This is a genomic window from Salinicola sp. RZ23 (genome assembly GCF_003206675.1).
GTDB lineage: Bacteria > Pseudomonadota > Gammaproteobacteria > Pseudomonadales > Halomonadaceae > Salinicola > Salinicola endophyticus.
Window position 1 is genome coordinate 54,366 of sequence record NZ_PZJK01000003.1, and the last position, 57,217, is coordinate 111,582.

Genomic DNA, 57,217 nt, shown 5'->3' on the forward strand with positions numbered 1-57,217 from the left:
TTGTTGTAGGCCAGCGGCTGCGACTTCATCAGCGTCAGCAGGCTCATCAGGTGGCCATAGACGCGGCCGGTCTTGCCGCGCACCAGCTCGGGCACGTCCGGGTTCTTCTTCTGCGGCATGATCGAGGAGCCGGTGCAGAAGCGGTCGGGCAGATCGACGAAGTCGAACTGGGCGCTGGCCCACAGCACCATCTCTTCGCTCATGCGCGACAGGTGCATCAGCAGGATGCTGGCGAAGGCGGTGAACTCGATCGCGAAGTCGCGATCGCTGACCGCGTCCAGCGAGTTCTCCGCCGGGCGCTCGAAGCCGAGCAGCTCGGCGGTGACGTGGCGGTCGATCGGGTAGGTGGTGCCGGCCAGGGCCGCGGCACCCAGCGGCAGCACGTTGACCCGCTTGCGGCAGTCGTAGAGACGCTCGTGGTCGCGGGCGAGCATCTCCTGCCACGCCAGCAGGTGGTGGCCGAAGGTCACCGGCTGCGCGGTCTGCAGGTGGGTGAAGCCGGGCATGATGGTGTCGGCTTCGGCTTCGGCGAGTTCGATCAGGCCGCGTCGCAGGCGCGCCAGCTCCGCCGCCACGGCGTCGATCTCGTCGCGCAGGTAGAGGCGGATGTCGGTGGCGATCTGGTCGTTGCGCGAGCGTCCGGTGTGCAGCTTCTTGCCGGTAATGCCGATCTTGTCGGTGAGCCGCGCTTCCACGTTCATGTGGATATCTTCCAGGTCGACCGACCACTCGATCTCGCCGCGCTCGATCTCGGCTTCGATCTCGCCCAGGCCCTGAATGATGCGATCACGCTCCGCCTCGGTCAGCACGCCGACCCGTGCCAGCATGGTGGCATGGGCCACGGAGCCGCGGATGTCGTGATGGTAGAGCCGCTTGTCGAAGGAGATCGAAGCGGTGAAGGCGGCGACGAATGCGTCGGTGGGCTCGCTGAAACGTCCGCCCCAGGATTGGTTGGTTGCCTGCGTCATCGAATACGAACTCTGCCTAGGTTGACCGGGTATGGGTGCCGGGTGGCCGGGTGTGATCGCGGGTCGCGCATGGCGCGCGCGGGCCGGCGAAACGCTGTCTGGAGTGTACCAGAGTCGTGGCCGCGTGGGACGGGGGCGAGCGCCGCCGGGGCCAGGTCGAGGGGGCGTGATTTTTCCTGGCAGGGTGACTGCTTTATCATGCCTACAAGGTTCGTGCCGACGAACGTACACCCCGCGGCGGGTGGTCTTTGCCCCCGCGCCCCAGACTTCGGAGACCCGCGTGCTCGACGCTAACAGATTGAGAATCGCCACCCGCAAGAGTGCGCTGGCGCTATGGCAGGCCGAACACGTCAAGGCGCTGCTGGCGCAGCAGCACCCGCATCTGGAGATCGAACTGGTGCCGCTCTCCACGCGCGGCGACAAGATCCTCGACACGCCGCTGGCCAAGATCGGCGGCAAGGCGCTGTTCGTCAAGGAGCTGGAGGAGGCGATGCTCGATGGCCGCGCCGATCTCGCCGTGCACTCGATGAAGGATGTGCCGATGCACTTCCCCGACGGCCTGGGGCTGTCGGTGATTCTCGAGAGCGGGGCGCCGACCGACGCCTTCGTCTCCAACACCTACGCTAGTGTCGATGCCCTGCCCCAGGGGGCCCGGGTCGGCACCTCCAGCCTGCGCCGCGGGCTGCAGGTGGCCGCGCGGCGCCCGGATCTGGAGGTGCTGCCGCTGCGTGGCAATGTCCAGACCCGCCTGGGCAAGCTCGATGCCGGTGATTTCGAGGCGATCATTCTGGCCACCGCCGGGCTTCAGCGTCTGCAGCTGGGTGAGCGGATCACCGCCGAACTGTCGCCGGAGGAGAGCCTGCCCGCCTGCGGCCAGGGCGCACTGGGCATCGAATGCCGCCATGACGATGCCGATCTGGTGGCGCTGCTGGCGACCCTGGATCACGGCCCCACGGCGACCCGGGTGCGCGCCGAGCGCGCCATGAACACGCGTCTCGATGGTGGTTGCCAGGTGCCGATCGGCGGCTATGCGGTACTCGAGAACGATGGCGACACCCTGTGGCTGCGTGGGCTCGTCGGGCATCCGGATGGCTCCCAGGTGCTGCGCGCCGAGGGGCGCGGCTCGGCGATGGAGCCGGAGGCGCTGGGTATCCGCATTGCCGAGTCGCTGCTGGAGCAGGGCGCTGGCGATATTCTGGCCGAGGTCTACGGGAGCGCCTGATGGCTGCCCGGGTCCTGATCACGCGCCCCGGCGAGCGTGGCGCGGTGCTGGCCCAGGCCCTGCGCGCGGCCGGCTGCGAGCCGGTGGCGCTCGAGGTGCTGGCGTTCGAGCCACTGCCGCTGGCCCATGCCGCGCGCGCGCTGGTGCTCGATCTCGACGCTTTTCAGGGCATCATCGTGGTGAGTCCGCAGGCGGCCGTATCTCTGGCCGAGGCGATTGCGTCATACTGGCCGCAGCTACCCCAGCGGCTACGCTTCTATGCAGTGGGGCAGGCTACGGCGGCAACCCTGCATCAGGAGCTTGGGGTGCCCTGCGTGCTGCCCCCGGCGGGGGCCGGCGAGCATAGCGAGGGGTTGCTCGATACGCCGTCGCTGCGGGCGGTGGCGGGCAAGCGACTGCTGCTGGCCCGCGGTGAGGGCGGTCGCGAGGTGCTGGCCGAGCAGTTGACGGCGCGCGGCGCGATGCTCGACACGCTGACGCTCTACCGCCGCTGCTACCGCCCGCCGGCGCCCCCGGCGGCGACCTGGCTGGCCCAGGGCGACTATGCGGCGCTGGTGGTGACCAGCGGGGAAATATTGCAACATCTGGCCACCGGGTGTGGCCCGATAGCGTTGAACCAACCGCTAATCGTCTCGAGTGGACGGTTGGCTACACTGGCGAGACAGCTGGGATTCGGCTCGCTTCACGTGGCGTCCGGGCCTACGCCGGAGGCGCTGGCTGAGGCGGTGACTGCGCTGCGCGCGAGCTGATCTCGCGTGTTCGGTGGGGCCGGCCTTCCGGCCCGCCGCCCAGAGCCGGTTCGATCCTGCTCCGATGGCACCGTCGCCAACCCGACGCGCCGTCCGGGCGCCACCTTCGATCAGGGTGATCACGAGTAAAGGCAGCGTAGATGAGCAAGCAACGAAACGATCAACAACCGCAGTCGGCCACCGCTTCCGGCAATCAGGCCGACGGCGACGCTCGGAAAGCCGAGCAGGACAAGACCGCTTCGTCGACTGCCGCGTCGACACCCGAGACCACCAGCGCTGCCGATACCGCCGAGCGTACCGATCCGGTCAAGCCGGACGTGACCCGGCCGGATGCCAACGGCGAACCCAGCACCTCCCGCACCAGTGGCAAGGCCGCCAGCGCCGCCAAGAACGAGACGGCTCCTTCCGGCGATGGCCAGGCCGACACGACCAGTAACGCGGGTGCCAAGACTGCCGGCGCCAAGAGTGATGGCCCCAAGACCGCTGGCGCCGGTAGCCAAGGCAGTGGTGGCAAGCGCGACGCCGCCAAGAGCCAGGACAAGGCGAGCGCCAGGTCGGCCAAGTCCAGCGGGCCGCTGTCGCGTGACGGCGGCGGTGCACCGCCATCGGGTGCCAAGCCCGTCGGCAGTGGCGGTAGCAGCGGTGGCGGGAAGGGCGGCAAGCTCGGCCTGCTGGCGCTGATCCTGGTCATCGTGCTGGCGGTCGCGGTGGCGGCCATCGGCTACCGCGGCTGGCAACTGCTGCAGCAACAGCAGCAGAAGCTGGATCAGGTCCAGTCCAACCGCGGCGCCATCGACGATCTGCGCTCGCGCGTCGGCGACCTCGACCAGAACCGCCAGCAGTCGCTGAAGATGATGCGCGGCGAGTTCGATCAGTATCGCCAGAGCCTCGACAAGACGCTGGACAAGGTGCTCGCGGAGCTGGCCAAGCAGCAGCAGGCCGACCCGCGCGAGTGGCTCCACGCCGAAGCCGAATATCTGCTGCGGCTGGCCAATCAGCGGCTGCAGCTGGAGCGCGACGTGCCCGGCGCCAAGGCGCTGCTCAACGCCGCCGATGCGCGCCTGCGCGATGCCGACAACCCGGCGCTGGTACCGATCCGCCGCGCGATCCAGTCGGAGCTGGCGGCGCTCGACTCGGTGCCGGTGATCGACCGCACCGGCATCTACCTGGCGCTGATGGCGCAGCAGGAGCAGCTGGCACGCCTGCCGCTGAAGCAGGACATCGAGCAGATCGCCGCCGGCAAGGGCGACGCCCAGCCCAGCGGTGGCTGGCGCGATCAGCTCGCCACCCTGGGGCGTGAGCTCAAGGATCTGGTCACCGTACGGCGCCACGACCAGCCGCTGGAGGCGCTGATCACCCCGGAGCAGGAGTCCTACCTGCGCCAGAACGTGCGCATGCTGCTGGAACAGGCGCAGCTGGCGCTGCTCAAGGCCGAGCCCAAGCTCTACCAGGCCAGCCTGGGCAAGGCGATCGAACTGATCAAGGGCTACTACGACACCGACAATCAGGGTGTCGAGAATGCCCTCGACAAGCTCTCTTCGCTGCGTGACGAGAACGTGCGTCCGGAGCTGCCGGACATCAGCCAGTCGTCGCAGCTGCTCAAGCAGTTCATCGAGAAGCGCTTCGGCAACGGCACGGGTAGCGGTAACGCGAACGGCGGCGGTCAGGCGACGCAGAACGGATCGGCACAGGGAGAGGGCGCATGAGAAAGCTGATCCTGCTGATCGTCTTCGGTCTGGCGGTCGGCGCGCTGTTCGGGCAGCTGATGCAGTCGCTGCCGGGGTACTGGTTCGTCCGCGTCGGTGACACCTCGATCCAGACCTCATTCTGGTTCGGTTGCGTGCTGCTGCTGATCGCCTTCCTGGTGCTGCACTTCGGCCTGCGCGCGCTGATGCGCCTGCGCCGGCCGATGAGCCGGCTCAAGGTGTGGAACAGCCGCACTCGCCACCGCACCGCCATGAAGCGCACCGTGCGTGGCCTGGTGGCGCTGGCCGAGGGGCGCTGGAAGCGTGCCGAAAAGGCCTTGACCAAGGCCGCCGATGACTCCGGCACGCCGCTGGTCAACTATCTCTCGGCGGCCCTGGCGGCGCACTATCAGGGCCGCTACGAGCAGGCCGACGTGCTGCTCAAGCGCGCCCACCACAGCACCGAGGGCGCCGACACCGCGGTCGGCCTGGTGCAGGCGCAACTGATGCTCGACCGGCAGCAGTTCGAGGAGGCGCTGGCTACTCTGACCCGTCTCGAGCAGCAGCTACCGGAGCATCCGCAGGTGCTCAAGCTGCTCAAGCAGGCCTATCTCAGCGTCAACGACTGGGACGGCCTGCGCCGGCTGCTGCCGCGGCTCGACAAGCATCACCTGATCACCGACGACGAGCGCCGCGAACTCGAGCAGCGCGCCAATCGCGAGCTGCTGATCCACGCCGCCCAGCAGGAGGGCAATCTGCAGCGGGTGCGCTCGCTGTGGGCGGACATGCCCGATGCACTGCGCAGCGACGTCGAGCTGGTCCTGCTCTACAGCGATGCGCTGATCAAGGGCGGCGAGGAGGGCGACGCCGAGCGCCTGCTGCGCAACGCCCTGAAAGAGCACTGGGACACGCGTCTGGTACTGCGCTACGGCCTGCTCAATGTCGATGCCGCGCGCCAGCTGGCATACGCCGAGAAGTGGCTGCAGGAGCGGCCCAACGACCCCGATCTGCTGCTCACCCTGGGCCGGCTGTCGCTGCGCAACGCCTACTGGGGCAAGGCGCAGGAGTACTTCGAGGCGAGCCAGCGCCAGCGCCCGAGCGGGGTGGTGTGTGCGGAGCTGGCGCGGCTGTATGCCAACCTCGGTGACCACAGCAAGAGCCAGCTCTACTATCGGCAGAGCGTCACGCTGCTGGACAAGTCGCTGCCGGCGCTGCCGCAGCCCAGCGACGTGACGCGCTGATCCCGGTCACCGATTGCTCTCCTGGGCGCCCGTGGGCGCCCTTTTTTATCGCCGCGAGGCGCCCACCAGAGGAGTTGGCATGCACTACGGCATCGATGTCGGCGGTACCAAGATCGAACTCGGGGTCTTCGACTCCCAGTGGCAGCGGCTTGCCACCTGGCGCGAGGCGACTCCCGCGGCGGATGGTCCGGCACTGCTGGCGCGGCTGGCGGCGATGGTCGCCGTGGCCGATGCGCAGGGCGGCGCGCGTGGCACCCTGGGGCTCGGCCTGCCCGGTGTGATCGACGCCGGTGGGCGGCTCGTCGCCGCCAATCTGCCCGGCCTGCGTGAGCTACCGCTGGCGGCGTCACTCAGCGAGCACTTCGACCGCCCGGTGGCGTTCGACAACGACAGCCGCTGCTTCATTCTTTCGGAGGTCGGCCCCGGTGGTGCCGCTGCGGGCGAGCGCCACGCCTTCGGCGCGATCCTGGGTACCGGTGCCGGTGGTGGGGCGATCGTCGAGGGGCGGCTGCTCGGCGGGCACGGCGGCCTGGCCGGCGAATGGGGGCATCTCCCGCTCTCGGCGGCGGCGAGCGAGCGTTATCATCTACCGCGTCTGGCCTGTGGCTGTGGTCTGCACGGTTGTCTCGAGCGTTATATCTCCGGCCCGGGGCTGGTGACGCTGTTCCGTCACTTCGGCGGCGAGGCGGAGCGTGCCGAGACCTGGTATGCCGCCTGGCAAGCGGGCGACCCCGCGGCGGAGCTGGCCCACCGCTGCCATGTCGATCTGATCGGCGAGGCGTTGGCCAACGTCACCAAGCTGCTGGCCCCGGCGGCGATCGTGATCGGTGGCGGGCTCTCCACCCTGCCGGAAGTGGTCGCCGAGCTGCCGGCGGCGCTCGGGCGTCATCTCTTTCCTGGTGTGGCCATGCCGCGGGTGGTGGCCTCGCGCCTGGGCGCTGCCAGCGGCGTGCGCGGTGCCGCCATGCTGGGTGCCGGCGCCTCCGCCTAGACCCTGTCTGACCGGGAGGGCGCGCGTCGACCTGGCAGGCTGCGCCTGGCGGTCACCTCGAGATCGCCGGCGCTTCCCCCTCAGGTCTGGCCCGTTGGTGTAACGCCTTGCACAAAAAAGGCCGCCCCGAAGGGCGGCCTCTTTGTTTCACGTTGTCGCGTTCAGCGCGGATCGTCACCGGCATCGTCATCGACGTCGTCGTGGGTCGGTTTGTTGTGCGTGGCATCTTGCGACTCGGTGTCGGGCCGCTTCGCGCTCGAGGTCTCCTGGGCGGTGCCGGGAATGTCGCGTTTTTCATCGCGCAGCACGCGCACGTGGGCCGGCGGCGCCGAGCCATCCCGATCTTCACCGAAGTAGAGCGTGGTGTGCGGGAACGGGATCTCGATGCCCGCCTTGTCGAAGTAGAGCTTGACCAGGCGGTTGTAGGCGCGGCCCACGCCCCACTGGTCGCCCGGGGTGGTCTTGATCACCACGCGGATATTGACCGAGCTGTCGGCCAGGGCGATCACGCCGGCCACGGTCATCGGCGCCAGCAGCTTGTGGCCGTGCTCTTCGCTCGCCTTGAGCTCCTCGAACGCCGCCTGCAGCTGCTCGATGGCGTAATCGATGTTCTCGCGGTAGGCGATGCCGTACTCGCCGACATGGTTGCCGTATTCACGCATGAAGTTGGACACCGTGCCCACCGACGAGAACGGCACGATATGGTAGGTACCGGAGAGGTCGCGGATTGCCACCGAGCGGATGCTGACGCGCTCGGCGGTGCCGGTGACGCCGCCCACGGAGACCACGTCGCCGGTGTTCATGGCGTTCTCGAGCTGGATGAAGACCCCGGTGATGACGTCCTGGACCAGCTTCTGGGCACCGAAACCGATGGCCAGACCCAGTACCCCGGCGCCGGCGATCAGCGGGCCGATGTTGATGCCGATCTGCGACAGCACGATCATCACCGTCATGATGATCAGGGTGATCGCCAGAGCGTTGCGGAACAGGCTCATCAGGGTCTGGGCGCGGGCGGTCGGGGCGCCGCCGCCGGTTTCCGGATTGAGATAGTTCTCGATCAGGCTCGCCAGGCCGATCCACACGATGGCAGCCATGGCCAGGATCAGCAGCACCTGGATCACCGCGGCGACGGTGTGCGCGCCGGCTTCGCTGGCGTACCAGGCGGCCAGGTCGAAGGCGCCCCAGGCATCCAGGGTGTAAAGCGCCACCGCGATCAGGATGATGATCCGGATCACCTTGAGGAAGCTCGGCACATAGGCGTTGAGCCGGCCCTCGAGCATCGGCAGGCGTCGGCGCAGCTCATCGGAGAGCGTGATGCGCCGCCCGATCAACTGGGTCAGCAGACCCGAGACCAGCATGCCGATACCGATGTAGAGGATCGTCTTCAGAGTGGCGATCAGCACGAACGGCAGGGCGGTTTCCGGATGCAGCAGGGTCACCCCGAACACCATCAACGCATAGAGAATGGCAAGGATGTGCCACACCCCGGCCAGCATCCGCAGGGCGACGCGGGAGGCGGCCATGCCCGCCTGCTCCGCCTTGCCCAGGATCAGGTCACGCACCGCGAGGCGCTTCTTGAGGATCACGGTCATCGCCGCGAGCAGGGCGATCAGCATGATCAGCACGCTGATGACCTTGCCGAAGGCCGGCGACAGGTTGAGGTTCAGAATCGGCACCACGACCAGCATGCCGTAGCCGACGAAGCCGGCCAGGCTGGCCAGGAAGCCGTTGCAGTAGCGTGCCTGGGCGGCGCTGATGGGCACCAGGCGCAGGCCTTCGTGGCTGGAGGCGAACAGTATGCGCAGCGCGCACTTGAACAGTTCGATCATCAGGAAGGCGTTGAGGAACAGCGAGAAGCGCGTGCTCAAGGTGCCGCTCTCGCCGACCAGGAAGGTGGCGACGAGGTTGCCGGCGACATAGGCGAGCGCCACCACCACCACGTCGACCACGGCGGCCAGGATCACGCCGACGATCACCCGCAGCAGATGCCCGCGCCCTTCACCCTGCAGCGACCAGCGGCTGAAGCGGTTGAACAGCGGCCCGGCGAGGCCACGCAGCACGAAGAAGGCGCCCACGGTGGCGACGATCACCATGCCCAGCTCCAGCGCGGCATCGAGGAAGTCGCTCAGGCTGAAGGCGGGGCCGCTGCTGGCGGCAGCGTCGCCGCTGGCGAAGAAGCCGCTGATCAGCGCCGCCACGGCGGTGAACTGACCGCCGATGTCATCGGCGAAAGCGCTGGTGATATGCGCCATGCGGCGCGGAAAGGAGGCGATTTCGGCGCTCTCGGTGCTTTTGGCGCTGTCGCCGGAGGCCTGGCTGGCGCTCGCTTCAGCGGGCGCGCTGCCCTGGGACTCACTGGCGCCGGCCTGGGGCTGCTCGGCGGCGAGCTTGCGCAGCTGATCGATCAACGCCTGACGCGACTGCGGATTCTCCAACAGGTCGGCCATCGTCGAGTAGGCCGGCCCTTCCTGGGCCTGCTGCTCGGTGGGCGCGCTCGACGACTCACCCGAGCCGGCGCTCTGTTGTGCCATCAGCGGGGCTGCAAAAAACAGCAGTATCAAGAGTAGCCAGCGGCTCGGCCAGCGATCGGGGCGAGGGGTGGGCACGCTTCAACCTCCTTGTCTGAAGGGCAGGGTCATAAGGGCTGTGTCTCAAGGGCCATGTCGTCAGGCCAGAGCGGTGAACGGATGTTCGCGCAGCGCGCGACGACGGCTGGCATCCAGCTTAAACATCCTTAGGGTAACATTTTATCGTCACACGGAAATTCAGTCGTCGCCGGACCTCTTTGAGGCTAGTCCATCCGTGCCCGCTGGCCACTGGTGGCGATGGGACTGGACAAGACGCGATTCTTTGCCACGCTCAGTCGAGCCGTCGGCTCGGATGCCGTCGCGCTGTCTCCTCCAACCTCAAGTCCGGTGCCAGCTTTCGCTGGTGCCCCGTCAGGGATCGATCATGCTCAATGTGACCCTCGAAATGCGCTGCAACGTCTGCGGTGGCGAGCGCTTTCTGCTGCCGACGCTCGACGAGACGGCACAGGATGTACGCTGCGCCGGCTGCTCTGCCTTCAAATGCAAGAACCAGGATCTGGAGCGCGCCATGGCCGCAGCCGGGCCGCGCCGGAGCGGGCGTCATCCCGCGCTGTAGACGCCCATGGCACGCTGGTCGGGCACAAAAAAAGCACCTCTCTCGAGGTGCTTTTTTCTGGTGTTGGTGGAGGCGGGGGGAATTGAACCCCCGTCCGCCGGCACTCACCCATCGGCTCTACATGCTTAGTTCCGTCTTTTGATTTAGCGCAGTGACCTCCGACGGGCAGGATGACACCTTGCGATCTCTCTAAGGTTTAACGCATGTCAGGAGAGCGCTGACATACGCGGTCCCATCAGCTTTAGCTCGTATCCTCTCCGCGATGAATGGGCACATCGCTTCGAGGCCAGACAACAGCTAGCAGTTCTTAGGCTGCCAGTGCGCCTTGAGCGTAGTTTTCGTCGTTTGCGACTATTTAATCGTAACGTTGGATTTACGAGATACGTTACGCTCTCGGCATGCACCTCAGGGATTGTCACCGGCGTCGAAGCCATGTCGCCCCCGTGGAACCCCGGTATTCTATCAGTTGGGGGTGACCCCACGCCATCTCAATCGTCGAATCGAAACCTCGGCACCACACGCCACCGCGAAGCACTCTCTCGGCACCGCGTCAGGCGTGGTCGCGCATCACGCGGGCCTTCTCGCGGTTCCAGTCGCGCTCCTTCTGGGTCGCGCGCTTGTCGTGGAGCTGCTTGCCGCGCACCAGCGCCAGCTCGCACTTGACCAGATTCTTCTTCCAGTAGAGCTTGAGCGGCACACAGGTGTGACCCTTTTCCTGGGTCCGCGAGAAGATCCTGGCGATCTCCTTGCGGTGCAGCAGCAGCTTGCGTGTACGATCGGGCTCGGCCACCACGTGGGTACTGGCGGTATTGAGCGGCGTGATGTGGCTGCCCAGCAGCCAGGCCTCGCCGTTCTTGATCAGGATATAGGTGTCGGTGAGCTGGGCCTTGCCGGCGCGCAGGCTCTTGACCTCCCAACCGCTCAGCGAGAGACCCGCCTCGAAGGTTTCGTCGATGTGATACTCGAAACGAGCCTTCTTGTTCTGGGCGATCGTGTTGTTGCCGGGCACGTTGCCTTTCTTCTTACCCATGACACCTCTTCGCGGCGATATCCGGTACGCCCGCAGACCTTGGGGCGAGCGTGCTACCATTCAAACATGTGAGAAATGGCCCCCATGATACGCGCATCGGGGCGATAAATCAGTGGAGAGCTACATGCCAAGCGTGCACCGGTCTGCTTTTGTCCGGCATACCCCGGAACAGATGTTCGAGCTGGTCAATGACTTCGAACGCTACCCGGAATTCCTCCCCGGCTGTCGTCGGGCCCGGGTGGTCGAGCGTGGAGAGGACTATCTGATCGGCAGCATGACCCTGGCCAAGGGCGGCGTCGAGCAGAGCGTGACCACGCGCAACGATCTACAGCGCCCCGGACGTATCGACCTGTCGCTGGTCGACGGCCCGTTCAAGCGTCTCGACGGACGCTGGCACTTCCGTGACATGGGCGAGAACGCCTGCAAGGTCGAGCTGGAAATGGAGTTCGAGTTCAGCAACCGCCTGCTGGGCATGGCCTTCGGGCGGCTGTTCCAGCAGGTGGCGGGGCAATTGATCGATGCCTTCACCCGGCGCGCCGATCAGGTCTACGGGCGCTGACGCCATGCCTGCTGCAGTCGACGCCCCCGAGGTCAGCGGCTCTGAGTCCAGCGATGCACCGGCGTGTACATGGGTCGAGGTGGCCTACGCCACGCCGGAGCGCCAGCGTATCGTCACCCTGGTCTGGGCGCCAGGACTCACCGCCCGCGCGGCGGTGATCCGCGCCAACCTGACCGCGCACTTCGCCGAGCTCGATGACGCCTGGCTGGCCAGCGCGCCGCTGGGGATCTTCGGCGAACGCCTGGAAGCTCCCGAGCAGCGCGAGCTGCTGCCGGGGGAGCGGGTCGAGGTCTATCGTCCGCTGCAGCTCGATCCCAAGCAGGCACGACGCGAGCGGGCGGCCCGCAGGCCGCCGCGCTGACTCGCACTCGATAGAGAGGGGAGACTAGAGGCCAGTGGGGCCGACCTGCGGCACCGCGGCACCTTCACCGGCACCCTCGACCGCCGGGCCGGGGCCGCTGTCCTGGTCGAGCTCGACGTCGGAGTCCATGTCACCGGACTTCTGGATGTCGACCACCTGGTCGTTGGCGAAGGTGAGCGTGACCCGTTTCTCCACCGTGCCGCCGTAGGCCTTGTCGAGATAGAAGACGTAGTCCCACTGGTCGGAGGAGAAGGGCGCTTCCATCAGCGGCGTTCCCATGACCTGAACGACCTGGGCGCGGCTCATGCCGGTATGGAGCTGAGACACCATGTCCTGGGTAATGAGGTTGCCCTGGACGAGGTCGCGTTTGTAGACGCCAAAGTAGCTGCAGCCAGCGATGAGCGACGCTGCGAGCACGAGTACGGCCGTTCTGATCAGGTTTTGCATTTGAGTCCGTCTTTCACTATCGTTGCGTGGATTGATCATACCCGACACGGGACGCCACTGCGAAGAGCGACCATGGCCGACGAAAACCAAGAATTGCGCAAGGCGGGACTCAAGGTCACTCTGCCGCGTGTCAAGATCCTGCAGATCCTCGAAGCGACACGTATGGAAGAAGAGCTCCATATGAGTGCCGAGGACGTCTACAAGGCGCTGCTGGAGTCGGGAGAAGATGTCGGCCTCGCTACCGTATACCGTGTGCTGACTCAGTTCGAGGCCGCCGGCCTGGTGGTGCGTCACAATTTCGACGGCGGCCATGCCGTGTTCGAGATGACCCAGGAAGAGCACCATGACCATATGGTGGACCTGGAGTCCGGTGATATCGTCGAGTTCTACGACGAAGAGATCGAACGGCGCCAGCGCGAGATCGTCGAGGAGCACGGTTACGAACTGGTCGAGCATGCACTGGTGCTCTACGTTCGCCCGCGCGGCTCCAAGGCGACACGTCAGGACAGCAGCAAGAAGTAAAATGGCCGCGGCCAGGCGCCCACGGCGCTTGCCGGACGGAAACGACGAATATCATCAAAACGCCGACCCCCAGGGGTCGGCGTTTTGCGTCTGTGTATGCGTGTCATGCCGAAGGCGAGGGCATGTGTGATGGTGTGAGTGATGAACGATGGTGGGGCGGCGTGAACGCCGCCAGGGCGCTCAGTGCGCCCCGGTCTGGCTCGCCGCCAGCATCTCGCGGGCGTGGGCCAGGGTGCGCTCGGAGAGCTTGACGCCGCCGAGCATACGCGCGATCTCGCGCACTCTGCCTGCCTCGTCGAGCTGCGCCATCCGGGTGCGGGTGGCCTCGTCGCTCGACTGCTTCTCGATATGCAGGTGCTGGTGCGCCTGGGCGGCGACCTGCGGCAGGTGGGTCACGGTCATGATCTGGGCCTTGTGGCCCAGCCGGCGCAGCAGCTGGCCGACGATCTCGGCGGTGGCGCCGGAGATACCGACGTCGACCTCGTCGAATACCAGCGTGGCCAGGGTGCTGTGGCTGGCCGCCACCACCTGGATCGCCAGGCTGACGCGGGAGAGCTCACCGCCTGAGGCGACCTTGGCCAGCGGTCGCGGTGGCTGGCCGGGGTTGGCGCTGATCAGCAGGCTGACGCGGTCGACCCCGTGGGGCTGCGGCGTCTCCAGCGGGGTGACCTCGACCGCGAAGCGTGCCTTCTCCATGCCCAGGAAGGCGAGCTGCTCCTGCACCTGACGGGCGAACTCGGTGGCGCTGGTCTGACGCGCTTCGCTGATCTGGCGGGCGGCGTCGCGGTAGTGCTGGCGCGTCTCCTCGAGTCGCGCGCGCAGGCTGTCGAGATCCTCGTCGCCGCCCTCGAGGGTCGCCAGCTCGGCACTCAGGCGCTGGTGCAGCTCGACCAGCTCGTCGGGCATGACGTGGTGCTTGCGGGCGATGCGATGAATCTCGCCGAGGCGCTCGTCGACCCATGCCAGCCGCTGCGGATCGAGCTCGGTGGACTCGACGAAGTGGTGCAGTTCGCGGGCCGCCTCCTCGAGCTGGATCTGGGCATCATTGAGCATGCCGAGCGCTTCCGCCAGGCTGCCGCGGTCGCTGCCCGGCACCCGTGACAGGCGCGTGTGCGCCTGCAGCAGCAGGCCCAGTGCGCCGCCCTCGTCATGGTCGCAGCAGTCGGCGGCGAACTGCGCCTCGCGCAGGCTCTCCTCGAGGTGCGCCAGGGTCTCCTGCTCCTGCTCCAGCGCTTCCAGTTCGTCCGCCTGCAGGGCCAGCTGATCCAGCTCCTCCACCTGATAGCGCAGCAGCTGGCGCTTGGCCTCGCGCTCTTCGTCGTTCTCGCTGCGCTGGCGATACTGCTTGCGCAGGCTCTGCCACTGGCGGTGCAGCGCCGCCAGCTCGTCCACCGCGCGGCGCTGGCCGGCGGCGTCATCGAGCAGGCGACGGTGGGTCTCCTCGTTGAGCAGCGCCTGGTGGGCGTGCTGACTGTGGACGTCGATCAGGCACTCGCCGAGCTCGCGCAGATCGGCGATGGTGCAGGGCTGGCCGTTGATCCACGCCTTGGAGCGCCCGGACGCGGTGACCACCCGGCGCAGCAGGCACTCCTCGCTCGGCAGTTCGCGCGCGGCGAGCCAGGCCCGCGCCTCGGCGCGGCCGCTGAGATCGAAGCGTGCGCTGAGATCGGCGCGTTCGGCACCGTGCCGCACGCCGCCGGCATCGGCGCGTTCGCCCAGGCAGAGCCCGAGGGCACCGAGCAGGATCGACTTGCCCGCCCCGGTCTCGCCGGTGATGGCGGTCATGCCGGCCTGGAACTCCAGGTCGAGGGTGTCGACGATGGCGAAGTCGCGAATGGCGAGTTGGATCAGCATGCTGCCTCCCGAGGATCGATGGCGGCCATACAGTGGTCTGTTCGTTTATACAGTAGTCGGTTCGGCGCTTCAATCCACCTCGCGGTGCCTGATGGACGCGTGTCGCCTGTCGGCGTTCACGCAAAGCGCACCAACGCTTGAGATCGTGGCGGGCAGCCCCATATAGGCAGTCACTTGGACGTCAATAGCGATCGTCGATGACGCAGGCGCCGAGCAGACCCCACTCGGAAGCGTCGCCATGGTGTGACGCTGCCCGGCCCAGGGGCTCGCCGGTGCTGCGCCGACGCTGTCTTCATACTGGTGCTTTCATCACATCTATATCGGGAGAGACTCATGGCCAGAGATCCGCAGAAGCCCGTCGACGAAGAGATCGAGCGCGCCGAGCGCGACGGCGAACCGCAGCCGACCCAGGCGCCGCTCGAGGGTGATCTCGACGCGGTCGCCGACGAGCTCGAGCACGAGCCGGGCGAGAACGGCGGTGACGCCAACCCCGAGGCAGAAGTGCTGGCCGCGCGGGTGGAGGAGCTGGAGCAGGCGCTCACCGAGGCCAAGGATCAGTCGATGCGTGCCGCCGCCGAGGCCCAGAATGCCCGCCGGCGCGCCGAGCAGGATGCCGAGAAGGCCAGGAAGTTCGCGCTGGAGAAGTTCGTCAAGGAGCTGCTGCCGGTGGTCGACAGCCTGGAGAAGGGGCTGGAGAGCATGCAGGAGGTCGACGAGACCCACCGCGAAGGGGTGTCGATGACCCTGAAGATGCAGCTCGACGCGCTCGCCAAGTTCGGCGTCGAGCAGATCGACCCGCAGGGTGAACCGTTCGATCCGCAGTTCCACGAGGCGATGAGCATGGTGCCCAATCCGGAACTCGACCCCAACACGGTCATGGATGTGATGCAGAAGGGTTACACCCTGAACGGGCGGCTGGTGCGGCCGGCGATGGTCATCGTCAGCAAGTCGGCCTGACGCAATCTGGGCCGGCGGGGCTTGAAAGGCGCCCGAAAGCCCCCAGATAGCAGTCAATCGCGCTACACGCGCCGCCAAGACAACGTATCGAATCGTCAACGAATTGTTAGAGGTGAGGAATTATGGGACGCATCATCGGTATCGACCTGGGTACGACCAACTCCTGCGTCGCCGTGCTCGACGGTGACAAGACTCGCGTTATCGAGAACGCCGAAGGCGCTCGCACCACGCCGTCGATCATTGGCTACACCGACGACGGCGAGACTCTTGTCGGTCAGGCGGCCAAGCGTCAGGCGGTCACCAACCCGACCAACACGCTCTACGCCGTCAAGCGTCTGATCGGCCGCAAGTTCAAGGACGACGTCGTCCAGAAGGACATCAAGATGGTGCCCTACCGCATCGTCGAGGCCGACAACGGCGACGCCTGGGTGCAGGTGAACGACAAGAAGCTGGCACCGCCGCAGGTCAGCGCGGAAGTGCTCAAGAAGATGAAGAAGACCGCCGAGGACTATCTCGGTGAAGAAGTGACCGAAGCGGTCATCACCGTGCCGGCCTACTTCAACGACTCTCAGCGTCAGGCGACCAAGGATGCCGGCCGCATCGCCGGTCTCGAGGTCAAGCGCATCATCAACGAGCCGACCGCGGCTGCGCTGGCTTACGGTATGGACCGTTCCACCGGCGACCGCACCATCGCGGTCTACGACCTGGGTGGCGGTACCTTCGACATCTCGATCATCGAAGTGGCCGATGTCGACGGCGAGAAGCAGTTCGAGGTGCTGGCGACCAACGGTGACACCTTCCTGGGTGGCGAGGACTTCGACCTCAAGCTGATCGACTACCTGGTGCAGCAGTTCAAGAGCGATTCGGGCATCGACCTGTCCGGCGACAGCCTGGCCATGCAGCGTCTGAAGGAAGCTGCCGAGAAGGCCAAGATCGAGCTCTCCTCGGCCCAGCAGACCGAAGTCAATCTGCCCTACATCACCGCCGACAACACCGGTCCCAAGCACCTGGCGATCAAGGTCACCCGGGCCAAGCTCGAGTCGCTGGTCGAAGATCTGGTCAGCCGTTCGCTGGGTCCGTGCAAGACCGCCATGGACGATGCCGGTCTCTCCAACAGCGAGATCCACGACGTCATCCTGGTGGGCGGCCAGACCCGCATGCCGCTGGTGCAGCAGAAGGTCGCCGAGTTCTTCGGCAAGGACGCCCGCAAGGACGTCAACCCGGACGAAGCCGTGGCCATGGGTGCTGCGATTCAGGGCGGCGTGCTCGGCGGTGACGTCAAGGACGTACTGCTCCTCGACGTGACCCCGCTGACGCTGGGTATCGAGACCCTGGGTGGCGTGATGACGCCGCTGATCGAGAAGAACACCACGATCCCGACCAAGAAGACCCAGACCTTCTCGACCGCCGAAGACAACCAGACCGCCGTGACCATCCACGCGCTGCAGGGTGAGCGCAAGCAGGCGGCACAGAACAAGTCGCTGGGTCGCTTCGACCTCGCCGACATTCCGCCGGCACCGCGCGGCGTGCCGCAGATCGAAGTCGCCTTCGATCTCGACGCCAACGGTATCCTCAACATCACGGCCAAGGACAAGGCGACCGGCAAAGAGCAGTCGATCGTGATCAAGTCCTCCAGCGGTCTCTCCGACGATGAGATCGATCAGATGGTCAAGGATGCCGAGGCACACGAGGCCGAGGACAAGAAGTTCGAAGAGCTGGTGGCCCTGCGCAACCAGGCCGACGGCATGATCCACGCTTCGCGCAAGACGCTGGAAGAGGCTGGTGACAAGGTCGACGCCGACGAGAAGAGCAAGATCGAGACCGCCATCAGCGAGCTCGAAGAAGCGCTCAAGGGTGACGACAAGGACGCCATCCAGGCCAAGCTCGACGCGCTCACCGAAGCGTCCGGCAACCTGGCGCAGAAGATGTACGCCGAGCAGGGCGAAGGCGCCGGTCAGGAAGCGGGTGCCCAGGCCGACGACGCCCAGGCCAGCGGCAAGAAAGAGGATGACGTGGTTGACGCCGAGTTCGAGGAAGTCAACGACGATCAGAAAAAGCAATAATCACGACGTCTGACGTCGTGTGACGGCAGCAGCGCGGGAGCCCGACACGACTCCCGCGTTGTCGTTTGCACGGCATCGATACGGAGGCGAACAACGTCATGTCCAAGCGTGACTACTACGAAGTGCTGGGCGTCGACAAGGGCGCCGACGGCAAGGAGATCAAGAAGGCCTATCGCCGGCTGGCACAGAAGTACCATCCGGACCGCAATCCGGACGACCAGCAGGCCGCGGAGAAATTCCGCGAGGTCTCCGACGCCTACGAGGTGCTGTCCGACGACCAGAAGCGCGCGGCCTATGACCAGTTCGGCCATGCCGGCGTCGACGGCCAGGCCGGTGGCGGTTTCGGCGGCGGCGGTTTCGGCGGTGCCGGAGCGGGTGGCTTCAGCGACATCTTCGGCGATGTCTTCGGCGATATCTTCGGTGGCGGCGGCGGTGGTCGGCGCAATCCCAACGCTCCCCAGCGCGGCAGCGATCTGCGCTACAACCTGGAGCTCGATCTCGAGGACGCCGTCTTCGGCACCACCGTCGACATCCGCGTGCCGCGTCATATCGAGTGCGAGCACTGCGACGGCAGCGGCGCCGAGCCGGGGTCGAGCAAGGAGACCTGCCCGACCTGTCACGGCCAGGGTCAGGTGCGCATGCAGCAGGGCTTCTTCGCCGTGCAGCAGACCTGCCCCACCTGCCACGGCAGCGGCCAGGTGATCAAGGTGCCGTGTCGCAAGTGCCACGGCGAAGGCCGCGTACGCGAGACGCGCACACTGTCGGTGAAGATCCCGGCCGGGGTGGATACCGGCGACCGCATTCGTCTCAACGGCGAGGGCGAGTCCGGGCTCAACGGTGGTCCGGCGGGCGACCTCTACGTCCAGGCCGACATCAAGCCGCACCCGATCTTCGAGCGCGACGGGCGCCATCTGCACTGCGAAGTGCCGATCAACTTCGTCGACGCTGCCGTGGGTGGCGAGCTCGAGGTGCCGACCCTGGAGGGCCGTGTCAAGCTCAAGATCCCCCCCGAGACCCAGACCGGCAAGCTGTTCCGGCTGCGTGGCAAGGGCGTCAAGCCGGTGCGCGGCGGCCCCGCCGGCGATCTGCTGTGCAAGGTCGTGGTGGAAACCCCGGTCAACCTCTCCGAGGAGCAGAAAGAGCTGCTGCGCAAGTTCCAGGAGAGCCTGGGTAGTGCCAGCCGCCATTCGCCCAAGAAAGAGGGCTGGTTCGACGGCGTCAAACGCTTCTTCGAAGATATGAAGCCCTGATCCGAGCGCGCCGATCCTGGCGCGCGGGTCATGACCTTCGGATCATGCCAAAGCCCCGTCCGGTTTCGCCCGGGCGGGGCTTTTTCTGTGTGGTCGTGGGCGCTACAGTCGAGGGTCTCACCCTGGAGATGGCATCATCATGGATCCGCTCACCTTTGCCCTGGCCGCGCTGGGCTTCGCTTATCTGCCTGGGCCGGCCATGCTCTATACCGCCGCGCAGACCCTGGGGCGTGGCAAGCGCGCCGGCTGGTTCGCGGTACTGGGCGTGCATCTTGGCTGCTACGTGCATGTGGTGGCGGCGACGCTGGGGCTGGCGGCGCTGTTTGCGGCAGTGCCACCGGCCTATGTGGCGATGAAGGTGATTGGCGGGGTGTATCTGCTCTGGGCGGGTGTACGGCTGTGGCGTCAGGGCCTGGGGGGCGAGGCGCCGCAGCTCGACTCACACGCCAGCGCACGGCGAGTGCTGCGTGACAGTTTCCTGGTCGAGGTGCTCAACCCCAAGACCGCGCTGTTTTTCGTCGCCTTTCTGCCGCAGTTCGTGCAGCCCCAGGCCGATCTCGCCATGACCCGGCAACTGCTCGGCCTGGGTGTGGCCTCCAACCTGATCTTCTCCTCCGCCGACGTGGTCACGGTACTGCTGGCGGCGCCGCTGCGGCGTTGGTTCACCGCCGGCAATAGCCGCGGTTCGCGCTGGCTGCAGCGGCTCGGCGGTGGTGTGCTGGGTGGTCTGGGCGTCAATACCCTGGTCCACGCCAGCCGCTAGCCCGCGTCCGAGGTCTCCTCCCAATCCTTGACCGTCGTCGAGAGTGCCTTGAGCCGCTCGACGGCCAGCTTCGACACCGGGTCGAGCTGGCTGCCGTCCTCTTCGGCGTAGGCGATGATGTCGCGCTTCATCGGGCGCGCCCAGAACTTCTTGAGATGGGTGGCGACCTGCTCGGCCGCCTGGGTGTCGTCGCCGTGATGGCGGTTGTTGAGGCTGATCTGGTTGATCATCTTGATCAACGATGCCGTGTTATCGCTCATGTCCGTCTCTCCCCGGTTGGCCGACTCCTGCCGCGCTCACTTGAGCGCGGCCGGGGCGTCGTCGGCGGCGGCCAGATAGTGCTGCTGGCGCGCGTCGAAGTGCTGGAAGTGCTGCTGCCACGACGAGGGCTGCGACACCTTCTCCACCTGCACCGCCGTCACCTTGTACTCGGGGCAGTTGGTGGCCCAGTCTGAGTTGTCGGTGGTGATTACGTTGGCCCCGCTGCCAGGGTGGTGGAAGGTGGTGTAGACCACCCCCGGTGCCATGCGCTCGCTGATGCGGCAGCGCAGCACGGTCTGGCCCACGCGGCTGCTGATGCCCAGCCAGTCGCCATCCGCGATACCGCGCAGCTCGGCGTCGCTGGGGTGGATCTCGAGCACGTCCTCGGCATGCCAGGCACTGTTGGCGGTGCGCCGCGTCTGGGCACCGACGTTGTACTGGCTGAGAATGCGCCCGGTGGTCAGCAGCAGCGGGTAGCGCCGGCTGGTGCGCTCCTCGGTGGCGACGTACTCGGTGATCGCGAAGTGCCCCTTGCCGATGGGGAAGTCCAGCGCGTGCATGGTCGGCGTGCCGTCGGGGAAGGCGTCGTTGCAGGGCCACTGGATACTGCCCTGTTTTTCCAGCTTGGCGTAGCTGACGCCGGTGAAGGTCGGCGTGAGGCTGGCGATCTCGTCCATGATCTCGGACGGATGGGTGTAGTGCATGGGGTAACCCAGGGCGTTGGCCAGGTCCTGGGTGACCTCCCAATCCTCCTTGCCGGCCACCGGCGGCATCACCCGGCGCACCCGGTTGATGCGGCGCTCGGCGTTGGTGAAGGTGCCGTTCTTCTCGAGGAAAGTGGCGCCCGGCAACAGCACGTGGGCGTACTTGGCGGTCTCGTTGAGGAAGATGTCCTGCACGATCAGGCAGTCCAGCGCACGCAGGGCCGACTCCACATGCTGGGTGTTGGGGTCCGACTGGGCGATATCCTCGCCCTGGACGTAGAGCGCCTTGAAGGTGCCGGCGATCGCGGCGTCGAACATGTTGGGGATGCGCAACCCCGGCTCGTCGTCCAGCGGGGTGTGCCAGACCGCCTCGAACTTCTCGCGCACCGCCGGATCGGCGACGTGCTGGTAGCCGGGCAGCTCATGCGGGAAGGAGCCCATGTCGCAGGAGCCCTGGACGTTGTTCTGGCCGCGCAGCGGATTGACGCCGACCCCTTCGCGGCCGATGTTGCCGGTGGCCATGGCGAGGTTGGCGATCCCCATCACCATGGTCGAGCCCTGGCTGTGCTCGGTCACGCCGAGGCCGTAATAGATCGCCCCGTTGCCGGCATTGGCGTAGGCGCGGGCGGCTTCGCGAACCCTGGCTGCCGGCACGCCGGTTTCGGCTTCCAGCGCCTCGGGGGCGTTGCGCGGCTCGCTGATGAAGGCGCGCCACTGCTGGTAGGCGTCACCCTCGCAACGACGGGCGATGAAGTCATGATCCTCCAGCCCCTCGGTGACCACCACGTGGGCCAGGGCATTGACCAGTGCCACGTTGGTGCCGGGCTTGAGCGGCAGGTGCAGGCTGGTACCGCCGTGGGGCGTCTTGAGCAGATCGATACGCCGCGGGTCGGCGACGATCAGCGTCGCGCCCTGGCGCAGGCGGCGGCGCATCTGCGAGGCGAACACCGGGTGGGCATCGGTGGGGTTGGCCCCGATCACCAGGATGGTGTCGGCTTGCATCACCGAGTCGAAGGTCTGGGTGCCGGCGGATTCGCCCAGGGTGGTCTTCAGCCCGTAGCCGGTGGGCGAGTGGCAGACCCGCGCACAGGTATCGGTGTTGTTGTTGCCGAAGGCGGCGCGGATCAGCTTCTGCACCAGATAGGTCTCCTCGTTGGTGCAGCGCGAGGAGGTGATGCCGCCGACGCTTTCGCGCCCGTACTGGGTCTGGATCTCGCGCAGACGCCGGGCGGCGAAGCCGATCGCCTCTTCCCAGGAGACGGCGCGCCACGGCTGATCGATCGCGTCGCGGATCATCGGCTCCTTGATGCGATCCTTGTGGGTGGCGTAGCCGAAGGCGAAGCGCCCCTTGACGCAGGAGTGGCCGTGATTCGCGTCGCCGCCCTTGTAGGGCACCATGCGCACCAGCTTATCGCCCTTCATCTGCGCCTCGAACGAGCAGCCCACGCCGCAGTAGGCGCAGGTGGTGACCACGCTGTGCTCGGGCACGCCCTGCTCGATCACGCTCTTCTCCATCAGCGTCGAGGTCGGGCAGGCCTGCACGCAGGCGCCACAGGAGACGCACTCGGAGTCCATGAACGGCTCGTTCTGGCCGGCGGCGACCTTGGAGTCGAAGCCGCGCCCCTCGATGGTCAGGGCGAAGGTGCCCTGGACCTCGTTGCAGGCGCGCACGCAGCGCGAGCAGACGATGCACTTGCTCGGGTCGAAGCTGAAGTAGGGGTTGGAGTCGTCGGTTTCGGCGTCGAGATGATTGTCACCCTCGAAGCCGTAGCGCACCTCGCGCAGGCCCACCGCACCGGCCATGTCCTGCAGCTCGCAGTCGCCGTTGGCGGGGCAGGTGAGGCAGTCCAGCGGGTGATCGGAGATGTAGAGCTCCATCACGTTGCGGCGCAGCTTGGCCAGTCGGGCGTTCTGGGTAGTGACCGCCATGCCCTCGGCGACCGGCGTGGTGCAGGAGGCCGGCAGGCCGCGTCGGCCTTCGATCTCCACCGCACATAGGCGGCACGAGCCGAACGCTTCCAGGTTGTCGGAGGCGCACAGCTTGGGAATGGTGATGCCGGCCAGCGCCGCGGCGCGCAGTACCGAGGTGCCCTCCGGCACGCTGATGCTGTGGCCGTCGATGCTCAGCTCGACCTGGGTCTCGGACAGCCGCGGCGGGGTGCCCAGATCACGGGCGAACTGCGCGGCATGGGTCGCATCGGGTTCGAAATATTGCAACATGCTTACCTCCCGCCTTCGGCCTGGGGCCGGGTCAGGTCATCGGGAAAGTGCTTCATCACGCTCTGCACCGGGAAGGGGGTCATGCCCCCCATGGCGCACAGCGAACCATCCACCATGGTCTCGCACAGGTCGGCGAGCAGCACCAGATTGTCGTCGGCCGCGTCGCCGGCGCGGATACGGTCGATCACCTCGACGCCGCGCACGGCGCCAATGCGGCACGGGGTGCACTTGCCGCAGGACTCCACCGCGCAGAACTCCATGGCGAAGCGCGCCTGGGCGCCCATGTCGACGCTGTCGTCGAACATCACCACGCCGCCGTGGCCGACCACGCCACCGAAGGCGGCGAAGGCTTCATAGTCGAGCGGGGTGTCCCACTGGCTCTCCGGCAGATAGGCGCCCAGCGGCCCGCCCACCTGCACCGCCTTGAGCGGGCGGCCGCTACGCGTGCCGCCACCGAAGCTCTCCATCAGCTCGCGCAGGGTGGTGCCGAAGGCCAGCTCGACCAGCCCGCCGCGGGCGACGTTGCCAGCCAGCTGCAGCGCCAGGGTGCCGCGGGACTTGCCCATGCCGTAGTCGGCGTAGGCCTGGCCGCCCTGGTCGAGAATGAACGGTACGGCGGCCAGCGAGAGCACGTTGTTGACCACGGTGGGCTGGCCGAACAGGCCCTCGATCGCCGGTAGCGGCGGCTTGGCGCGCACCAGCCCGCGCTTGCCCTCCAGGCTCTCCAGCAGCGAGGTCTCCTCGCCGCAGATATAGGCACCGGCGCCCAGGCGCACTTCGAGATGGAAGGCCTGGCCGCTGCCGAGGATGTCGTCGCCCAGATAGCCGGCCGCCTCGGCGCGAAGGATCGCCTCGTCGAGCATCGCCTGGGCCAGCGGATACTCCGAGCGCAGATAGATATAGCCCTGGGTGGCTCCCACGGCGAGCCCGGCGATGGTCATGCCCTCGATTAGCATGAAGGGGTCGCACTCCATCACCAGACGGTCGGCGAAGGTGCCGGAGTCGCCTTCGTCGGCATTGCAGACGATGTACTTCTGCGCCGCCGGGGTGTCGTGCACCGTTTGCCACTTGATGCCGGTGGGGAAGGCCGCACCGCCACGCCCGCGCAGCCCCGAGGCCTTGACCTCGTCGACGATACCCTGGGGCGCCAGCGTCAGCGCCTGCTTCAGGCCGGCGAAGCCTTGCCGTGCGGTGTAATCCTCGAGCGACAGCGGGTCGGTCAGACCGATACGCGAGAAGGTCAGGCGCTGCTGGCGTGCCAGATAGGGGTGCACCCCGATGTCGCCGAGGGCCAGGTCGTGCTCCTGCCGGCCTTCGAACAGGCCGGCGTCGACCAGAGCGTCGACGTCGGTGGGCGCCACCGGACCATAGGCCACCCGGCCCGCCGCGGTCTCGACCTCCACCAGCGGCTCCAGCCAGAAGAGCCCGCGGGAGCCGTTGCGCTTGAGCTGGATCGCCACGCCCAGACGCTCGGCGGCCCGCGTCAGGCGTGCCGCCACGGCGTCGGCGCCGAGGGAGCGGGCGGTGGTGTCGCAGGGCACATAGATCGTGGTCGTCATCACTTCACCTCCACCACGGTGGCGCTGAGCTGGGCCGTCAGGCGGTCGAAGCCGGCGGCGTCCATGCGCCCGTGGATCTCGTCGTCGACCCGTAGCGACGGCCCGCAGGCACAGTTGCCGAGGCAGTAGACCGGCTCCAGGGTGAATTCGCGATCCGCCGTGGTCTCATGATAGTCGACCCCCAGCGCGGACTTGACGTGGCCTTCCAGCGCCCGCGCGCCCACCGCCTGGCAGGCCTCGGCGCGGCACACCTGGATCACGTGGCGCCCCGGTGGATGCGTGCGGAAATGGTGATAGAAGCTGATGATGCCGTGCACTTCGGCGCGGGTATGGCGCAGTGCCTCGGCGATCATGGGTACGGCGGCGTCGGGGATATAGCCGTGCTGCGCCTGGATGGCGTGCAACAATGGCAGCATGGCCCCGGGGCGCGGGGCGTGCTGGTCGATCACGGCCTGGAGCTGCGCCGCCAGCGCCGTATCGGCGGGCTGCGGAGTGGGATGTGACATGGCCTGTTTCTCATCGAGTCGGTGGCTGGTCGGGTGCATGGCCTGCCGCGATCGGTGCTTGTCAGGAGCCCGCGTCAGTCCATCGTCTTGGAAATCACTGCCTCAATGCCTGCACCCGCGAAGGGCTGCGTTGCGCGGTACTGGTGCGCCAGCCCGGTCGAGAACTCGCCTAACAACCTGTTATGTCTCGTTCTCTGCGTGCCGTGCGCCTTGCCTTTCATCGCGTTCGGCGACTGATGCAGCGCTTCCCTTATATGAAATATTGTTCTTAACTGATTTAAGTGGATGCCGCTGAAGCCCAAACTAGCACTCCCATCGAGCGCGCAAAATATGAACGAAAATGCTTAGAAAAAAGTTGAATATCACCCCCGCATGGCTGTTTCGCAGCGACGAGGGCGAGCTGCTCGACCCGGTGCTGTTCGCACTGCTGGCGGATCTGCGCGAGAGCGGCAAGCTCACCCATGCGGCGCAGGCCGCAGGGATCTCCTATCGCCACGCCTGGAATCTGCTCAATCGCGCCGAGGGTTTTTTCGGCATGGCGCTGGTGGACATGCGCAAGGGGCACGGCACCGGGCTGTCGCCGCTGGGTGAGACGCTGTTGTGGTCCGAGCAGCGGGTCAAGGCGCGCCTGGGGCCCCAGATCGACAGCATGGCCTCGGAGCTCAATCATCAGCTGCAGCAGCTGGTGGCGGGCGCCCACCCGGTACTGCGCCTGCACGCCACCCACGGCTACGCCGTGGCGCTGCTGCCGGGCTTCGCCGGTGAACTCGACCTGCGCTACTGCCAGCCGGAAGAGGCGCTGAGTGCACTGGAGCGTGGCGACTGCGACCTGGCCAGCTTTCACCTGCCCACCTCGCCGCGCCTGGCGGCACAGGTGATGGAGGCCTATCGCCCGGCGCTGGCGCGGCAGCGGTTGCGGGTGATCCGTTTCGTCACCCGGCGCCAGGGGCTGATCCTGCGTCGCGGCGAGCGCGAGCGGATCACCGGGCTGACCGACCTGACCCGCCCCGGCGAGCGCTTCATCAATCGCGACGTCCACTCGGGCACGCGGCTGCTGTTCAGGCTGCTGCTGGCCGAGGCGGGGATTGCCGAAGCGCAGATCCAGGGGGCCGAGCAGGAGGAGTTCACCCACACCGCGGTGGCGGCCTACGTCGCCTCCGGCATGGCCGATGTCGGTTTCGGCCTCGAGGCTGCGGCGGCGCAGTTCGGGCTCGATTTCCTGGGGCTGGCCAGCGAGCACTACCTGCTGGTCTGTCCCGAGGAGCGTCTGCGACGTCACAACATCCAGGAGCTGCTGGCGTTCATGAGTTCGGCGCCGTTTCGCACCCGGCTGGAGGCGCTCACCGGCTATGCACCGGATCGCTGCGGTGAGGTGCAGACCTTCGAGGCGCTGCTGGCGGAGGATGGCGCGGACGAGGGCGACGCCTGAGCGCTACCTGAAACGCCAAAGGCGCCCGTGGAGGGCGCCTTTGGTTCGGGCGGTACCCGCGCCGGCGCACGCCCTCGGTACGCCGGAACGGGTGGGTGAAGCGCTGCCTCAGAACAGTGCGGCGGCCTTGGCCAGGGCGATGTAGAGCCCGATCAGGAACGGCACACCGACGCCCAGCCAGGCGAGCACGCCGCCGATGCCGAAGCTGCCACGGGCGGCGGTCTCGGCGTTGGCGGCGACGGTGTCTTCCTTCTGCAGCGCGCGCTCGCGGGCCAGCTCCTCGTCGCTCATCTGCTGCTCCGGCTTGACCGGCTTGACCAGGGCGTTGCAGATCAGGCCCAGGAACAGCAGGCCGGCCATGATGTAGAGCGTGCGGTCGTAGACCAGGCTGGCCTCGACGCCGGCATCGAGCTGGGCCTGACGCAGCGCGGCGATGATCAGCGGGCCGACCAGGCCGGCAGCGGTCCAGGCGGTGAGCAGGCGGCCGTGGATGGCGCCGACCATCTGGGTGCCGAAGATATCGGCGAGATAGGCCGGCACCGTGGCGAAGCCGCCGCCGTACATGCTCAGGATGACGCAGATCGAGATCACGAACAGCCCGGCCATGCCCAGGTGGCCCCACATCGGCAGCAGGCAGTACATCACGATGCCGATGATGAAGAAGCAGTAGTAGGTATTCTTGCGCCCGATCTTGTCCGACAGCGAGGCCCAGAACAGGCGTCCGACGCTGTTGAACAGGCTGATCAGACCCACCAGGCCGGCGGCGGCGGCCACCACGGCGGCTTTCTGTGCGGCGCTGAGCACCGCGTCGCGGTCATCCAGACCCACCAGGGCGCCGCCGAAGACATCCTGCAGCATGGGGCTGGCCATCGAGATCACCGCGATCCCGGCGGTCACGTTGAGGAACAGCACGCCCCAGATCAGCCAGAACTGCTTGGTCTTCCAGGCGGTGTTCAGGTGCACGTGGCCGTGGGCGATCATGGCGTTGGCATTCGATTTCTGCGGCGGCACCCAGCCGGCCGGCTTCCAGCCATTGGGCGGTACGCGGAAACCGATGGCGCCGCAGGCCATGACGATGGCGTAGATCACGCCCATGGTGATCAGGGTCATGGCCACACCGGTGCCGCCGTCGCCGGCGTAGTGCTTCATCAGCACCACTGCCAGCGGCGCGCCGACCATGGCGCCGCCGCCATAGCCCATGATGGCGAAGCCGGTGGCCATGCCGCGACGGTCCGGGAACCACTTGATCAGGGTCGATACCGGGGTGATATAGCCCAGCCCCTGGCCGATGCCGCCGAGCACGCCGCAGCCGAGATAGATCAGCCACAGCTGATGCTGCATGACCCCGATACCGCCGACGATCAGGCCGCCGCCCCAGCAAGCCGCGGCGATACAGCCGGCCTTGCGCGGGCCGGCATGCTCGAGCCAGGCGCCCCAGATCGCCGCGGAGACACCGAGCATGGCAATGAAGATGCCGAAGACATAGGTGACCTGGGCCACGCTCCAGTTACAGCTGGTGGTGGTCAGTGCCTGCAACAGGCCGAGATTGCTGCAACTGGCCGGGGCGTCGGCGATCTGCTGGCTCATCGGCAGCCAGAACACCGAGAAGCCATAGGCCATGCCGATACACAGGTGAATGGCCAGTGCCGCGGTCGGCACCAGCCAGCGGTTGAAATTGGGGCCCGCGATGGTGCGTTCGCGGGAGAAGAACCCCGCACCGGCACTGCCGCTGGCGCCCTGGGCGGCTTGGTTGATCCCACTCATGCTCGATCCTCTTTTCGTTTTTCGTATTGTCGGCGCTGACGCGGTGGCCGGATGGCATCCGCGTGCACTACATCGGCCGCGGGCGGGCCGTCTTGAGGAAGTCATTGCCTATGAAAAGCTGTGCCTGTCAGGTCGCAGACAGTCACGGAAGACGTCGTGCGCAGGATCGAATCTAGCCGGGGTGGCTGGCAACTAGCGGAAATCATTATGCACGGGCATGCATAGGGGCAGGCGTGGGGTGGGCGTGCGTACAGGAACGGGGGAGAAGTGATGGGTAGAGGAGAGGCGTAGAAGAGAGGTGTAGAAGAAAGGCGTAGAAGAGAGGCGCGCGTCCCGGCGGCTCGCCGCGTGCCGTTGCCACGCCTGGCAGCGGTGGGACAGCGCGCGGGGGCTCGCTCAGGGCCCGGTGTCCGGGGTGACCACGGCGAAGCAGGTCAGCAGGGTGCGCTGCATCAGGCTGAAATTGTCGTCGCTTACCATCAGGTAGCGCTGGCCCCCGAGGCGAGTCAGCCCTTCGAAGTTGTCCACCGACCAGCCGTCGCCGTTGGCCAGCCGGGCCAGATCGGTGACCGTGACGCTGCCGTCACTGGCGAGATGGGCGCGGCGCAGCCGTATCACCAGTGAGGCCGGCGGGGTGAAGGCGCGCTCTAGGGTGAGCAGGTCGCCGTCGAGGGTCTCCAGGGCAGTCAGCGCGGCGTGGGGATCGTCGCTGAGCGGGTAGCGCCAGGTGTGCTGGCCGTCGAGGGTGAACAGCCGGGTCAGCTTGGGGGGCCAGCCCGCCGGCGGCTCCTCGATACCCCCGATCAGGCCGTGATCGGGGGTATCGGTCAGCGCCTCGAGGCCACCGTTGGCGTTGACGTCGGCCAGCGCCGCGGGGCGGTGGGGCGGCTCGCTGGCCAGCCCCGAGGGGTAGAAACGCTGCCAGCGGGCGTCGCCTGTGTCGTCTCCCGTCGCCGCGGCGCCTTCGAAGCCGATGACCAGCTGGGTATTGCCGCGGATGCCGTCGTCGGCGTGGATCAGCGCCAGCGCCTCGGCATCGCTGCGGCGGCTTTTGAGAATCGCGCCGTTGACGTCGCGCAGCGGATAGGTGTCGAGCGGTTCGTAGCCGCGCAGTTCGCCGCTGCCGCTGAAGTTGAGCCGGGCGCGGTGCAGCCAGCCGCGGTCGGAGATCAGGAACAGCAGCGATTCGTCGGCATCCCAGCCGAGGTCGGAGAGCCCGCCCACCGGGGTGCCATCCTGCCATTTGCCGGGCAGCGCCAGGGTGCCGCACCAGCGGATGTTGGGGGTGCTCGCGAGCAACGCGTCGGGTGCCAGGGCGGTGCGTTGCGGGGTGGCGCTGCAGCCGCCCAGCCCCAGCGCGGCGAGGGTCAGCAGGGCGATGGGGGCGAGCGGGGAGCGAGAGCGGAAACGCGCGGACATGACGGCTCCGATGATCAGGGGACTGTCTTACTCTAGCCCAAGGCCGTGCGGATCGTTGCCCCGGCGAGGCGAGACGCTCCCGGGTATAATGGCGCCCGCTCGCCGAAGCCGAATCATCCTGCCCCCAAGGAGGCACCTTTCCATGCAAGACACCACGGACCGGCCGCTGGCCGGCATTCTGCTGCGGCTGCTATCGGGGCTGCTGTTCGCCGGCATGCTGGTCTGCGTCAAGGCGGTCAGCGACGAGGTGCCGCTGGGGCAGACCGTGTTCTTTCGCTCCGCCTTCGCACTGCTGCCGATCGTGCTCTTCATGCTGTGGCGGCGCGAATTCCCGCGTGCCCTGGCCACCCGACGGCCGCTCGGCCATCTGCTGCGCTCGGGGCTGGGGGCGGCGGCAATGTTCGCCTCCTTCGCGGCGGTGGCGCGGCTGCCGGTGGCGGAGGCGACCCTGCTGGCCCAGCTGGCGCCGGTGGCCCTGGCACTGGGCGGAATCCTGCTGCTGGGCGAACGCCTCACCCGCCACCGCCTGGCGGCGCTGACACTGGTGCTGGTCGGAGTGGGGGTGCTGATCCTGCCCGAACTGCGCGGCGGCCCGACCCCGGCGCGGATCACCGGTTACGCCCTGGGCATCGGCGCCGCCCTGCTCACGGCCGGGGCGCTGCTCACGGTACGGCGCATCTCGCGCACCGAGACGCCCGCCTCGATCGCGTTCTACTTCGTGCTGGTGACCACCCTGGCGGGGCTGGCGACCGCTGCCCTGGGCTGGGTCACGGTGGCCTGGCCGACGCTGCTGCTGCTGGTACTGGCGGGGCTGTTCGGCGGCGCGGCGCATATCTGCATGACGCTGGCGCTGCGCATGACCGAGGTATCCAAGCTGGCGCCATTCGAATACGTGGCGCTGATCTGGCCGCTGCTGGCGGATCTGTGGCTGTTCGGGCAGCCGCTCTCCAGCGGTTTCGTGCTGGCCCTGCCGCTGGTGCTGGGGGGCGCCATGCTGGCGGCGCTGGAGGGGCGTCGGTTGGGATGGAGGCGGCGGCGGCTCGGCGCCAGTGACTAGCGCGCCGGGTGCAGGGATATGGGGGCTTTGCCGCCAGCCCTGACCAGGGCGTCGCTAGATGGCGGCTTCGACGATCAACTGCGGTCTCCCCTGGGAGCAGGGCTCGATGCGTGCCTCGACCTGGAAGGTGCGGCGCAGCATCTGCGGTGTCACCACCTGTTCGCAGGGGCCGCAATCGACCAGCCGCCCGCTCTCGATCACCAGCGCCTGATCGGCGAAACGCAGGGCGTGGCCGAGATCGTGGAGCGCGGCGATGATCAGCATGTTCCGCTCCTGCGCCAGCCGGCGCAGGATGCTGAGCAGGCTGATCTGGCGGTGGAGGTCGAGCGCCGAGGTGGGCTCGTCGAGCAGCAGGATGTCGGGGGACTGCACCAGCGCCTGGGCTGCGCCCACCAGCTGCCGCTGGCCGCCGCTCAGATTGCCGATGTCGCGCCCGGCCAGGGTGTCGATGCCGAGCGCCGCCAGCGCCTTGTCGACCTCCTTGAGGTCGGCATCCGCCACCTTGAGGCGGCGCCCCTGCATGCGTGCCAGCAGGACCGCCTCGTAGACCGTCAGCACGGCGGTGGCGCCGTTGTCCTGGGGCATGTAGGCGACCGGACGCTCACTGCTGGTGCCCGTGATGCGTACCTCGCCATCCCCCTCGAGCAGCCCCAGGATGCGCCGGAACAGGGTCGACTTGCCCGCCGCGTTGGGGCCGAGCAGCGCCACTACCTGGCCACCGTGCAGCGGCGGGGTGGAGATATCGTCGAGGATCTGGCGGCGGCCGTAGCGCGCCGAGAGGCGGTCGAGCGTCAGCGTTACCATGCGTTCTTCTTGTGGTTGAGGATCAAGAACAGGAAAAACGGAATCCCCACCAGCGAGGTGATGATGCCGATCGGAATGATGGTGCCGGGGATGATCACCTTCGACAGCACCGAGCCCACCGACAGCATCAGTGCCCCGCACAGCGCCGAACCGGGCAGGAAGAAGCGCTGATCCTCACCCAGCAGCAGACGCGCGATGTGCGGCCCGACCAGCCCGACGAAGCCGATGGTGCCGACGAAGGAGACGGCGATCGCGGCCAGCAGCGAGACCATGATCAGCACCTCCAGACGCAGCGCCCGCGGCTTGACGCCCAGGCTCTCGGCCTTGGCATCGCCCAGGCGCATGGCGGTCAGTGCCCAGCCGTGGCGGGCCAGCAGCGGTACCACCACCGCGAGCACGGCGAAGGCGATGCCGAGCTTGGGCCAGGTCGCCTTGGTCAGGCTGCCCATGGTCCAGAACACCACTGCGGAGACCGCCTGCTGGCTGGCGAAGAACTGGATCAGTGCCATCAGCGAGTTGAAGATGAACACCATGGCGATGCCCAGCAGCACGATGGTCTCGATCGTCACCCCGCGGCGCATGCTCAGGAAGTGGATCGCCAGCGCGGTCAGCATCGCCATGATGAAGGCGTTGAGCGGGATCGCGTAGTCGACCAGTGCCGGCACCAGGGTCACCCCGAAGGCCAGCGCCAGCGCGGCACCGAAACTGGCGCCGGCGGAGATGCCGAGGGTGAAGGGGCTGGCCAGCGGATTGCTCAGTATGGTCTGCATCTGGGCGCCGGCGATCGACAGGCTGGCGCCCACCACCAGCGCCATCAGCGCCACCGGCATGCGGATCTGCCACAGGATCACCCGCAGCGAATCCTCCACCGAGCCGGGGGTGAAGAGCGCCGCGATCACCTGGTCGAGGCCGAAGCGCGCCGGCCCCAGGGCGAGGTCGACACACAGACTGGCGAACAGCGCCAGGGCCAGCGCGGCCAGGATCAGTTGGCGTCGCAGCACCAGCCGGCGATAGAGGTTGGCGTCCTCGGCCGCGGCCGGCGCGAAGGCGACCGGACGCGGCGGCTCGGCGCTCGCGCGGGAACTCTCACTCGTCATGCAGGGATACCCAGTAGCCGGGGGCGTAGTCCACCGGCAGGAAGCGCTGATGCAGCTCGCGCAGGGTGGCCTCGGGATCGAGATCGGCGAACAGCTCCGGGTGGAACCACTTGGCCAGCTGCTGCACCGCCACGAAGTAGTAGGGGCTGTTGTAGAACTGGTGCCAGATGGCGTGGACCTGGCCGGTCTTCACCGCCTCGATGCCGGTCATAGCGGTGCGGTGGGTCAGTTGCTCGAGCTTGGCCCGGGCCTTCTGCATGTCCGCACCCGGGCCCACGCCGACCCAGTTGCCGCCGGGCACGTAGGCGCCCCAGTTGCCGCCGGTGACCACCACCTGATCGGGGTTGGCGGCGATGATCTGCTCCGGATTGAGGGTGCCGAAGGTCGACGGGATGATGCCGTCGGCAATGTTGTGGCCGCCGGCGAGCTCGACGTACTCGCCGAAGTTGCCGGGACCGAAGCTCATGCAGCAGTCGTCGGAGTAGCCGCCGGCGCGATCGATGAACACCTTGGGTCGCGCCGGGTCGGCGGCGGCGATCTTGTCGGTGACCCGGGCCAGCTGCGCCTCGGCGAAATCGATGAAGGCGTCGGCGCGCTGGGTGTCGCCGAGCAGGCGCCCCATCAGACGCATCGAGGGGATGGTGTGCGCGAGCGGTTTCTCGCGGAAATCGACATAGACGATCGGGATGCCCAGCGCGGCCAGCTTGGTGTCGTAGCCGGCGTCCTCGGTGGCGGCCTTGGCCTCGAGGTTCATCAGCACCACGTCGGGGTGCAGGCTGGCGGCCTGCTCGACGTCGAAGGTGCCATCCTTGAAGCCGCCGAAGGTGGGGATCTGCTTCATCTCGGGGAACTTGGCGGCGTAGGCGGCGTAGTTGTCCGGGTCGGCCTCGGCGAGGTCGTGGCGCCAGCCCACCACGTGGGCGAACGGGTTGTCGGGCTCGAGCGCGGCGAGCAGATAGATCTGGCGCCCTTCACCCAAGATGACGCGCTGCACCGGCGCCTCGACGGTCACCTGACGGCCGGCGATATCGGTCACCGTGATCGGATCGGCCCAGGTGCTGTTGGCGCCGCCGAGGGCGAGGGTGATGACGGCGAGACGAACGAGCCTCGCGGCGTATCCGGCGAAGAGGGAACGTGGCTGAGTCACGGCGAGATCCGGCAGAGGGGCGAATGGGTTAGTTACGCATGATTCTTATTTGCGAAAGGAGGCTAGTATGTCGCAGTGATTCCGGGGCGTCCAGCGCTGCACCCAGGCTTGCCGGGGGCTGCCGACAGGCGTCGCGCGGGCCCCGGCGGCAGTTGTTATACTGCCGCGACTTACCCTACCGCTGGAGATCGCATGCCTTCTCACGCCCCCCGTATCGCCATTGTCGGCGCCGCCGGCCGCATGGGCCGCAATCTGGTCAGTGCCGTGCAGCAGGATGACGGGGCCAGTCTGGCCGGCGGCAGCGTCTCCACCGGCAGCTCGCTGGTCGGCGCCGACCTGGGTGAACTCGCCGGCATCGGCCGCCTGGGCGTGGCTGCCACGGATGACCTGGCCGCCATCGCCGACGACTTCGATGTGCTGATCGACTTCACCTCGCCCGCCACCACCCTGGCCAATCTCGCTTTCTGCGCCGACCACGGCAAGGCGATCGTGATCGGCACCACCGGCCTCGACGAGGCCCAACTGGCCGAACTCGATGGCTATCGCGAGCGGGTGGCGATGGTCTTTGCACCCAACATGAGCGTCGGCGTCAACCTGACCCTCAATCTGCTTGCCACCGCCGCTCGCGCGCTGGGCGACGAGGGCTACGACATCGAGGTGATCGAGGCCCACCATCGCCACAAGGTCGATGCGCCTTCGGGCACCGCGCTGAGGATGGGCGAGGTGATGGCCGATGCCCTGGCGCGTCCGCTCAAGGAGTACGGCGTGTTCGAGCGGGTCGGCCAGTGCGGGCCGCGCACAGACAAGGAGATCGGCTTCGCCACCGTGCGTGCCGGCGATATCGTCGGTGAGCACACGGTGATGTTCGCCACCGAAGGTGAGCGCATCGAGATCACCCACAAGGCCTCCAGCCGCATGACCTTCGCCAAGGGCGCGGTACGCGCGGCGCGCTGGCTCGCACCGCGCGATGTCGGGCGCTACGACATGCAGGATGTGCTCGGCCTCAAGGCCTGAGTGCGCTGACGCCGGCGCTTACCGCCAAGGTGGCATTGACTTCGGGGGTAGAGCCGGCAGCCGCTTTCCGGTATCATCGCGCCAATTTGGCCGGGCGAACGCCGCAGCGAGAGAGCAGCCGCAGGCAATGCAGTCGATGAGCACGTCGACCAGGATAGCGTCGATCAGGACAAGCAAGCGGGATGGAACCGGTTTTCCGGATTTCGTCCCGCTTTTTTACGACCTGGCTTTGCTCGACGACCTGACTGCGTGCCCCGCGACCTCGCGCTTGGCGACGGCCGGCAGACCCTAGGGCAGGGGGTGTCGTTCCCTTGCCATTCGTTGGTGACCCGCTGAGGAGGATGAGGCCTTGAATAGACCTGCGATACTGGCGCTCGAAGATGGCAGTGTATTCCACGGCACTGCGCTGGGTGCCGACGGGCAGACCAGCGGCGAGGTGGTGTTCAACACCGCCATGACCGGCTATCAGGAAATCCTCACCGACCCCTCCTATACCCGCCAGATCGTCACGCTGACCTACCCGCACATCGGCAATACCGGCATCAATCGCGAGGACGTCGAGTCCGGCGCGATCGCGGCGGCCGGGCTGGTGATCCGCGATCTACCGCTGCTGGCCAGCAACTTCCGCAGCGAGCAGAGCCTGTCCGACTACCTCGCCGCCAATGGCGTGCTCGGCATCGCCGATATCGACACCCGCCGCCTGACCCGGCTGCTGCGCAGCAAGGGCTCGCTCAACGGCGCCATCCTGGCGGGCACCGAGGCCACCGGCGACGACGCGGTGGCGCGGGCGCTGGCCGCGGCGCGGGCATTCCCCGGGCTCAAGGGCATGGATCTGGCCAAGGTGGTGTCGTGCCGCGAGACCTATGAGTGGCACGAAGGCGAGTGGGCGCTGGGGCAGGGCTATGCCGACACCGCCCATGGCCCGCGCCCGTATCACGTGGTGGCCTACGACTATGGCGTCAAGCGCAACATCCTGCGCATGCTCGCCTCGCGCGGCTGCCGCCTGACCGTGGTGCCGGCGCAGACGCCGGCCAGCGAGGTGCTGGCGATGAGCCCCGACGGCGTGTTCCTGGCCAATGGCCCCGGTGACCCGGAGCCGTGCGACTACGCCATCACCGCCATCCGCGAGATCCTGGAGAGCGGGATTCCGGTGTTCGGCATCTGTCTCGGTCACCAGCTGCTGGCGCTCGCCGCCGGTGCACGCACGCTCAAGATGAACCACGGCCACCACGGCGCCAACCACCCGGTGCAGGATCTCGACAGCGGTCATGTCATGATCACCAGCCAGAACCACGGGTTCGCGGTGGACGAGTCGAGCCTGCCGGACAACGTGCGTGCGATCCATCGCTCGCTGTTCGACGGCACCCTGCAGGGCATCGAGCTCAGCGACCGGCCGGCCTTCAGCTTCCAGGGTCACCCGGAAGCGAGTCCCGGGCCGCAGGACGTGGCGCCGCTGTTCGATCGTTTCGTGTCGATGATGCAGCGTCATCAGCAAAGCGCCGCCTGAGGCGCCGACAGCGGTGGCTGACACGAGCAGCCAGCAGCGGGATTTGACTCTTTCAGGGCCGGCGGCCGCCGCCGGCACCACCTTATTCGACGAGTGTTAGCGCATGCCAAAACGTACGGATCTCGACAGCATTCTGATCATCGGCGCCGGCCCCATCGTCATCGGGCAGGCGTGCGAATTCGACTACTCCGGGGCCCAGGCCTGTAAGGCGCTGCGCGAAGAGGGCTACCGCGTCATCCTGGTCAACTCCAACCCGGCCACCATCATGACCGACCCGGTGATGGCCGACGCCACCTACATCGAGCCGATCACCTGGCAGGCGGTGGAGAAGATCATCGAGCGCGAGCGCCCCTCGGCGATCCTGCCGACCATGGGCGGACAGACCGCGCTCAACTGTGCGCTGGACCTGGACAAGCACGGCGTGCTGGAGAAGCACGGCGTGGAGATGATCGGTGCCAACGCCGATGCCATCAACAAGGCCGAAGATCGCGATCTGTTCGACAAGGCGATGAAGAACATCGGCCTGGAGTGCCCCAAGGCCAAGGTCGCCCACACCATGGACGAGGCGTGGGAGATCCAGGGCGAGCTGGGCTTCCCGGTGATCATCCGCCCCTCCTACACCATGGGCGGCTCCGGCGGCGGCGTGGCCTACAACAAGGAGGAGTTCGAGGAGATCTGCGGTCGCGGGTTCGAGCTCTCCAACAACCACGAGCTGCTGATCGACGAATCCTTGCTGGGGTGGAAGGAGTACGAGATGGAGGTCGTTCGTGACAAGAACGACAACTGCATCATCGTCTGCGCGATCGAGAACTTCGACCCCATGGGCGTGCACACCGGTGACTCCATCACCGTGGCCCCGGCGCAGACGCTGACCGACAAGGAGTACCAGATCATGCGTAACGCATCGCTTGCGGTGCTGCGCGAGATCGGCGTCGAGACCGGCGGCTCCAACGTCCAGTTCGGCGTCGATCCGAACACCGGGCGCATGGTGGTGATCGAGATGAACCCGCGGGTGTCGCGCTCCTCGGCGCTGGCCTCCAAGGCCACCGGCTTCCCGATCGCCAAGATCGCCGCCAAGCTGGCGGTGGGTTACACCCTGGACGAGCTGCAGAACGACATCACCGGCGGTGCCACGCCGGCCTCCTTCGAGCCATCGATCGACTACGTGGTCACCAAGATCCCGCGTTTTACCTTCGAGAAGTTCCCCCAGGCCAACGACCGGCTGACCACCCAGATGAAGTCGGTGGGTGAGGTGATGGCGATCGGCCGCACCTTCCAGGAGTCGATGCAGAAAGCGCTGCGCGGCCTGGAGATCGGTGTCGACGGGCTCGATCCCAAGGTCGCCGACTTCGGCCCCGAGAACATGGCGCTGATCCAGGGCGAGCTGCAGGCCGCCGGCGCCGACCGTATCTTCTACGTCGCCGACGCCATGCGCAGTGGCATGAGCGTGGACGAGGTGTTCGCGCTGACCAACATCGACCGCTGGTTCCTGGTCCAGCTCGAGGAGCTGGTGCGTCTGGAAGGTGAGGTGGCCAAGCGCGCGCTGCACGACTTCGATGCCGATGAGCTGTTCCGGCTCAAGCGCAAGGGCTTCTCCGACGCGCGTCTGGCGGCCCTGCTGGGCGTGGCCGAGAGCGAGGTGCGCGCACGGCGCCACCAGCTCGATATTCGCCCGGTCTACAAGCGCGTCGACACCTGTGCCGCCGAGTTCGCTTCGAGCACCGCCTACATGTACTCCACTTACGAAGAGGAGTGCGAGGCCGAGCCCTCCAGCCGCCAGAAGATCATGGTGCTCGGTGGCGGTCCCAACCGGATCGGCCAGGGCATCGAGTTCGACTACTGCTGCGTCCACGCCGCCCTCGCCATGCGCGAAGACGGCTATGAGACGATCATGGTCAACTGCAACCCGGAGACCGTCTCCACCGACTACGACACCTCGGATCGCCTCTACTTCGAGCCGGTGACCCTGGAGGACGTGCTCGAGATCGCCGACAAGGAGCAGCCGGTCGGGGTGATCGTGCAGTTCGGCGGCCAGACGCCGCTGAAGCTGGCGCGGGCCCTGGAAGCCGCCGGCGTGCCGATCATCGGTACCACGCCCGATGCGATCGATCGCGCCGAGGACCGCGAACGCTTCCAGCAGATGATCGACAAGCTGGGGCTCAAGCAGCCGCCCAACGCCACCGCGCGCAGCTTCGAGGACGCCTTCGCCAAGGCCGAGAAGATCGGCTACCCGCTGGTGGTGCGCCCCAGCTACGTGCTCGGCGGCCGGGCGATGGAGATCGTCTACTCGGCCGAGGAGCTGGAGCGCTACATGACCCATGCGGTCAAGGTCTCCAACGACTCGCCGGTGCTGCTCGACCACTTCCTCAAGGCCGCGGTGGAGATCGACATCGACGCCGTCTCCGACGGCGAGCAGGTGGTGATCGGCGGCATCATGCAGCATATCGAGCAGGCCGGCGTGCACTCCGGTGACTCCGCCTGCTCGCTGCCGCCCTACTCGTTGCCCGCCGACGTCCAGGACGCAATGCGCGATCAGGTCAAGCAGATGGCGGTCGAGCTCAACGTGGTCGGGCTGATGAACGTGCAGCTGGCGTGGCAGGATGGCGAGATCTACGTCATCGAGGTCAACCCGCGCGCCTCGCGCACGGTGCCGTTCGTCTCCAAGTGCATCGGCACCTCGCTGGCCCAGGTGGCGGCACGCTGCATGGCTGGCAAGACGCTGGCGGCGCAGAACTTCACCCGCGAGATCATTCCGGGTTACTACAGCGTCAAGGAAGCGGTCTTCCCGTTCAACAAGTTCCCCGGCGTCGATCCGATCCTGTCGCCGGAGATGAAGTCCACCGGTGAGGTGATGGGCAGCGGTACCACCTTTGCCGAGGCCTTCTACAAGGCACAGCTGGGCGCGGGAGAAGCGATTCCCAAGCTCAGCGGCGAGCGCAAGGCGTTTCTGTCGGTGCGTGAGCCGGACAAGCAGGGTGTTATCGAGGTTGCCCAATCTCTGCTAGCCTTGGGCTTCGATCTCGTGGCGACCCGTGGCACGGCCCAGGCTCTGGAGCAGGCTGGGCTGACGGTCGCCGTCGTCAACAAGGTTTATGAAGGCCGTCCGCATATCGTCGATCTGCTCAAGAACGACGAGATCGCCTATATCGTGAACACCACGGAAGGCCGTCAGGCGATCAATGATTCCTCGGTCATCCGGCGTACCGCACTGGCGCGCAAGGTTCCCTATGCCACGACGCTGGCAGGGGCGCGTGCCGTCTGCATGGCGCTGGAGTATGGCAACGAGATCACGGTGCGGCGGCTTCAGGAACAGCATGCAGGAGCAGTCAATGAATAAGGTCCCGATGACCGTCCACGGCGAGCAGTCGCTGCGCGAAGAGCTCAACCATCTCAAGGGCGAGGAGCGCCCACGGGTGATCGCGGCGATCGCCGAGGCGCGCGAGCATGGCGATCTCAAGGAGAACGCCGAGTACCATGCCGCGCGCGAGCAGCAGGGCTTCATCGAAGGGCGCATCCAGGAGATCGAGGGCAAGCTCTCCAACGCCCAGGTGATCGACGTGGCCAAGATGCCGCGCACCGGCAAGGTGATCTTCGGGGTCACCGTGGATCTGCTCAACCTGGAAACCGACGAAGAGGTGCGTTATCGCATCGTCGGTGAGGACGAGGCCAACATCAAGGCGGGCAAGATTTCGGTCACCTCCCCGATCGCCCGGGCCTTGATCGGCAAGAGCGAAGGCGATGTGGTCAACGTGCGTACGCCGGGTGGCGACGTGGAGTATGAGATCTCGGGCGTCGAGCATATCTGATCGCACGCGCGCCGCTGCGCGTTGGTCAAACGGCGTTGAAAGCGAAAGAAGCCGCGACACTGTCGCGGCTTCTTTTTGTGCTGAAGTACGCTGCTTTTTGCGGCCCGCGGATGTCAGGTTCAGTGGCGGCCGTGATGGTTCTCGGCGCGGGCGATGTTGGAGAGTTTGGGGTTGGCCTTGGGGTTGTGGCGGTAGAGCAGCGCCACCTTGCCCAGACTCTGGACCAGCTCTGCGCCGGAGACCGCGACCAGCTCCTCGATCATCGCCTGGCGATCCTCGCGCTCGGGGATCGCCAGCTTGACCTTGATCAGCTCGTGGTCGCGCAGGGCGCGCTCGAGCTCCTGCTGGGCGCCTTCGCCGAGACCGTTCTCGCTCACGGTGACGACCGGCTGGAGATGGTGGCCGATGCTGCGAAAGGCTTTCTTTTGTGCCGATGACAAGCTCATGGTAACCTGACCGTTGGACTTCACTAATAAGATTTAGCGGTGCTGCAATCGGTCCCACCACCGCACTGTCGAAACGCGCATGGTACGGGTTTCGGCAGCGCCAGGAAAGGCGGCAGGCGCCAAAGCACCCTGTGACACGGCCGATTCCGGCGTGTATCCGGCCGCCTCGCCGGCTTCTCCCCCTTGGTTTTGTGGTCTGGCAGCATCCAGCGGCCCCGTTCCGGCGGCCGATTCCCGTTTCGTTCCATCATTTTCCGTATCCGCAGGTGGCCATTCGTGACCCGCTCCTCGACCCCAGGCAAGACCGGCGCCGCGACGCGGCAGAGCAAGAGCAGTGCCGGCTGGCTCAAAGAGCACTTCGACGACCGTTACGTGCAGCAGTCGTGGAAGGATGGCTATCGTTCGCGGGCCAGCTACAAGCTGCTCGAGCTCGACCAGCGCGATGCGCTGCTGCGTCCGGGAATGGGGGTGATCGACCTGGGTGCGGCGCCGGGCGGCTGGAGCCAGGTGGCGGCGGAGAAGGTCGGCCCCGAAGGCGTGGTGATCGCCTCCGATATCCTCGAGATGGATGCGCTGGCCGGCGTCAGCTTCATCCAGGGCGACTTCACCGAAGAGAGTGTGCTCGAGGCGATTCTGGCCGAGCTCGGTGAGCGCCCCCTCGACCTGGTGCTGTCGGATATGGCGCCCAATATGAGCGGTATGGCGGCGATCGACCAGCCGCAGGCGATGTATCTGGTCGAGCTGGCGCTCGACCTGGCTCGGCAGACGCTCTCGCCGGGTGGCAACTTCCTGGCCAAGGTGTTCCAGGGAGAGGGCTTCGATGACTACCTGCGCGAGCTGCGCGCCAGCTTCACCAAGGTGGTCACGCGCAAGCCGGAGGCGTCGAGGGCCCGGTCACGTGAAGTCTATCTGCTGGCCCAGGGGTTCAAGGGCTAGCTCGAGCGTGAGGCCGAGGTGCGAAAGACCGGTCGGTGTTCGAGAGATCGGCGTTCGACAGATAGGGTAGTTTCGAAGCGCAACACATTTCAGGGCCGGTTCGGCGCGGCGTTCGACGCTTCGGAGGGCCGATACATGATGTCTACTTGGCCGACTTTCGCGCGGACACGGCTTGCAAGCATGGCCGCGAGCCCCCATCTGAGGTAGGGTCGAGAGCATGGCAGACGCAGGCGGCGAGATTCGTACTATGAGGGTGGTGTCTTGAACGACATGGCGAAGAATCTAATTCTCTGGTTGGTCATCGCAGCCGTGCTGCTGACGGTGTTCAACAATTTCAGCGTGGATAGCTCGCCGCATACGATGAGCTACTCCCAATTCGTGGAGCAGGTGCAGAAAGATCAGGTGCGCAGCGTGACCATCGATGGCTACACCATCAGTGGTGAGCGCAGCGACGGCACCCAGTTCCAGACCATCCGTCCGGCTGCGCAGGATCCCAAGCTGATGGATGACCTGCTGTCGCACAAGGTCACCGTGGTCGGCAAGAAGCCGGAAGAGCAGAGCCTGTGGACGCGGCTGCTGATCGCCAGCTTCCCGATTCTGCTGATCCTGGCGATCTTCTTCTTCTTCATGCGCCAGATGCAGGGCGGCGGCAGCGGTCGCGGCGGCCCCATGAGCTTCGGCAAGTCCAAGGCCAAGCTGCTCAGCCAGGACCAGATCAAGAGCACCTTCGCCGACGTCGCCGGTTGCGACGAGGCCAAGGAAGAAGTGGTCGAGCTGGTCGACTTCCTCAAGGACCCCTCCAAGTTCCAGCGCCTGGGTGGTCAGATCCCCCGCGGCGTGCTGATGGTGGGGCCGCCCGGGACGGGCAAGACGCTGCTCGCCAAGGCGATCGCCGGCGAGGCCAAGGTGCCATTCTTCTCCATTTCCGGCTCCGACTTCGTCGAGATGTTCGTGGGTGTCGGCGCCTCGCGCGTGCGTGACATGTTCGAGCAGGCCAAGAAGCAGGCGCCCTGCATCATCTTCATCGACGAGATCGACGCCGTCGGCCGCCATCGCGGCTCCGGCATGGGCGGCGGTCACGACGAGCGCGAGCAGACCCTCAACCAGCTGCTGGTCGAGATGGACGGCTTCGAGGCCAACGACGGCATCATCGTGATCGCCGCCACCAACCGCCCCGACGTGCTCGACCCGGCGCTGCTGCGCCCGGGGCGCTTCGACCGCCAGGTCACCGTGCCGCTGCCGGACATCCGTGGGCGTGAGCACATCCTCAACGTGCACCTGCGCAAGGTGCCGATGGGCGATGGCGTGAAGTCGAGCCTGATCGCACGTGGCACACCGGGCTTCTCGGGCGCCGATCTGGCCAACCTGGTCAACGAGGCGGCACTGTTCGCGGCGCGCCGCAATCGTCGCACCGTGGGCATGGAGGAGCTCGAGCTGGCCAAGGACAAGATCATGATGGGCGCCGAGCGGCGTTCGATGGTGATGTCCGAGAAAGAGAAGCTCAACACCGCTTATCACGAGTCCGGGCACGCCATCATCGGCCTGCTGATGCCGGAGCACGATCCGGTCTACAAGGTCACCATCATTCCGCGCGGTCGTGCGCTGGGGGTGACCATGTTCCTGCCGCTGGAAGATCGCTACAGCTATTCGCGGCAGCAGATCATCAGCCAGATCTGTTCGCTGTTCGGTGGGCGCATCGCCGAGGAGATGACGCTGGGCCCCAACGGTGTCACCACCGGTGCCTCCAACGACATCAAGCGAGCGACCGAGCTGGCCCACAGCATGGTGGCCAAGTGGGGCCTGTCCGACGAGATGGGGCCGCTGATGTACGACGAGGACGAATCGCACCAGTTCCTCGGTGGGCCGGGCCAGGGTGGCGGCAAGCTCAACTCGGGCGAGACCTCGACGCGTCTCGACAAGGAGATCCGCCGCATCATCGACGAGTGCTACGCCACGGCAGAGAAGATCCTTTCGGACAACCGCGACAAGCTGGACCTGATGGCCGAAGCGCTGATGCAGTACGAGACCATCGATGCCGATCAGCTCAAGGACATCATGGAAGGCCGAAAGCCGCGTCCGCCGAAGGACTGGGACGACCAGGGGCCGAGCACCGGCACCGGCGAGCCGGTCAGCAGCGCCGAGGCGCAGCCGGACGAGGACGAGCCCAAGGACGAGGAGCCGGGCAACCGACGCCCCTCCGATCCGCTGGGCGGGCCCGCCGGCTCCTGAGCCGGTCGCGGCTGACGACGTTCCACTCACAGCAGGGCGCCGATACGGCGCCCTGCTGCGTTATCGGCCCCGCGAATGCGCCAGGGCCGTGGCGCTTGCGTCCGGCGGCGGCGCTGCTTAGAGTGACTCTCTTTTTTCGAGTCATTCCCTTTTTTCCCGCTTCTTGGCGAGCCGAGGCCCATGACGGAAACGCCCCACGCCGGATCGATGCTGCGCTGCGGCAAGCACCTCCTCGACCTCACCCGTCCCCGCGTGATGGGGATTCTCAATGTCACTCCGGATTCGTTCTCCGATGGCGGCCGTCATCAACGCCTCGACGACGCCCGGCGCCATGCCGAGCGCATGCTCGCCGAAGGCGCCGATATCATCGATGTCGGTGGCGAGTCGACCCGACCCGGGGCGCAACCGGTGGCGCTCGACGCCGAGCGCGAGCGGGTGCTGCCAGTGGTCGAAATGCTGACCCGCGAGTTCGACGCCCTGGTCTCGGTGGATACCAGTGCGCCGCAGATCATCACCGAGGCGGCGCGGGCCGGAGCAGGGCTGATCAACGACGTGCGCGCGCTGACCCGCGACGGTGCTCTCGCTGCGGCGGCGCAGAGCGCGCTACCGGTGTGCCTGATGCACATGCAGGGCGAGCCCCAGACCATGCAGCAGGCGCCGCACTATGCCGAGCCGATCGAGGTAGCGGTGATCGATTTCCTGCGCCAGCGCGTCGCTGCCTGCGAGCAGGCGGGCATCCCGCGGGCGCGGCTGCTGCTCGACCCGGGCTTCGGTTTCGCCAAGACACTGGAACACAATCTTCAACTGCTCAACCGGCTGAGCGCCCTCGACGCGCTCGACCTGCCGCTGCTGGTGGGGGTGTCGCGCAAGCGCATGATCGGCGAGGCGCTGGGACGCGAGGTCAGTCAGCGTCTCCCCGGTGGGCTGGCGCTGGCGGTGATGGCGCTCGAGCGCGGCGCGCGGATCCTGCGCGTGCACGACGTCGCCCCCACGCGTGACGCGATCGACATGGCTTGGGCAGTACTGCAGGAGCGAGTAGAAAATGAGTAGACGCTATTTCGGTACCGACGGCATTCGCGGTACGGTCGGCGAGGCGCCGATCACCGCCGATTTCATTCTCAAGCTGGGCTGGGCCATGGGGCGGGTGCTGGCGCGCCGGGTCGCCGACCAGCAGACGCGGCAAAAATCCCACCAGGCGCCGCGGCCCAAGGTGGTGATCGGCAAGGACACGCGTATCTCGGGCTACATGTTCGAGTCGGCACTGGAGGCCGGCCTGTCGGCGGCAGGGGCGGATGTCTCGCTGCTGGGGCCGATGCCCACACCGGGGATCGCTTACCTGACGCGGACCTTCCGCGCCGACGCCGGCATCGTCATCTCGGCCTCGCACAATCCCTATCAGGACAACGGCATCAAGTTCTTCTCGGCGGAGGGGCTCAAGCTCGCCGATGCGGTCGAGCTGGAGATCGAGGCCGAGCTCGACAAACCGCTCGAGACCATGGCGCCCCATCGTCTGGGGCGTGCGGTGCGCATCAACGATGCCGCCGGGCGCTACATCGAGTTCTGCAAGTCGACGGTGCCCAATCGGCTCGAGCTGCACGGCCTGCGCATCGTGCTCGACTGCGCCCATGGCGCGACCTATCACATCGCGCCCAATGTCTTTCGCGAGCTGGGCGCCGATGTCAGCGTGATCGGGGCCGAGCCGGATGGCCTCAACATCAACAGTGGCGTCGGCTCGACCCATCCCGAGCGTTTACAGGCGGCGGTACGCGAGCGCGAAGCGGACCTCGGTATCGCCTTCGATGGGGATGGCGATCGCGTGCTGCTGGTCGGTGCCGACGGTACCCTGGTCGACGGCGACGAGATTCTCTATATCATTGCCCGCGATCTGCACGCCCGCGACAAGCTGCGTGGCGGCGTGGTGGGGACGCTGATGAGCAACTTCGGCCTGGCCGCGGCCTTCGAGCGCCAGGGGATTCCATTCGAGCGTGCCAAGGTCGGCGACCGCTATGTCACCGAACGCCTGCTGGCCAACGACTGGCTGCTGGGGGGAGAATCCTCCGGGCACATCCTCTGTCGTCACGTGCAGACCACCGGCGACGGCATCGTCTCGGCGCTGCAGGTGCTCGCGGTGATGGTGCGCGAAAGTGCTACCCTGTCTCAGCTGCTGGAAGGCTTCGAAAAGGCGCCCCAGGCGCTGGTCAACGTGCGTCTGCCCAGCGGTAGCGATGCCAAGGCGCTGCTGGAGAGCCCCGAGCTGCACCAGAGCGTGGCGGCGGTGGAGCAGGAGCTCGGCGATGGCGGCCGGGTGCTGCTGCGTCCCTCGGGCACCGAACCGCTGATTCGGGTGATGGTGGAGGGGCGTCCGCGCTTCGACGTTGCGGCGATGGCCGGGCGGATCGCAGCGAGCGTCGAGAATCTGATCACGTGAGGCGGCAGGGGCGAGGGGCGCGAGTTCTCTTGTTGTCTTGCTGTCAAGGCTTTTATACCATGTCGCACCACCGACGGGAGGTAGCATGCGCAAGCCGCTGATCGCGGGTAACTGGAAGATGAATGGCTCGGCGGAACTGGTCGAGACCTTCGCGCGGGCGTTTGCCGAGACGACGCTGCCGGCGTCGGTCGAGGTACTGATCCATCCTCCCTTCCCCTATCTGCAGGCCGCGTCGGAAGCCTTCGCCGCCACGCCGATCGGGCTCGGCGCGCAGACGCTCAATCCGCTGCACGCGGGGGCGCGTACCGGCGAGGTGAGCGGGCAGATGCTCAAGGAGTTCGGCGTCGAGTGGGTGCTCGTCGGCCACTCCGAGCGGCGTCAGCTCTACCACGAGGGCGACGAGGCGGTATTCGATCGCGTGATCGCGGCGCTGGGCGTCGGCATTCGTCCGATCCTGTGCGTCGGTGAGACCCTCGAGGAGCGTGATGCCGGGCGTACCGAGGAGGTGGTGCTGCGCCAGGTGGGCTATGTCATGTCGCGGCTCGAGCCGGCGCAGCGGCGTCAGCTGACGCTCGCCTACGAGCCGGTATGGGCGATCGGCACCGGGCGCACGGCGACCCCGGCGCAGGCCCAGGAGGTAATGGCGGCGATCCGCGCCTATCAGGCGGGGTTCGACCGTGAACTCGCCGCGGAGCTGCGCCTGCTCTACGGCGGGAGCATGAATGCGAGCAATGCCGCCGAGCTGCTCGCACAGCAGGATATCGACGGCGGCCTGATCGGCGGTGCGTCGCTCAAGGTCGACGATTTCATAGCGATTTGTCAGTCAGCAGGTTGATTTCATGCAGATAGCAGTTTTGATGATCCACGTACTCATCGCCATCGCACTGGTGGTGCTCGTCCTGCTGCAGCAGGGCAAGGGCGCCGAGGCCGGTGCTGCGTTCGGCGGTGGCTCCTCGCAGACGGTGTTCGGTTCGCGCGGCAGCGGCGGCTTTCTGTCCAAGCTGACCGGTGGCCTGGCCGCCCTGTTCTTCGTGACCTCGCTGGCGCTGGCCTACTTCGCGACCAACGCCAGCAGTTCGCCGCAGACCGGCATTCCCGACGCCCAAGTGATCGAGCAGCAACATAATGGCGCGCCGACCCTTGACGACGGCGATCAAACCGGGAATAATGCTGCGCCAGCACTCGAGGAAGGGACGCAGCAAAAATCGTCAAATCCTTGAGTGAAAAGGAAAACTCGTGAGCGCCAAGTTTGGGTTCTCGAGTCGGTGTCAACGCTCTCGGGCGTGACACTCCCCTGATGCCGAAGTGGTGGAATTGGTAGACACGCTATCTTGAGGGGGTAGTGACCTTACGGTCGTGCGGGTTCAAGTCCCGCCTTCGGCACCATCGTCAAGCCTGGGAATCGAACTGGATTCCAGACCTCTGAACGAAACCGGTTGATTGCGTGAATAGCGGCGTTCCTTGACCCATCGTGGGGCCGTTCCTATAATCGCCAACCTGATGTTGCGGGGTGGAGCAGTCTGGTAGCTCGTCGGGCTCATAACCCGAAGGTCGTCGGTTCAAATCCGGCCCCCGCTACCAAGTTTTTTGAAAGGCCCCTTCTTGAGAAGGGGCTTTTTGTTAGCGGCTTTGTCGTTCTCAACTTAGCCTGCTGACGCCAACGTCAGTCAGCCACCTAGCACCTTGCATGTCTCTCAACTCCCGGTCAGGTGCCTGATGCAACTGCTGTAGGAGTCGTCTGTGGTCACCAAGGACGCAGCACTATATGCGATCATCGAACCCGTGGTCACTGCCATGGGTTTCGAGCTGTGGGGCCTGGAGTATCTGGCTCAGGGCAAGCACTCCAAGTTGATGATCTTCATCGACGGCCCCAACGGTATCTCGGTGGACGACTGCGCCGATGTCAGCCGCCAGGTGAGCGGTGTGCTCGATGTCGAGGATCCGATCTCGAGCCATTACAGCCTGGAAGTTTCCTCTCCTGGGCTCGACCGCCCGCTCTATACCCTGGATCACTTTTCGCGTTTTCGTGGCCACGTCGTGCAGTTGAAGCTGCGCACGGCGTTCGATGGCCGGCGCAAGTTCCAGGGCCTGCTGGCCGGCGTCGAGGATGACGACGTGCTGCTGCAGATCGATGGCGAAGAGTACTGCTTCCCCATCGAGAGCATCGATCAAGCGCGCGTCGTGCCGCAGTTCGACGACTGACGCCGAACATCATTGTCGGTGGATCGGTAGCCGCCGATCGCGCTGTCGACACCACCCATCGATCACAAGAAGAGGCGCCGGATCCACGCTTCGAAGCGAGCAAGGCGTTTCCACAGAACCGGTTTTTCGGCGAGGCATAGGCATGAGCAAAGAGATACTGCTGGTCGTTGACGCCATCTCCAACGAGAAGAGCGTTCCCCGAGACGTGATCTTCGAAGCCGTCGAGGCGGCGCTCGCGAGCGCCTCGCGCAAGCGTTTCGAAGGTCAGGACGTGAGCGTTCGGGTCGAGATCGACCGGCGCACCGGTGAGTACGACACCTTCCGTCGCTGGACCGTGGTCGAGGACGAGGAGTATCTCAGCGAAGAGCGCGAGATTCCGCTGTCCGAAGCCGAACAGCGCGATCCGCCGCTGGCCCTCGGCGATGTCGTCGAAGAGCAGATCGAATCGGTGGCTTTCGGCCGCATCGCGGCGCAGACCGCCAAGCAGGTCATCGTGCAGAAGGTGCGCGAGGCCGAGCGGGCGCAGATCGTCAAGCAGTATGCCGAGCGCGAAGGCGAGCTGGTTGCCGGTATCGTCAAGAAGACGACACGCGATGGCCTTATCATCGACCTGGGCGAGAATGCCGAGGGCTTTCTGCCGCGCGGCGAGATGATTCCCGGCGAGCGCTACCGCATGAACGAGCGCGTGCGCGCGCTGCTGTGGAAGGTCGATCCGGAAGCCCGCGGCTCCCAGCTGATCCTGTCGCGGACCAAGCCCGGCATGCTGGTCGAGCTGTTCAAGATCGAGGTGCCCGAGATCGCCGAGCAGCTGATCGAGATCAAGGGCGCGGCACGCGATCCGGGCGCCCGCGCCAAGATCGCGGTCAAGACCAACGACAAGCGCATCGACCCGGTCGGTGCCTGCGTCGGTATGCGCGGTTCGCGCGTACAAGCGGTGTCCAACGAACTGCGCAACGAGCGCGTGGACATCATTCTATGGGACGACAACCCCGCCCAGCTGGTGATCAACGCCATGGCGCCGGCGGAAGTCGCTTCCATTCTCGTCGATGAGGACGCCCATTCGATGGACGTCGCCGTCGCCGAGGACAACCTCGCTCAGGCCATCGGCCGCAGCGGTCAGAACGTTCGGCTCGCCAGCGAGCTGACGGCCTGGACGCTCAACGTCATGACCGTTGACGAGGCCGAGGGTAAACGCGAACAGGAAGTCGACAGCCTGATCGAATATTTCATCAACCATCTCGAGATCGACGAAGACGTCGCCCGCATCCTGGTCGAGGAAGGGTTCACGACGATCGAAGAGCTGGCCTACGTGCCGCTCGAGGAGATGCTGGAGATCGAAGAGTTCGATGAGGATCTGATCGAGGAACTGCGAGCAAGGGCCAAGGATGAGCTGCTCAACCTGGCTATCGCCTCGGAAGAGGAACTGGACGGCGCTCAGCCCGCCGAAGACCTTCTCACGATGGACGGCATGGACCGCCACCTGGCATTCATTCTCGCCAGCCGTGGCATCGTCACCATGGAGGACCTTGCGGAACAGTCCATCGAGGATTTGAAGGATATCGACGACGTGGACGAGGAGCGCGCAGCGGCACTGATCATGACTGCCCGTGCGCCTTGGTTTCAGAGCGAAGAGTAACGTGGTCACGGGTTCAGGAGGGTCGTAATGTCAGACATGACCGTAAAAGAGTTTGCCGGCAAGGTGGGACGCGATGTCTCCCGCTTGCTAGAACAGATGAAGGATGCAGGCCTCCCGCACAAGCAGGAGAGTGACGCCGTATCCGAAGAAGACAAGCAGCGCCTGCTCGACCACCTGACCAAGAGTCATGGTGGGGGTCGGGGTCCGCGCAATCGGATCACGCTGACGCGCAATACCCGCAGCAAGATTCGTTCGGGCGAGCGCGGCAAGACCATCGAGGTTCAGGTGCGCAAGAAGCGCACCTACGTCAAGCGCGACGCCGAGCCGACCGAAGAGGCGCCGGTCGAGGAGTCCGGTCCGCGTCAGCTGGTCGGCGACATGGCCGATCATCAGGCGCAGCAGGCCGAGCAGCAGGCGCACGCCGAAGCGGCCGCGAAGGCAGCCGCCGCCGCCGAGAGCGCAGGCCAGGAGAGCTCCAACAAGGCAGCCGCGCCGTCGCCGGCCCCCGCCGCCCCGGGGGATGATATTCCCCAAGAGCCGCAGGTCGAGGACGTGGAGCCGGTCTCCAACAGCCAGCCGTTCGTCGAGCCGCCGCCCAAGGAGCAGCGTACCGAAAACCGTCGCGCGCATCCCAAGAAGGAGAAGGAGCGCGACAGCACCCGGCGTGGCCGTCGTGATGACGACGACGATCGCGGTGAGCGGCGTCGTGGTGGCAAGAAGGTCAAGCGTGCCGAGCGTCGTGGTACCCGCCGTGGGCGTGGTGACAACCAGCACGGTTTCCAGAAGCCGACCCAGCCGATCGTGCGTGAAGTGGCGATCCCCGAGTCGATCAGTGTGGCCGAACTCGCCGACAAGATGTCGATCAAGGCCAACGAAGTGATCAAGGCCATGTTCAGCATGGGCGCGGCGGTGACCATCAACCAGACCATCGACCAGGACACGGCTGCGATCGTGGTCGAAGAGATGGGCCACAAGCCGCGTCTGGTCAAGGAAGATGCGCTCGAGACCGAAGTGCTCGAGAACATCTCCTACGAGGGCGATGAGATTACCCGCTCGCCGGTCGTGACGGTGATGGGTCACGTCGACCACGGCAAGACCTCGCTGCTCGACTTCATCCGTCGTACCAAGGTGGCGACCGGTGAAGCCGGCGGGATCACCCAGCACATCGGCGCCTACCACGTCGAAGGCGAGCACGGCGGCGTGACCTTCCTCGACACCCCCGGACACGCGGCCTTTACCGCCATGCGTGCCCGTGGTGCCCAGGCGACCGACGTGGTCATCCTGGTGGTGGCTGCCGACGACGGCGTGATGCCGCAGACGATCGAAGCGGTCGAACACGCCAAGGCGGCCGGTGTGCCGCTGGTGGTGGCGATCAACAAGATCGACAAAGAGGGTGCCGATCTCGATCGCATCCGCAACGAGCTCTCCCAGCACGGCGTGATCTCGGAAGAGTGGGGCGGCGACACCCAGTTCGTGCCCGTCTCGGCCAAGACCGGTGATGGCATCGACCAGTTGCTCGAGTCCGTGTTGCTGGTCTCCGAAGTGCTCGAGCTCAAGGCCGTTCCCGAAGCGCCCGGCAAGGGTGTGGTGGTCGAGTCGCGGCTCGACCGTGGCCGCGGTCCGGTCGCCACCGTGCTGGTTCAGAACGGTACCCTGAGCCGCGGTGACATCGTGCTCGCTGGCCTGCACTACGGCCGCGTGCGTGCGCTGACCAACGAACTCGGCCAGCAGGTCGAGTCGGTGGGTCCGTCGATGCCGGTGGAGATCCAGGGTCTCGACGGTACGCCGGAAGCCGGCGAGGACTTCATGGTGCTGGCCGACGAGAAGAAGGCGCGTGAAATCGCCAACTTCCGTCAGGGCAAATACCGCGAAGTGCGTCTGGCGCGGCAGCAGAAGGCCAAGCTGGAGAACATGTTCAGCCAGATGGGCCAGGACGAGGTGGCCAAGGTCAACGTCGTGCTCAAGGCCGACGTCCAGGGCTCGCTGGAAGCGATCCGTGGCGCTCTGGAAGAGCTCTCCACCGACGAAGTCCAGGTCGCCGTGGTCTCCTCCGGGGTTGGTGGCATCACCGGCACCGATGCCAACCTGGCGCTCGCCAGCGAGGCGATTCTGGTCGGCTTCAACGTGCGTGCCGATGCCTCCGCCCGGGAGATCGTCGAGCGTGAAGGGCTGGATCTGCGCTACTACAGCGTCATCTACCAGCTCATCGACGAGGTCAAGCAGGCCATGAGTGGCATGCTGGCACCGGAGTGGAAGGAAGAGATCGTCGGTATCGCCGAAGTGCGCGATGTGTTCAAGGCGCCGAAGATCGGCGCGATCGCTGGCTGTATGGTCATCGAGGGCACCGTCCACCGCAACAAGAAGATCCGTGTCCTGCGCGACAACGTGGTCATCTACGAAGGCGATCTGGAGTCCCTGCGTCGCTTCAAGGATGACGTCAACGAAGTGCGTAACGGCATGGAGTGCGGTATCGGCGTCAAGAACTACAACGACGTTCAGGTCGGCGACAAGATCGAGGTCTTCGATCAGGTCAAGGTCGAACGGTCGCTGTAAGCGGCGATACCCGGGGGCCTGGCCCCCGGGGCCACGGAGCTAACGATGCGCGAATTCAAACGAACCGACCGGGTCGCCGACCAGCTCCAGCAGGAGCTGGCCGTGCTGATCCAGCGCGAGATCAAGGATCCGCGGCTGGGCATGGTCACCGTCAGTTCGGTGAAGGTCAGCCGGGATCTCGGTTACGCCGATGTCTTCGTCACCCTGCTGGGCGAGAACGACGCCGAGCGGGTGCGCGAGAACCTGGGCGTGCTCAAGCGTGCGGCCGGCTTCCTGCGCTCGCAGATCGCGCGTCGCATCAAGCTGCGTCACGTGCCGGAGCTGCGCTTTCACTACGACGAAAGCGTGCTGCGGGGCCATCACCTCTCGGCGCTGATCGATGAGGCGGTGGCCAGCGATCAGCGCCAAGACGCGGCTGACGACGCATCGTCCGACGATAACGCGTCGCAGCGGGGTGATGGAGCGCCGCAGCGGGGTGATGGAGAGCCGCGCTGATGGCCAGGCGTCGCAAGGGCCTGCCGATCGATGGCGTGCTGCTGCTGGACAAGCCCCAGGGCATGTCCAGCAACCACGCGCTGCAGCGGGTCCGACGTCTCTATCAGGCGCGCAAGGCGGGGCACACCGGTACGCTGGACCCCATGGCGACCGGGCTGCTGCCGGTCTGCCTCGGAGAGGCGACCAAGTTCTCCGCGCACCTGCTGGAGGCCGACAAGGTCTACCGTACCCGGGTCAAGCTGGGTGAGATCACCGACACCGGCGATGCCGAGGGGGAAGTGATCGCACGTCAGGCGCTCCCCGAGCGGCTGGACCACGACGCCATCGAGGCGCTGCTCGCGCGCTTTCGTGGCGAGATCGAGCAGGTGCCGCCGATGTACTCCGCGCTCAAGCATCAGGGGCGCAAGCTCTACGAGCTGGCGCGGGAAGGCAAGACGGTGGCACGTGCGCCGCGCCGCGTGACGGTGTATGATATTCGGCCGCTCGGCTGGGAGCCCGATGGCTTCTGGCTCGAGGTGCGCTGTAGCAAGGGTACCTATATCCGCACGCTGGCCGAAGATATCGGCCGCGAAGCCGGTTTCGGCGCGCATATCACGGCGCTGGAGCGGCTGCAGACGGGGCCTTTCGACAGCGCGCGGCGGGTGACGCTCGAGGCGCTCGAGGGGATGGACGACGACGCCCGGCTGGCACAGCTGTTGCCGGCCGATGCGATGCTCGACCATCTGCCCCCGCTCGCGGTGGCCGCCGAGACGGCTGATCGCCTGCTTCACGGGCAGCGCGCTGCGGTGGCCGCCGGTACGCTGGCGCCCGGCACCACGGCAAGACTCTATCTCGACCACGCCTTTCTGGGGCTGGTCGAGGCGACCGGGGCGACGGAGATCGCGCCCAAGCGCCTGGTCGATACCGCGGCTCTGGCATCGGGCTGAGTCCCGACACCAGGGTGGCAACGGCGGCGAGCCCTGGCTCGACGCCACACGCTGGAGTTCGCTCCGGCGATCATCGGGAGACTGCAAATATGCGTGGTCTCCGACATTCATCACTCAAGCATATTGCTTAGGAGAGTGTTTCATGGCACTGACTGCCGAGAAGAAAGCCGAAATCGTCAAAGAGTTCGGCCAGGGTGAAAACGACACCGGTTCCCCGGAAGTGCAGGTTGCCCTGCTGAGCGCCAACATCGATGGCCTGCAGAGCCACTTCAAGGATCACAAGCAGGATCACCACTCCCGTCGTGGTCTGATCCGCATGGTCAACCAGCGCCGCAAGCTGCTGGACTACCTCAAGGGCAAGGACTTCGACCGCTATCAGTCGCTGATCAAGAAACTCGGTCTGCGTCGCTGATACCGTCTGCCGGCACGCTTGCCGGCAGCGCGTGCTCGAGACAGGCAATCCCGTTCGGGATTGCCTGTTTTTTTATGCCCACTCGCCTGTCTTTGTCGCCGCTTTGCCCCGCCCCCTGGCTCACCTCTTCGGCCTCTGCTTCTGCCCCTTTTCGCGCTCCTGAGCCTGTGCCCGCAGCGTGTGTCACGCAGGCGACGTCGGTAGCTCTCGCCAGCGCGAACGCCTAGAATGGTCGCCGAGTCAAAAGACCCACATGAATCCGACAAGTTGAAGGAATACCCGTGAATCCGGTCGAAACCACCTTCCAGTACGGTGCCAGCACCGTCACTCTCGAAACCGGGCGCGTCGCCCGTCAAGCTACCGGCGCCGTGCTGGTCACCATGGATGATACCGTGGTGCTGTGTACCGTCGTCGGCCGCAAGGATCTCAAGCCTGGCCAGGACTTTTTCCCGCTCTCCGTGCACTACCAGGAGAAGACTTACTCGGTCGGCAAGATCCCCGGCGGCTTCTTCAAGCGTGAAGGGCGCCCCACCGAGAAAGAGACGCTGACCTCGCGTCTGATCGATCGTCCGATCCGCCCGCTGTTTCCCAAAGGCTTCATGAACGAAGTCCAGGTCATCTGTACCGTACTCTCCGCCGACCGTAACCAGGACCCGGACATCGCTGCGATGCTCGGCACCTCGGCCGCTCTGGCGATCTCCGGGCTGCCGTTCAACGGCCCGATCGGCGCCGCCCGTGTCGGTTTCACCGAGTCGCGTGGCTACTTCCTCAATCCCAAGGTGGATGAGCTCGCCACCACCGAGCTCAACATGGTCGTGGCCGGTACCGACAAGGCGGTACTGATGGTCGAGTCCGAGGCCAAGGAGCTGAGCGAAGACGAGATGCTCGGCGGCGTGCTCTATGCCCATCAGGAGATGCAGGTCGCGGTGGACGCGATCAAGGCATTCGCCCAGGAAGCCGGCAAGCCCAAGTGGGACTGGCAGCCGGCGGCCGACAACGCCGCCCTCAAGAGCGCCATCGCCGGCGCCTTCGAAGCCAAGATCGGCGAGGCTTATCGCATCACCGACAAGATGGCGCGTCAGGATGCCCTGGCCGCGATCCGCAGCGATGCGCTGGCCCAGTTCGCCGCTGGCGACAGCCCGCAGTTCAGCGCCGACGAGGTGAGCGGTGCCCTGGCCAGCCTCGAGAAGCACACCGTGCGGCGTCGCGTCATCGCCGGCGAGCCGCGCATCGATGGCCGTGATCACAAGACCGTGCGTCCGCTCGACGTCAAGGTCGGCGTGCTGCCGCGTACCCACGGCTCGGCGCTGTTCACCCGCGGCGAGACCCAGGCCGTGGTCATCGCCACCCTGGGCACGCTGCGTGACGCCCAGCTGATCGAGTCGCTGGAAGGGGAGCGCAAGGATCGCTTCCTGCTGCACTACAACTTCCCCCCCTACAGCGTCGGCGAAGCCGGCTTCATGGGTGGCCCCAAGCGCCGCGAGATCGGTCACGGCCGACTGGCACGCCGTGGCGTGCAGGCGATGCTGCCCAGCGAAGAGGACTTCCCGTATACCATCCGCGTGGTCTCGGAGATCACCGAGTCCAACGGCTCCAGCTCGATGGCTTCCGTCTGCGGCACCTCGCTGGCGCTGATGGACGCTGGCGTGCCGATCAAGGCGCCGGTCGCGGGTATCGCCATGGGGCTGGTCAAGGACGATGACGGTTTCGCCGTGCTCACCGACATCCTGGGCGACGAAGATCACCTCGGCGACATGGACTTCAAGGTGGCCGGTTCCGCCCAGGGCGTGACCGCACTGCAGATGGACATCAAGATCGAGGGCATCAACGAAGAGATCATGGAGACCGCGCTCTCCCAGGCGCATCAGGCGCGTATCGAGATCCTCGACAAGATGAACGCGGTCATCGCCGAGAGCCGCAACGAAGTCTCCGACTACGCCCCGGCGATGCAGACGATCAAGATCGATCCGGACAAGATCCGTGACGTCATCGGCAAGGGCGGCGCCACCATTCGCGGTATCTGCGAAGAGACCGGCGCCTCCATCGACATCGACGACGACGGTACCGTGCGTATCTACGCCGAAGACCGCGCCGCGGCCAAGCGTGCCATCGACAGTGTCGAGGCCATCACCGCCGAAGCCGAGATCGGCAAGCTCTACCGCGGCAAGGTGGTGCGTCTGGCCGACTTCGGCGCTTTCGTCAACTTCATGCCGGGTACCGACGGCCTGGTGCACATCTCGCAGATCGTGCCGGAGCGCGTCAACGACGTGAAGGACTACCTGAGCGAAGGCCAGGAAGTGACGGTCAAGGTGCTCGATATCGACAACCGCAACCGCGTGAAGCTGTCGATCAAGGAGATCACCCCGGAAGAGCAGGCCGCCTTCGAGGCGTCCCTCGTCGTCACCGAGTAAGTCTACGGGCGCCGCACCGGCGCCCGCTGCTCGCTCGACCACGCCCGGTCCGCCTCGTGCGGGCCGGGCGTTTTTGTGCCCGGCCATCCCTGGCGGGCACCCTACGGGCCGCCTTTGGCGTCTAAAATCGTTCCCGACGATGTTTTGTGCCCTGCCTCCCTGGCGGGCACCCTGCGAGCTCAGGCGCTAGCGGCAGTGGCACGGGGTGGCGGCAGCCAGCGCTTGATCCGTCGCGACAGGCGCTTCTCCACCAGCTCGAAGCTGATCCAGGAGAGCAGGGCGATGAGCGGCAGGCAGATCGCCAGGGTGAGATAGGGGCCGAGCCCGAGGCGCTGGGTGAGCAGGTAGTTGCCGCACCACAGCACGATGACGTGGAGCAGGTAGGTCGAGTAGGACCAGTCGCCCATGCGCTTGAACACCCGGTTGTCGCCGATATGCGGCTC

At 66.4% G+C, this 57,217-nt stretch carries 48 protein-coding genes, 2 tRNA genes and 1 other RNA gene (2 of these 51 only partly in view); 34 read left to right on the plus strand and 17 right to left on the minus strand.

The features are described from left to right. On the minus strand, window positions 1–968 hold the 5' portion of the coding sequence (argH, locus tag DOM67_RS02490; RefSeq protein WP_110674099.1) for an argininosuccinate lyase. It extends 445 nt beyond the left edge of the window; the window shows 968 of its 1,413 coding nt (coding positions 1–968); the start codon lies at window positions 966–968; its stop codon lies off the left edge, out of view. 280 nt (window positions 969–1,248) lie between these two features. Between argH and hemC the strand changes: the two genes are divergently transcribed. The 5 genes from hemC to DOM67_RS02515 all read left to right on the plus strand — a co-directional run bounded on the left by hemC (window position 1,249) and on the right by DOM67_RS02515 (window position 6,856). Further along, window positions 1,249–2,190 (plus strand): hydroxymethylbilane synthase, encoded by a 942-nt coding sequence (gene hemC, locus DOM67_RS02495; protein WP_110674100.1) that lies wholly within the window; start codon window positions 1,249–1,251, stop codon window positions 2,188–2,190. Next, window positions 2,190–2,939, plus strand: coding sequence for a uroporphyrinogen-III synthase (locus DOM67_RS02500; protein ID WP_110674101.1), 750 nt, complete (start codon window positions 2,190–2,192; stop codon window positions 2,937–2,939). The genes hemC and DOM67_RS02500 overlap by 1 nt, the downstream gene beginning before the upstream one ends. 140 nt (window positions 2,940–3,079) lie before the next feature. After that, entirely contained in the window at window positions 3,080–4,645 is a 1,566-nt protein-coding gene (locus DOM67_RS02505; RefSeq protein WP_110674102.1) for a uroporphyrinogen-III C-methyltransferase, read from the plus strand. Next, window positions 4,642–5,865, plus strand: a complete 1,224-nt coding sequence (locus DOM67_RS02510) for a heme biosynthesis HemY N-terminal domain-containing protein (RefSeq protein WP_110674103.1) — start codon at window positions 4,642–4,644, stop codon at window positions 5,863–5,865. The genes DOM67_RS02505 and DOM67_RS02510 overlap by 4 nt, the downstream gene beginning before the upstream one ends. A 79-nt stretch (window positions 5,866–5,944) precedes the next feature. Then, window positions 5,945–6,856 (plus strand): ROK family protein, encoded by a 912-nt coding sequence (locus DOM67_RS02515; RefSeq protein ID WP_110674104.1) that lies wholly within the window; start codon window positions 5,945–5,947, stop codon window positions 6,854–6,856. Window positions 6,857–7,017: 161 nt separating this feature from the next. Here DOM67_RS02515 and DOM67_RS02520 read toward each other — a convergent pair whose 3' ends face one another. After that, entirely contained in the window at window positions 7,018–9,387 is a 2,370-nt protein-coding gene (locus tag DOM67_RS02520) for a mechanosensitive ion channel domain-containing protein (RefSeq protein WP_110674160.1), read from the minus strand. A gap of 421 nt (window positions 9,388–9,808) precedes the next feature. Here DOM67_RS02520 and DOM67_RS02525 point away from each other — a divergent pair, with 421 nt between their 5' ends. Beyond that, a complete protein-coding gene (locus tag DOM67_RS02525; protein ID WP_110674105.1) occupies window positions 9,809–10,000 on the plus strand; it encodes a hypothetical protein in 192 nt (63 codons plus the stop codon). A gap of 64 nt (window positions 10,001–10,064) precedes the next feature. Here the strand turns inward: DOM67_RS02525 and ssrA are convergent. Further along, window positions 10,065–10,443, minus strand: a transfer-messenger RNA (tmRNA) gene (gene ssrA, locus DOM67_RS02530). Window positions 10,444–10,550: 107 nt separating this feature from the next. After that, the gene (gene smpB / locus DOM67_RS02535; RefSeq protein WP_110674106.1) at window positions 10,551–11,030 is read right to left on the minus strand and encodes an SsrA-binding protein SmpB; all 480 of its coding nucleotides are present in this window, start codon (window positions 11,028–11,030) and stop codon (window positions 10,551–10,553) included. A 124-nt stretch (window positions 11,031–11,154) separates the two neighbouring features. On the opposite strand from smpB, the gene DOM67_RS02540 reads away from it, so the two are divergent. Together DOM67_RS02540 and DOM67_RS02545 are read left to right on the plus strand one after the other, a co-directional pair. Continuing rightward, window positions 11,155–11,589, plus strand: a complete 435-nt coding sequence (locus DOM67_RS02540) for a type II toxin-antitoxin system RatA family toxin (RefSeq protein WP_110674107.1) — start codon at window positions 11,155–11,157, stop codon at window positions 11,587–11,589. A gap of 4 nt (window positions 11,590–11,593) precedes the next feature. Next, on the plus strand, window positions 11,594–11,950 hold the full coding sequence (locus DOM67_RS02545; protein ID WP_110674108.1) for an RnfH family protein: 357 nt from the start codon (window positions 11,594–11,596) through the stop codon (window positions 11,948–11,950). Window positions 11,951–11,974: 24 nt separating this feature from the next. On the opposite strand, the gene DOM67_RS02550 is transcribed toward DOM67_RS02545, so the two are convergent. Further along, window positions 11,975–12,397: an outer membrane protein assembly factor BamE gene (locus tag DOM67_RS02550; protein ID WP_110674109.1), complete on the minus strand. Its 423-nt coding sequence runs from the start codon at window positions 12,395–12,397 to the stop codon at window positions 11,975–11,977. A 72-nt stretch (window positions 12,398–12,469) separates the two neighbouring features. On the opposite strand from DOM67_RS02550, the gene fur reads away from it, so the two are divergent. Next, complete coding sequence (fur, locus tag DOM67_RS02555; protein ID WP_035476150.1) at window positions 12,470–12,919, plus strand: ferric iron uptake transcriptional regulator; 450 nt, start codon at window positions 12,470–12,472, stop codon at window positions 12,917–12,919. Between the two features lie 180 nt (window positions 12,920–13,099). On the opposite strand, the gene recN is transcribed toward fur, so the two are convergent. After that, window positions 13,100–14,773 carry a DNA repair protein RecN gene (gene recN, locus DOM67_RS02560; RefSeq protein WP_110674110.1) on the minus strand — a complete coding sequence of 558 codons (1,674 nt, stop codon included), beginning with the start codon at window positions 14,771–14,773 and terminating at the stop codon, window positions 13,100–13,102. Between the two features lie 333 nt (window positions 14,774–15,106). On the opposite strand from recN, the gene grpE reads away from it, so the two are divergent. From grpE to DOM67_RS02580, 4 genes are all read left to right on the plus strand, one after another. Continuing rightward, window positions 15,107–15,730 (plus strand): nucleotide exchange factor GrpE, encoded by a 624-nt coding sequence (grpE, locus tag DOM67_RS02565; RefSeq protein ID WP_110674111.1) that lies wholly within the window; start codon window positions 15,107–15,109, stop codon window positions 15,728–15,730. A gap of 122 nt (window positions 15,731–15,852) precedes the next feature. Next, window positions 15,853–17,793, plus strand: coding sequence for a molecular chaperone DnaK (dnaK, locus tag DOM67_RS02570; protein ID WP_110674112.1), 1,941 nt, complete (start codon window positions 15,853–15,855; stop codon window positions 17,791–17,793). A 98-nt stretch (window positions 17,794–17,891) separates the two neighbouring features. Then, a complete protein-coding gene (dnaJ, locus tag DOM67_RS02575) occupies window positions 17,892–19,043 on the plus strand; it encodes a molecular chaperone DnaJ (RefSeq protein ID WP_110674161.1) in 1,152 nt (383 codons plus the stop codon). 139 nt (window positions 19,044–19,182) lie between these two features. Beyond that, complete coding sequence (locus DOM67_RS02580) at window positions 19,183–19,806, plus strand: LysE family translocator (RefSeq protein ID WP_110674113.1); 624 nt, start codon at window positions 19,183–19,185, stop codon at window positions 19,804–19,806. Here the strand turns inward: DOM67_RS02580 and DOM67_RS02585 are convergent. Genes DOM67_RS02585 through DOM67_RS02600 form a run of 4 tightly spaced genes read right to left on the minus strand, consistent with a single transcriptional unit; the run spans window position 19,803 to window position 25,056 of the window. After that, complete coding sequence (locus DOM67_RS02585) at window positions 19,803–20,066, minus strand: formate dehydrogenase subunit delta (RefSeq protein ID WP_110674114.1); 264 nt, start codon at window positions 20,064–20,066, stop codon at window positions 19,803–19,805. The genes DOM67_RS02580 and DOM67_RS02585 overlap by 4 nt on opposite strands. Window positions 20,067–20,102: 36 nt before the next feature. Further along, window positions 20,103–22,991 carry a formate dehydrogenase subunit alpha gene (gene fdhF, locus DOM67_RS02590; protein WP_110674115.1) on the minus strand — a complete coding sequence of 963 codons (2,889 nt, stop codon included), beginning with the start codon at window positions 22,989–22,991 and terminating at the stop codon, window positions 20,103–20,105. 2 nt (window positions 22,992–22,993) lie between these two features. Further along, window positions 22,994–24,550, minus strand: a complete 1,557-nt coding sequence (locus tag DOM67_RS02595) for a formate dehydrogenase beta subunit (protein WP_110674116.1) — start codon at window positions 24,548–24,550, stop codon at window positions 22,994–22,996. After that, window positions 24,550–25,056, minus strand: a complete 507-nt coding sequence (locus DOM67_RS02600; protein WP_110674117.1) for a formate dehydrogenase subunit gamma — start codon at window positions 25,054–25,056, stop codon at window positions 24,550–24,552. The genes DOM67_RS02595 and DOM67_RS02600 overlap by 1 nt, the downstream gene beginning before the upstream one ends. A gap of 355 nt (window positions 25,057–25,411) precedes the next feature. Between DOM67_RS02600 and DOM67_RS02610 the strand changes: the two genes are divergently transcribed. Next, entirely contained in the window at window positions 25,412–26,485 is a 1,074-nt protein-coding gene (locus DOM67_RS02610; protein ID WP_232825111.1) for a substrate-binding domain-containing protein, read from the plus strand. A gap of 108 nt (window positions 26,486–26,593) precedes the next feature. Here the strand turns inward: DOM67_RS02610 and DOM67_RS02615 are convergent, their stop codons facing one another. Further along, on the minus strand, window positions 26,594–28,249 hold the full coding sequence (locus DOM67_RS02615; protein WP_110674120.1) for an OFA family MFS transporter: 1,656 nt from the start codon (window positions 28,247–28,249) through the stop codon (window positions 26,594–26,596). Window positions 28,250–28,645: 396 nt separating this feature from the next. After that, window positions 28,646–29,668, minus strand: coding sequence for an esterase-like activity of phytase family protein (locus tag DOM67_RS02620; protein WP_110674121.1), 1,023 nt, complete (start codon window positions 29,666–29,668; stop codon window positions 28,646–28,648). Between the two features lie 142 nt (window positions 29,669–29,810). Between DOM67_RS02620 and DOM67_RS02625 the strand changes: the two genes are divergently transcribed. After that, a complete protein-coding gene (locus tag DOM67_RS02625; protein WP_110674122.1) occupies window positions 29,811–30,725 on the plus strand; it encodes a DMT family transporter in 915 nt (304 codons plus the stop codon). Window positions 30,726–30,779: 54 nt separating this feature from the next. On the opposite strand, the gene DOM67_RS02630 is transcribed toward DOM67_RS02625, so the two are convergent. Genes DOM67_RS02630 through DOM67_RS02640 form a run of 3 tightly spaced genes read right to left on the minus strand, consistent with a single transcriptional unit; the run spans window position 30,780 to window position 33,713 of the window. Beyond that, window positions 30,780–31,529 (minus strand): ABC transporter ATP-binding protein, encoded by a 750-nt coding sequence (locus DOM67_RS02630; protein ID WP_110674123.1) that lies wholly within the window; start codon window positions 31,527–31,529, stop codon window positions 30,780–30,782. Further along, on the minus strand, window positions 31,523–32,626 hold the full coding sequence (locus DOM67_RS02635) for an iron ABC transporter permease (protein WP_110674124.1): 1,104 nt from the start codon (window positions 32,624–32,626) through the stop codon (window positions 31,523–31,525). The genes DOM67_RS02630 and DOM67_RS02635 overlap by 7 nt, the downstream gene beginning before the upstream one ends. Further along, entirely contained in the window at window positions 32,616–33,713 is a 1,098-nt protein-coding gene (locus DOM67_RS02640; protein WP_110674162.1) for an ABC transporter substrate-binding protein, read from the minus strand. The genes DOM67_RS02635 and DOM67_RS02640 overlap by 11 nt, the downstream gene beginning before the upstream one ends. Window positions 33,714–33,965: 252 nt before the next feature. Between DOM67_RS02640 and dapB the strand changes: the two genes are divergently transcribed. From dapB to greA, 4 genes are all read left to right on the plus strand, one after another. Then, window positions 33,966–34,787, plus strand: coding sequence for a 4-hydroxy-tetrahydrodipicolinate reductase (gene dapB, locus DOM67_RS02645; RefSeq protein WP_110674125.1), 822 nt, complete (start codon window positions 33,966–33,968; stop codon window positions 34,785–34,787). Between the two features lie 349 nt (window positions 34,788–35,136). Beyond that, window positions 35,137–36,294: a glutamine-hydrolyzing carbamoyl-phosphate synthase small subunit gene (gene carA, locus DOM67_RS02650; RefSeq protein WP_110674126.1), complete on the plus strand. Its 1,158-nt coding sequence runs from the start codon at window positions 35,137–35,139 to the stop codon at window positions 36,292–36,294. Between the two features lie 103 nt (window positions 36,295–36,397). Further along, window positions 36,398–39,631, plus strand: a complete 3,234-nt coding sequence (gene carB, locus DOM67_RS02655) for a carbamoyl-phosphate synthase large subunit (RefSeq protein ID WP_110674127.1) — start codon at window positions 36,398–36,400, stop codon at window positions 39,629–39,631. Then, complete coding sequence (gene greA / locus DOM67_RS02660) at window positions 39,624–40,100, plus strand: transcription elongation factor GreA (protein ID WP_110674128.1); 477 nt, start codon at window positions 39,624–39,626, stop codon at window positions 40,098–40,100. Before carB ends, greA begins: the two co-directional genes overlap by 8 nt. A gap of 119 nt (window positions 40,101–40,219) precedes the next feature. On the opposite strand, the gene yhbY is transcribed toward greA, so the two are convergent. After that, the gene (yhbY, locus tag DOM67_RS02665; RefSeq protein WP_035476168.1) at window positions 40,220–40,546 is read right to left on the minus strand and encodes a ribosome assembly RNA-binding protein YhbY; all 327 of its coding nucleotides are present in this window, start codon (window positions 40,544–40,546) and stop codon (window positions 40,220–40,222) included. A gap of 276 nt (window positions 40,547–40,822) precedes the next feature. Between yhbY and rlmE the strand changes: the two genes are divergently transcribed. From rlmE to pnp, 15 genes are all read left to right on the plus strand, one after another. Beyond that, window positions 40,823–41,482: a 23S rRNA (uridine(2552)-2'-O)-methyltransferase RlmE gene (gene rlmE / locus DOM67_RS02670; RefSeq protein WP_110674129.1), complete on the plus strand. Its 660-nt coding sequence runs from the start codon at window positions 40,823–40,825 to the stop codon at window positions 41,480–41,482. A gap of 261 nt (window positions 41,483–41,743) precedes the next feature. Then, window positions 41,744–43,711 carry an ATP-dependent zinc metalloprotease FtsH gene (ftsH, locus tag DOM67_RS02675; protein ID WP_110674130.1) on the plus strand — a complete coding sequence of 656 codons (1,968 nt, stop codon included), beginning with the start codon at window positions 41,744–41,746 and terminating at the stop codon, window positions 43,709–43,711. 180 nt (window positions 43,712–43,891) lie between these two features. Continuing rightward, on the plus strand, window positions 43,892–44,761 hold the full coding sequence (gene folP / locus DOM67_RS02680; protein WP_232825112.1) for a dihydropteroate synthase: 870 nt from the start codon (window positions 43,892–43,894) through the stop codon (window positions 44,759–44,761). Continuing rightward, the gene (gene glmM / locus DOM67_RS02685; RefSeq protein WP_110674131.1) at window positions 44,754–46,139 is read left to right on the plus strand and encodes a phosphoglucosamine mutase; all 1,386 of its coding nucleotides are present in this window, start codon (window positions 44,754–44,756) and stop codon (window positions 46,137–46,139) included. Before folP ends, glmM begins: the two co-directional genes overlap by 8 nt. An 85-nt stretch (window positions 46,140–46,224) precedes the next feature. After that, window positions 46,225–46,974 (plus strand): triose-phosphate isomerase, encoded by a 750-nt coding sequence (gene tpiA / locus DOM67_RS02690; RefSeq protein ID WP_110674132.1) that lies wholly within the window; start codon window positions 46,225–46,227, stop codon window positions 46,972–46,974. A gap of 4 nt (window positions 46,975–46,978) precedes the next feature. After that, complete coding sequence (gene secG / locus DOM67_RS02695; RefSeq protein ID WP_110674133.1) at window positions 46,979–47,359, plus strand: preprotein translocase subunit SecG; 381 nt, start codon at window positions 46,979–46,981, stop codon at window positions 47,357–47,359. A gap of 79 nt (window positions 47,360–47,438) precedes the next feature. Continuing rightward, window positions 47,439–47,525 (plus strand) — tRNA-Leu (locus DOM67_RS02700). Window positions 47,526–47,643: 118 nt separating this feature from the next. Next, a tRNA-Met gene (locus DOM67_RS02705) sits at window positions 47,644–47,720 on the plus strand. 159 nt (window positions 47,721–47,879) lie between these two features. Further along, window positions 47,880–48,341, plus strand: coding sequence for a ribosome maturation factor RimP (gene rimP / locus DOM67_RS02710; protein ID WP_110674134.1), 462 nt, complete (start codon window positions 47,880–47,882; stop codon window positions 48,339–48,341). 142 nt (window positions 48,342–48,483) lie between these two features. After that, window positions 48,484–49,977, plus strand: a complete 1,494-nt coding sequence (gene nusA / locus DOM67_RS02715; protein ID WP_110674135.1) for a transcription termination factor NusA — start codon at window positions 48,484–48,486, stop codon at window positions 49,975–49,977. Between the two features lie 27 nt (window positions 49,978–50,004). Further along, a complete protein-coding gene (infB, locus tag DOM67_RS02720) occupies window positions 50,005–52,530 on the plus strand; it encodes a translation initiation factor IF-2 (RefSeq protein ID WP_110674136.1) in 2,526 nt (841 codons plus the stop codon). A gap of 45 nt (window positions 52,531–52,575) precedes the next feature. Next, window positions 52,576–53,025 carry a 30S ribosome-binding factor RbfA gene (rbfA, locus tag DOM67_RS02725; protein WP_110674137.1) on the plus strand — a complete coding sequence of 150 codons (450 nt, stop codon included), beginning with the start codon at window positions 52,576–52,578 and terminating at the stop codon, window positions 53,023–53,025. Then, a complete protein-coding gene (gene truB / locus DOM67_RS02730) occupies window positions 53,025–53,951 on the plus strand; it encodes a tRNA pseudouridine(55) synthase TruB (RefSeq protein WP_110674138.1) in 927 nt (308 codons plus the stop codon). The genes rbfA and truB overlap by 1 nt, the downstream gene beginning before the upstream one ends. A 142-nt stretch (window positions 53,952–54,093) precedes the next feature. Further along, window positions 54,094–54,363 (plus strand): 30S ribosomal protein S15, encoded by a 270-nt coding sequence (gene rpsO, locus DOM67_RS02735; protein WP_035476178.1) that lies wholly within the window; start codon window positions 54,094–54,096, stop codon window positions 54,361–54,363. 281 nt (window positions 54,364–54,644) lie between these two features. Continuing rightward, window positions 54,645–56,774, plus strand: coding sequence for a polyribonucleotide nucleotidyltransferase (gene pnp / locus DOM67_RS02740; protein WP_110674139.1), 2,130 nt, complete (start codon window positions 54,645–54,647; stop codon window positions 56,772–56,774). Window positions 56,775–56,953: 179 nt separating this feature from the next. On the opposite strand, the gene DOM67_RS02745 is transcribed toward pnp, so the two are convergent. Further along, window positions 56,954–57,217: the 3' end of an acyltransferase gene (locus tag DOM67_RS02745; protein ID WP_110674140.1), read on the minus strand. Its footprint extends 762 nt past the window's final position; the window shows 264 of its 1,026 coding nt (coding positions 763–1,026); its start codon lies beyond the right edge, outside the window; the stop codon is at window positions 56,954–56,956.

Excerpts from the sequence above, each read along its gene's own strand:
- dnaJ (WP_110674161.1), top strand. The coding sequence starts at position 17,892 with ATGTCCAAGCGTGACTACTACGAAGTGCTGGGCGTCGACAAGGGCGCC.
- fdhF (WP_110674115.1), bottom strand. The coding sequence starts at position 22,991 with ATGTTGCAATATTTCGAACCCGATGCGACCCATGCCGCGCAGTTCGCC.
- DOM67_RS02510 (WP_110674103.1), top strand. The coding sequence starts at position 4,642 with ATGAGAAAGCTGATCCTGCTGATCGTCTTCGGTCTGGCGGTCGGCGCG.
- grpE (WP_110674111.1), top strand. The coding sequence starts at position 15,107 with ATGGCCAGAGATCCGCAGAAGCCCGTCGACGAAGAGATCGAGCGCGCC.
- greA (WP_110674128.1), top strand. The coding sequence starts at position 39,624 with ATGAATAAGGTCCCGATGACCGTCCACGGCGAGCAGTCGCTGCGCGAA.
- DOM67_RS02625 (WP_110674122.1), top strand. The coding sequence starts at position 29,811 with ATGCAAGACACCACGGACCGGCCGCTGGCCGGCATTCTGCTGCGGCTG.
- DOM67_RS02525 (WP_110674105.1), top strand. The coding sequence starts at position 9,809 with ATGCTCAATGTGACCCTCGAAATGCGCTGCAACGTCTGCGGTGGCGAG.
- dapB (WP_110674125.1), top strand. The coding sequence starts at position 33,966 with ATGCCTTCTCACGCCCCCCGTATCGCCATTGTCGGCGCCGCCGGCCGC.
- yhbY (WP_035476168.1), bottom strand. The coding sequence starts at position 40,546 with ATGAGCTTGTCATCGGCACAAAAGAAAGCCTTTCGCAGCATCGGCCAC.
- nusA (WP_110674135.1), top strand. The coding sequence starts at position 48,484 with ATGAGCAAAGAGATACTGCTGGTCGTTGACGCCATCTCCAACGAGAAG.
- DOM67_RS02545 (WP_110674108.1), top strand. The coding sequence starts at position 11,594 with ATGCCTGCTGCAGTCGACGCCCCCGAGGTCAGCGGCTCTGAGTCCAGC.
- DOM67_RS02580 (WP_110674113.1), top strand. The coding sequence starts at position 19,183 with ATGGATCCGCTCACCTTTGCCCTGGCCGCGCTGGGCTTCGCTTATCTG.
- DOM67_RS02600 (WP_110674117.1), bottom strand. The coding sequence starts at position 25,056 with ATGTCACATCCCACTCCGCAGCCCGCCGATACGGCGCTGGCGGCGCAG.
- glmM (WP_110674131.1), top strand. The coding sequence starts at position 44,754 with ATGAGTAGACGCTATTTCGGTACCGACGGCATTCGCGGTACGGTCGGC.
- DOM67_RS02500 (WP_110674101.1), top strand. The coding sequence starts at position 2,190 with ATGGCTGCCCGGGTCCTGATCACGCGCCCCGGCGAGCGTGGCGCGGTG.
- fur (WP_035476150.1), top strand. The coding sequence starts at position 12,470 with ATGGCCGACGAAAACCAAGAATTGCGCAAGGCGGGACTCAAGGTCACT.
- folP (WP_232825112.1), top strand. The coding sequence starts at position 43,892 with ATGACGGAAACGCCCCACGCCGGATCGATGCTGCGCTGCGGCAAGCAC.
- DOM67_RS02595 (WP_110674116.1), bottom strand. The coding sequence starts at position 24,550 with ATGACGACCACGATCTATGTGCCCTGCGACACCACCGCCCGCTCCCTC.
- DOM67_RS02620 (WP_110674121.1), bottom strand. The coding sequence starts at position 29,668 with ATGTCCGCGCGTTTCCGCTCTCGCTCCCCGCTCGCCCCCATCGCCCTG.
- rbfA (WP_110674137.1), top strand. The coding sequence starts at position 52,576 with ATGCGCGAATTCAAACGAACCGACCGGGTCGCCGACCAGCTCCAGCAG.
- DOM67_RS02630 (WP_110674123.1), bottom strand. The coding sequence starts at position 31,529 with ATGGTAACGCTGACGCTCGACCGCCTCTCGGCGCGCTACGGCCGCCGC.
- secG (WP_110674133.1), top strand. The coding sequence starts at position 46,979 with ATGCAGATAGCAGTTTTGATGATCCACGTACTCATCGCCATCGCACTG.
- DOM67_RS02505 (WP_110674102.1), top strand. The coding sequence starts at position 3,080 with ATGAGCAAGCAACGAAACGATCAACAACCGCAGTCGGCCACCGCTTCC.
- tpiA (WP_110674132.1), top strand. The coding sequence starts at position 46,225 with ATGCGCAAGCCGCTGATCGCGGGTAACTGGAAGATGAATGGCTCGGCG.
- truB (WP_110674138.1), top strand. The coding sequence starts at position 53,025 with ATGGCCAGGCGTCGCAAGGGCCTGCCGATCGATGGCGTGCTGCTGCTG.
- dnaK (WP_110674112.1), top strand. The coding sequence starts at position 15,853 with ATGGGACGCATCATCGGTATCGACCTGGGTACGACCAACTCCTGCGTC.
- smpB (WP_110674106.1), bottom strand. The coding sequence starts at position 11,030 with ATGGGTAAGAAGAAAGGCAACGTGCCCGGCAACAACACGATCGCCCAG.
- rpsO (WP_035476178.1), top strand. The coding sequence starts at position 54,094 with ATGGCACTGACTGCCGAGAAGAAAGCCGAAATCGTCAAAGAGTTCGGC.
- DOM67_RS02585 (WP_110674114.1), bottom strand. The coding sequence starts at position 20,066 with ATGAGCGATAACACGGCATCGTTGATCAAGATGATCAACCAGATCAGC.
- DOM67_RS02540 (WP_110674107.1), top strand. The coding sequence starts at position 11,155 with ATGCCAAGCGTGCACCGGTCTGCTTTTGTCCGGCATACCCCGGAACAG.
- DOM67_RS02515 (WP_110674104.1), top strand. The coding sequence starts at position 5,945 with ATGCACTACGGCATCGATGTCGGCGGTACCAAGATCGAACTCGGGGTC.
- infB (WP_110674136.1), top strand. The coding sequence starts at position 50,005 with ATGTCAGACATGACCGTAAAAGAGTTTGCCGGCAAGGTGGGACGCGAT.
- DOM67_RS02635 (WP_110674124.1), bottom strand. The coding sequence starts at position 32,626 with ATGACGAGTGAGAGTTCCCGCGCGAGCGCCGAGCCGCCGCGTCCGGTC.
- recN (WP_110674110.1), bottom strand. The coding sequence starts at position 14,773 with ATGCTGATCCAACTCGCCATTCGCGACTTCGCCATCGTCGACACCCTC.
- DOM67_RS02550 (WP_110674109.1), bottom strand. The coding sequence starts at position 12,397 with ATGCAAAACCTGATCAGAACGGCCGTACTCGTGCTCGCAGCGTCGCTC.
- DOM67_RS02615 (WP_110674120.1), bottom strand. The coding sequence starts at position 28,249 with ATGAGTGGGATCAACCAAGCCGCCCAGGGCGCCAGCGGCAGTGCCGGT.
- DOM67_RS02520 (WP_110674160.1), bottom strand. The coding sequence starts at position 9,387 with ATGGCACAACAGAGCGCCGGCTCGGGTGAGTCGTCGAGCGCGCCCACC.
- carB (WP_110674127.1), top strand. The coding sequence starts at position 36,398 with ATGCCAAAACGTACGGATCTCGACAGCATTCTGATCATCGGCGCCGGC.